Genomic DNA, 54,499 nt, shown 5'->3' on the forward strand with positions numbered 1-54,499 from the left:
GCTCGAACTCGGCCACCACCTCGCGGATGATGTGGATCGCCTCGGCCTCCAGTGCGTCCAGGACGTCGGGCCCGGCGGGGCTCGCGGTCCCCGGGTCGGGGGCATGGGTCAGGGTCATCGTGTCTCCTTGGTCTGTCTCGGGTGCGGCGCTCAGACGTGGATGCCGCACTCGGTCTTCGCGGTCCCGGTCCAGCGCCCGGCTCGGGGGTCCTCCCCGGGGGCGACGGGGCGGGTGCAGGGGCGGCAGCCGATCGAGGGGTAGCCGTTCTGCAGGAGCAGGTTCACGGGCACGTCGTGGTCCGTGGCGTAGCCGACCAGGTCGTCGAAGCTCCACGGGGCGACGGGGTTGACCTTGACCATGCCGTGGGCCTCGTCCCAGCCCACCAGCGGGGTGTTCGTGCGCGTCGGCGCCTCGTCCCGGCGGACGCCGGTGAACCACAGGTCGTATCCGGCCAGCGCGCGGTTGAGGGGCTCGACCTTGCGCATCGCGCAGCACAGCCCAGGGTCACGGGCGAACAGGTCCTTGCCGTGGCGCTCGTCCTGCTCGGCCACGGTCAGCTCCGGGAGCACGTCCACCACGGTGACGTCGAGGCGGCGGGCCACCTCGTCGCGCGTCGCGAGGGTCTCGGTGAAGTGATAGCCGGTCTCCAGGAAGAGGACGTCCACGCCGGGCATCCGCTGCGCCACCAGGTGCGGCAGGACGGCGTCGGCCATGGAGCAGGCCACGGCGGCCCGGCGGAGGTCCACATGGCGGGCGGCCCAGTCGACCACCGCCGCGGCGGGGGCGTCCCAGCCGAGCTCGGCGGCGCCGGACTCGGCGAGCGCCTGCAGGCGCTCGAGCTCCTCAGTCGGACGGGTGGGGGGAACGGTGCTCATCGGAGGGCCTCCTCGTCGACTCGGTGCGCCCACCGGGCGAAGGTCTCGCCCGGCTCACGCTGCTCGTCGTACCGGCGGACGAGGCGCTCGACGTAGTCGACCAGCCCGTCCGCGCGGACCTTCAGGCCGCGGACGCTGCGTCCGAGGCCGGCCTCGGCGCGGTCCACGGAGGCCAGCCCGCCGCCCAGGTGGACCTGGAAGCCGGGCGTCTGGCCGCCGTCGCCGTCCGGCAGCAGCTGGCCCTTCAGACCGATGTCCGCGGTCTGGATGCGGGCGCAGGAGTTGGGGCAGCCGTTCACATGCAGGCTCAGCCGCTCGGGGAGGCGGTCGGCGAGGTCGGCCAGGCGCTCCTCGAGCTGGGCGATCGCGGCGGTGGCGGTGTCCTTCGTGTCCACGATGGCGAGCTTGCAGAACTCCAGGCCCGTGCAGGCGATGGTGGAGCGGCGGAACACGGACGGCTCCGGGTCCAGCCCCAGCTCCTTCAAGCCGGCCACGACGGCGTCCACCCGGTCCCGCTCCACGTCCAGCACCACGATCTTCTGGTGCGGGGTGGTGCGCAGCCGGGTGGAGCCGTGGGCCTCGAGCAGGTCCGCGAGGGCGGTGAGGGTGGTGCCGCTGGAGCGGCCGACGACGGGGGCGGCACCGATGTAGAAGCGGCCGTCCTTCTGCTCGTGGACCCCCACGTGGTCGCCGGGGCGGGTGGGCGGGGCCGGGGCGGGGCCGTCGGGCAGGGCGTAGCCGAGGTACTCCTCCTCCAGCACGGTGCGGAACCTCTCCGGCCCCCAGTCCTCGAGCAGGTACTTCATGCGGGCCTTGTTGCGCAGGCGCCGGTAGCCGTAGTCGCGGAAGATGCTCACGACGGCGTGCCACACCTCAGGGGCGCGCTCGGCCGAGACGAACGCGCCGATCCGGTCGGCCAGGCGGGCCTTCGTGGACAGGCCGCCGCCGACCCACAGGTCGTAGCCGGGACCCAGCTCGGGGTGCACCACGCCGATCAGGGAGATGTCGTTGATCTCGTGGACCACGTCCTGGGAGGGGTGTCCGGTGATGGCGGTCTTGAACTTGCGGGGCAGGTTGGAGACCTCGAGATCGCCGATCCAGCGGTCCGCGATCTCCCGGATCACGGGCGTGGGGTCGATGATCTCGTCTGCGGCGATCCCGGCCACCGGTGAGCCGAGGATCACGCGCGGCACGTCGCCGCAGGCCTCGGTGGTGGACAGGCCCACGGACTCCAGGCGCCGCCAGATCTCAGGGACGTCCTCGACGCGGATCCAGTGCAGCTGGACGTTCTGCCGGTCGGTGATGTCCGCGGTGTCACGGCCGAAGTCGGTGGAGATCCCGCCGATCACGCGCAGCTGCTCGGTGGTGAGGTCGCCGCCGTCGATGCGCACGCGCAGCATGAAGTAGCGGTCCTCGAGCTCGTGGGGCTCGAGGGTGGCGGTCTTGCCGCCGTCGATCCCCTGCTTCCGCTGGGTGTACAGGCCCCACCAGCGGAAGCGGCCGTGCAGGTCGTCCGAGGGGATCGAGTCGAAGCCCTCCCGGGCGTAGACCTGCTCGATGCGCTCGCGGACGTTCAGGCCGTTGTCCTGCTGCTTGAACTCCTCGTTGTGGTTCAGGGGGGCGGTCCCGTCCACCTTCCACTGGCCGTGCGGCTTGGCGGAGGGACGGCGCGGGGTGCGCGCCGGCCTCGACGTCTCGTTCACCTGGGTCATGGCCGCCACGCTAGGAACCCGGCAGGCCGACCCCAAGATCGTCGACGCAGTTCGTCACGTTCCCGGGGCCGGGCCGCGGTCGGTGCCTGGCCCGGCCCGGTCGTGTGACGAGCGGCTCAGCGGCCTCCGGCGGCTCCCCTCGGGGCCTCGGCGAGGGCGGACCGCAGCCGATCCAGGGCGATCCGCGCCACCAGCGGATGCGGCAGCAGGGGGTCGGTGACCGCGTCCGCGCCGCTCTCGCCGAGTCGGTCGTGGAAGTACCCGGGGGCCAACAGGTGGGCGGCCACCACGGCGCGACGGCCGGTGGCGCGCACCCGGGAGACGGCGTCGGGCACAGGGGGGGTGGCCGCCGCCCCGAACGCCGCGGTCACGGGCAGTCCCGTGGCCCGGGCCAGGGCCGCGGCCAGGGCGTGCACCTGGGCCTGACCGTCCGCGGCGCGGGTGCCGGCCGCCGCCAGGATGACCTCCGATGTCGCGGCCTCACCGGCCGGCACCGCCTGGGCCACCCGTTCGGCCAGAACGGTCACCAGGCGCGGCTCGACGTCGTCCCCGGCCCCGGCCAGCGGTGCGGCGGCGATCGTGTCGGGTCGGGCGGCCGCGGCGTGGTGGATGTCGTGGTGGACGTGATGGCCCAAGGACAGCAGCAGCGGCACGATCACGGCTGGCTCCCCCGGGGGCAGGGCCGCCACGACCTCGTCGAGGGAGGGGCTCTGCACGTCCACGTAGGCCTCGTGGACCTGGGCGCCCGGCCCCTCGGCGTCCAGGAGGGCCGCCAGGTCGGCACGGAGGCCGTCGATCACGACGCGGCCGGCCGCGTCGTGCGTGCCGTGGGCGCAGGCGATCACGTGCAGCACGGGCGCGCTCATGCCGAGCCCACCGCGTCGGCCCACACGTTCTGCGGCCCGCCGCTCACCGGCGGATCACCTTGTGCTGGGCGGCCTGGGCGACCGGCCGTATCACGATCTGATCCAGGTTCACGTGGTGGGGCAGCTCGACGGCGTGGACGCACACCTCGGCGACGTCCTCGGCGGTGAGCGGCTTCTCGACGCCCGCGTACACGGCGTCCGCGGCGGACTGGTCGCCGCCGAGGCGCATGAGGGAGAACTCCTCGGTGTGCACCATCCCGGGCAGCACCTCGATCACGCGCACGTTGTGCTCGGCCTCCTCCAGGCGCAGCGCAGCGGTGAGGCCGTGCTGGCCCATCTTCGCCGCGTTGTAGCCGGCGCCGCCCTCGTAGGCGGTGACGGCCGCCGTCGAGGTCAGGTTGAGCACCGTGCCCTCGCCGTGGGCGCGCAGCCCGGGCAGGAACGCCTGGCACATGGCCAGGGTGCCGAGCACGTTGGCGCGGTACATCCACTCCCAGTCCTCGCGGCTGCCGGCGCCCACGAAGTCCGTGCCGCGGGCGCCGCCGGCGATGTTCACGAGGGTGTCGATCCCGCCGTCCGTGTCCACACGGGCGACCAGCCCGGCGACGGCGGCCTCGTCCGTGACGTCGAGGGGCGCGGGGACGACCTCGCCCGGCACGGCCTCCTCGCGGGCCTGCGCGGCGAGGGCGTCGAGGCGCTCGGCACGTCGGCCGACGGCGTACACCCGCCAGCCGCGGCGGGCGAGCTCGAGGGCCGTGGCGCGGCCGATGCCGGTGGTCGCGCCGGTCACGACGGCGGCGCGGGGGCTCTGGTTCTCGGTGGTGTGGCTCACGTCCACGACGGTAGCCCACGGAACGGGTCGGCCCGCATGGGATGATGACGGGCATGGCTGAGAACACGCAGGGCACAGACACGCCCATCGACGCATCGACCGCTTCCACCCCCGCCGCCGGCGCCGTGGCCGTGCCGGACAAGCCGGGCCTCGAGGGCCTGGAGGAGAAGCTCACCGCCCGCTGGGCGCAGGAGGGCACCTACGCCTTCGACCCGCGCACCACGCGCGAGCAGGTGTACTCCATCGACACTCCCCCGCCCACCGCCTCCGGCTCGCTCCACGTGGGCCACGTGTTCTCCTACACGCAGACGGACGTGCTGGCCCGCTACCAGCGCATGACCGGCAAGAACGTGTTCTACCCGATGGGCTGGGACGACAACGGCCTGCCCACCGAGCGCCGAGTGCAGAACTACTACGGCGTCCGCTGCGACCCCACGAAGCCGTACATCGAGGGCTACACCCCGCCGGCGCAGCCCGCGAAGAACCAGCGCGACTGGGACGTGGTCTCCCGCAAGAACTTCATCGAGCTCTGCGAGGAGCTCGCCGTGGAGGACGAGAAGGTCTTCGAGGACCTCTTCACCCGCCTGGGCCTGTCCGTGGACTGGTCGATGACCTACCGGACCATCGACGACGTCTCCCGCGCCGTCTCCCAGCGCGCCTTCCTGCGCAACGTCGCCGCGGGCGACGCCTACCTCTCCGAGGCCCCGACGATGTGGGACGTCACCTTCCGCACAGCCGTCGCCCAGGCCGAGCTCGAGGACCGCGAGGTCCCCGGCGCCTACCACCGCTACCCGTTCACCGCGGCGGACGGCACCCAGGTGTTCATCGAGACCACCCGCCCCGAGCTGCTCGCCTCCTGCTCCGCCCTCGTGGCCCACCCGGAGGACGAGCGCTACCAGCCGCTCTTCGGCACCATGGTGCGCTCGCCGCTGTTCGACGTCGAGGTGGAGGTCAAGGCCCACGAGCTGGCCAAGCCGGACAAGGGCTCGGGCATCGCCATGGTCTGCACCTTCGGCGACCTCACCGACGTCACCTGGTGGCGCGAGCTGCAGCTGCCCACCCGCACCCTCATCGGCCGCGACGGCCGCTTCGCCGCCGAGACCCCCGAGTGGATCTCCTCCGAGGCCGGCCGCGCGTTCTACGCCGAGTCGATCGCCGGCAAGACCGTGTTCTCCGCGAAGGAGGCCGTGGTCACGGCGCTCACCGAGGCGGGCCTGATGGACGGCGAGCCCAAGAAGGTCCAGCACGCCGTGAACTTCTACGAGAAGGGCGACAAGCCCCTCGAGATCGTCACCTCCCGCCAGTGGTACATCCGCAACGGCGGCCGCGACGCCGACCGCCGCGAGCAGCTCATCGCCCGCGGCCGCGAGCTGGACTGGCACCCCGAGCACATGCGCCACCGCTACGAGAACTGGGTGGAGGGCCTCAACGGCGACTGGCTGGTCTCCCGTCAGCGCTTCTTCGGCGTGCCGATCCCCGTCTGGTACCGCCTCGATGCCGAGGGCGAGCCCGTCTACGACGAGCCGATCGTCCCCGAGGACGCCGCCCTGCCCGTAGACCCGGTGGCCGAGACCGCCCCGGGCTTCACCGAGGACCAGCGCGATCAGCCCGGCGGCTTCACCGGCGACCCGGACGTCCTGGACACCTGGGCGACGTCGTCGCTCACCCCGCAGATCGTGGGCCGCTGGTCCCGGGACGAGGAGTTCTTCGCGAACGTCTTCCCGTTCGACCTGCGCCCGCAGGGCCACGACATCATCCGCACCTGGCTGTTCTCCACCGTGGTCCGCGCCGACGCCCTGAACGGCTCCGTGCCGTGGACGGACACGGCGCTCTCCGGCTGGATCCTGGACCCGGACCGCAAGAAGATGTCCAAGTCCAAGGGCAACGTGGTGGTCCCCACGGACATCCTGGAGGAGTTCGGCTCCGACGCCGTCCGCTACTGGGCGTCCTCCGCCCGCCTCGGCGCGGACACCGCCTACGAGGTGGCGCAGATGAAGATCGGCCGCCGCCTGGCCATCAAGCTGCTCAATGCCGCTAAGTTCGTGCTCAACCTCGGCGCCACCCGGGACGCCGTGGTCCGCACCCCCGAGGATGCCGCGCGCGTGACCAACGCCCTGGACGCCTCCCTGCTGGCCCGGCTGGCCACCACGGTGGAGCAGGCCACCGCCGCGTTCGACGCCTACGACTACGCGCGGGCGCTGAACGTGACCGAGTCGTTCTTCTGGCAGTTCACGGACGACTACGTGGAGCTCATCAAGGACCGCGCCTACGGCGGCCACGGCGAGGCCGAGCAGGCCTCCGTGGTGGCCGCCCTGGCCACCACCCTCGACTCGCTGCTGCGGCTGCTGGCCCCGTTCCAGCCCTTCGCCACGGAGGAGGTGTGGAGCTGGTGGCGCACCGGCTCCGTGCACCGCGCGCTGTGGCCGGGCCTGGAGTCCGAGGCCGCCGGCCTGCGCGCCGCCGCCGAGGGCGGGGACCCGCAGGTGCTGGCCGTCGTCGCGCAGGTGCTGGGCCGGGTCCGCAAGGCCAAGTCCGAGGCCAAGGTCAAGCAGCGCACGCAGGTGCGCACCGCCACCGTCCGCGCCGCCGCGGCGCAGCTCGACGCGCTGCGCGGCGGCCTGGCGGACCTCAAGGGCGCCGGCAACGTCGCGGACGTGACGCTGACCGAGGCCGACGGCGAGCTCGAGGTCACGGACATCGAGCTGGCCCCCGCCGAGGAGGCCTGAGCGTGCGGCGCGCGTCGGCTCCCCGGACCGACACGGCCGGGGCCACGGGGACCGGTGCACGCCGCATGGCCGCGGCGCTGGCCGGGATGGGCGTGCTGCACTTCGCCCGTCCGAAGCCCTTCGACGGGCTCATCCCGCCGGCGCTGCCCGGCCCCGCCCGCGCCTGGACAGTGGGGTCCGGGGTGGCCGAGCTGGCCGTCGCCGGCATGCTGGCGGCGCCCCGAACCCGCCGGGCCGGCGGCCGCGCGGCCCAGGCGCTGTTCCTGGGCGTGTGGCCGGGCAACGCGTGGATGGCCTGGCGCTGGCGTGGCCGCTCCTGGCCGTGGCGCGCCCTCGCGCTCGGCCGGCTCCCCCTGCAGGTGCCGATGATCCGCGCCGCTGGTCGCATCGCGCGGGGCTGAGGAGCAGACGTTCCGCTGACTCCGTGGACGGCAGGTGTGGCCACCTTCAACCGACGGTGCTTGTATGACACGCATCACCGAGGGGAAGGAAAGCACCATGACCACCACCCCGACGGCACACCGCCCTCTTCGAGCCCGCATGGGCACCGTCTTCGCCGCTGCGATGCTCGCCGTGGGCGGAACGGCTCTCGCGACACCTCCGCCTGCCGAGGCCGTCACCACGGTCGTCATCACGAATGGCAACTTCCACAACTGCACCAGCAGGATGAATTCCGAGATGAAGCTCTTCCGCATGGAGGGCTACACCGTGCGAATCGCCTACAAGTGCAAGTGGTTCGCCGACGCTCGCCGCTGGGAGGGCACGTTCTACGCCTCTCGGTGAGCCGATGGACCACGACCGGTGCTGACGGGACGCCGAGGACCGGACCCCGGCAGGCCCGGACACGACGACGGCCGCGCACCCCACCGGGGGTGTGCGGCCGTCGTCGTGTGCGGGCCCCGCGGGCGGGGCGGAGGCTCAGTCGAACTGCGGGTCGGTGGTGCGGGCGCGCTTGATCTCGTAGAAGTACGGGTACTCGGCCAGGGCCACGGCGCCGTCGAAGATGCGCCCGGCCTCCTCGCCGCGCGGGATGCGGGTGAGCACCGGGCCGAAGAACGCGGTGCCGTTGAAGGACACCACCGGGGTGCCGACGTCGTTGCCCACGAGCTCCTCGGCGGCCCGCTGCTTCTCGCGCAGGCGCTCGTCCTCGGCGTCCGTCTGGGTGGCCGCGAGGATGGGGGCCGGGTCCAGGCCGAGGTCCTCGGCGGCGCCGGTGAGGGCCGCCTCGTAGTCCTTCTGGCCCTCGTTGTGGATGCGGGTGCCCAGGGCGGTGTACCACTCGGCCAGGCGCTCGGGGTGCTCGGCGCCCACGTGCTGGGTGCCGCGGCCGGGGATCAGGCCGCGGTCGGTGGAGCGGCGGTAGTCCTCGGGCAGGTCACGGCCCTCGTTGAGCATGTACAGGGACATCTGGTGGAACTTCACCTGGATGTCCCGGACCTTCTCCACCTCCAGGATCCACCGGGAGGTGATCCAGGCGAAGGGGCAGGTGGGGTCGAAGTAGAAGTCGACGACGGGCTGGGTGTTCTCGCTCATGCCTGGGCCAACCGGGCCGGCGGCCCGGGCATTCCCGGCGGGCGGCCCGGGCATTCCCGGCGGGCGGCCCGTCAGGCGCTGCGGCCGCGGCGGCGGCGCTCGACCTCGGCGGGGATCAGCACGGGCTCGGCCTCGCCACGCACCGCCTCGCCGGAGATGACGACGGTGCCGACGTCCGTGCGCGAGGGCAGCTCGAACATGACCGGCTTCAGGACGTCCTCCATGATGGAGCGCAGCCCGCGGGCGCCGGTGCCCCGGGCCTCGGCCAGCTCCACGACGGCGTCCAGGGCCTCCGGCTCGAACTCCAGCTCCGCGCCGTCCATGAGGAACAGCTTCTGGTACTGCTTCAGCAGGGCGTTGTTCGGCTCGGTGAGCACCCGCACGAGCTGCTCGTGGGTGAGGTCCTCGACGGTGGTGATCACGGGCAGGCGGCCGATGAACTCGGGGATGAGGCCGAACTTGAGCAGGTCCTCGGGGCGCACGTCCGCGTAGGAGACCTCGCCGGCGCCCAGGTGGTTGAGCGGGGCGCCGAAGCCGATGCCCTTGCGGCCGGCCCGGGAGCCGATGATCTCGTCCAGGCCCGCGAAGGCACCGGCCACGATGAACAGCACGTTGGACGTGTCGATCTGCAGGAACTCCTGGTGCGGGTGCTTGCGCCCGCCCTGCGGCGGCACGGAGGCGACCGTGCCCTCGAGGATCTTCAGCAGCGCCTGCTGCACGCCCTCTCCGGAGACGTCCCGGGTGATGGAGGGGTTCTCGGACTTGCGGGAGATCTTGTCGATCTCGTCGATGTAGATGATCCCCTGCTCGGCCTTCTTGACGTCGTAGTCCGCGGCCTGGATCAGTTTGAGGAGGATGTTCTCCACGTCCTCGCCCACGTAGCCGGCCTCGGTGAGGCTCGTGGCGTCCGCGACGGCGAAGGGCACGTTCAGGCGGCGGGCCAGGGTCTGCGCGAGGTAGGTCTTGCCGGAGCCGGTGGGGCCCACCATGAGGATGTTGGACTTGCCCACCTCGACGTCCGCGAGGTCGTCCCGCTCGGTGAGCCGGTCCGCGAGGTCTCCCCCGCGCCCCTGCGGCCCCCGCACGCGCTTGTAGTGGTTGTAGACGGCCACGGCGAGGGAGCGCTTGGCAACCTCCTGGCCGATCACGTAGCCCTCGAGGTGGTCGAAGATCTCCTGCGGCGTGGGCAGGACCATCTCGTCCGAGTCCGCCGCCTCTCCGAGCTCCTCCTCGATGATCTCGTTGCAGAGCTCGATGCACTCGTCGCAGATGTACACGCCCGGCCCGGCGATGAGCTTGCGCACCTGCTTCTGGCTCTTCCCGCAGAACGAGCACTTGAGCAGGTCAGCGCTCTCTCCGATACGCGCCATGATGGGGGTCTCCTCGAGGGCAGGGGCGGGGACGTGCACCCCGATGCGGGGGACGTCGCTGACAGATCCCGTCCAGCATACGGGCGCGGGCGGACACGTTAAGGGACCGGGTCCCGGAGAGTCCGCGAGGGGCCCGGCCGCGACGCGCGCGACGGGGCCCCTCGGACGGGAGCGGCGGGGATCAGCCCGCGGGGCGGGTGATCTTGCGGGAGGCCAGGACCTCGTCCACGAGGCCGTACTCGAGGGCCTGCTCCGCCGAGAGGAACTTGTCCCGGTCGATGTCCCGGGAGACCTCCTCCGGGGTGCGGTTCGTGAGCGAGGCCAGGGTCTGCTCCATCCACACGCGCATGCGGTTGATCTCCTGGGCCTGGATCTCCAGGTCCGTGGCGGTGCCGCGGTCGCCCTGCATGGCGGGCTGGTGGATGAGCACGCGCGCGTTGGGCAGCGCGAGGCGCTTGCCGGGGGCGCCGGCGGCCAGCAGGACCGCCGCGGCAGAGGCCGCCTGGCCCAGGCACACGGTCTGCACCTCGGGACGGATGAACTGCATCGTGTCGTAGATGGCCGTCATGGCGGTGAAGGAGCCGCCCGGCGAGTTGATGTAGAGCGTGATGTCGCGCTCGGAGTCCATGGCCTCCAGCACGAGCAGCTGCGCCATGACGTCGTCCGCGGACGCGTCGTCCACCTGGGAGCCGAGGAACACGATGCGGTCCTCGAACAGCTTGGCGTAGGGGTCCTGGCGCTTGAAGCCGTAGGGGGTGCGCTCCTCGAACTGCGGGAGGATGTAGCGCGCGTCGGGCGTCGGCATGCTGGGGGTCCCGGTGGGGAGCCCGGCGGGGAACTGGGTCATTCTTGGTCTCCTCGAGAGTCTCTGGGCGGTCCGGGCGGGCTCAGCCCTGGACGCCGCCGCCGCCGGTCACGGACGCGGCGCGGTCGGCGATGTGGTCGATGAAGCCGTACTCGAGGGCCTCCTTCGCGGTGAACCACTTGTCCCGCGCGTTGTCCTCGAGGATGGTCTCCACGGACTGGCCGGTCTGCTCGGCGGTGAGCTCCGCCATGACCTGCTTCATGTGCAGGATGAGCTGGGCCTGGATGCGGATGTCCGACTCGGTGCCGCCGATGCCGCCCGAGGGCTGGTGCATCAGGACGCGGGCGTGGGGGGTGGCGTAGCGCTTGCCCTTGGTGCCGGAGGCCAGCAGGAACTGGCCCATGGAGGCGGCGAGGCCGGTGGCCACGGTGACCACGTCGTTCGGGATGTACTGCATCGTGTCGTAGATCGCCATGCCCGCGGTGACGGAGCCGCCCGGGGAGTTGATGTACAGGTAGATGTCCTTCTCGGGGTCCTCGGCCGAGAGCAGGAGCAGCTGCGAGCAGATCGCGTTGGCGTTGTCGTCGCGGACGTCCTCGCCGAGCCAGACGATGCGGGACTTCAGCAGCTGGGTGTAGAGGAAATCCTCGCGCTGCGCCGGGTCCACCGAACGCATGCTGGGGGTGATGTCGGTCATCACTTCCGCCTTCCTGTCGAGATGTCCACGGGCCTGTCGGCCGGCCGCGGCTCGCGCGGGCGGACGGGTCCCTGATCGAGTCCGAGACTAGTCGGGCGCCCCGGCCCTCGGGCGAGCGCCGGCGTCGTTTCGCTGTTGGCGCAGGTTGGCGCGGCGCCCGCCCCGGGGACGACGACGGCGCCCCCGGCTCTCGGACCGGGGGCGCCGTCGTCGTGGTCGGCGGGGTGCTCCCCCGCCGGGCGGATCAGGCCTGCTCGGACGCCTCGGCGTCGTCGGCCTTCTCCTCGGCCTTCTTCTTGGCCGGGGCCTTCTTGGCGGCCGGCTTCTTGGCGGCGGCCTTCTTGGCCGGCTTCTCCTCGGCCTCGGCCGGGTCGGCGCCCTCGGCCTCGGCGTCGAGGGCCTCCTGGCCGCCCGGGGTCACGAAGGCCTTGAGGTCCACGGCCTTGCCGTCGGTGTCGGTGACCTCGGCGAACTCGAGGACCTTGGCGAGCGCCTTGCGGCGGCGGACCTCGCCCATGATCATCGGGATCTGGCCGCCCTGGTCGAGCATCATGGCGAACTGGTTCGGGTCCATGCCGTACTCGGAGGAGGTGGCGATGATGTACTCGATCAGCTCGCCCTGGTCGACGGTGACCTCCTCGGCCTCGGCGACCTCGTCCAGGATGACCTCGTTGGCGAACGCCTCGCGGGTGTTGGCCTCGAGCTCGGCGCGGTGCTCCGGCGTGTCGTGGTCGTCCCCCGCGGCGTGGCCGCCGGCGGAGAAGTGCTGCTCGACCTGCTCGGTGATCACGCCGTCCGGCACGGGCACCTCGACCAGCTTGGCGAGCTCGGCGAGCACCTTGTCGCGGGCCTCGACGCCCTGGCGGTTGACGGCGTCCTCGGCGGCCTGCTTCTTCAGGTCCTCCTTGAGCTCGTCGATGGTGTCGAACTCGGATGCCAGCTGGGCGAACTCGTCGTCGGCCTCGGGCAGCTCGCGCTCCTTGACGGCGGTCAGCTCGAGCTTGACCACGGCGGTCTTTCCGTCGTGCTCGCCGCCGTTGAGGGTGGACTCGAAGGTGGCGTCCTCGCCCGCGGAGAGGCCGTCGAGGGCCTCGTCGATGCCCTCGAGCATGGTGCCGGCCCCGACCTGGTAGGACAGGCCCTCGGCCTGGTCCACCTGCTCACCGTCCACGGAGGCGGTGAGGTTCATGGTGACGAAGTCGTCCTGGGCGGCCGGGCGGTCCACGTCCTTGAGCGAGCCGAAGCGGGAGCGCAGGGCGTCGAGGGCCTTCTGCTCGTCCTCCTCGGTGGCCTTCGCCGGCTCCACGGTGACCTTGAGGCCCTTGTAGTCGGGCAGCTCGATGGTGGGGCGCACGTCGAACTCGGCGGTGAAGACGACCGGGCCCTCGGCGTTCTCGGAGTCCGGGGTGGCGGTCACGTCCACCTCGGGGCGGGAGATGGGGGTGAGCTCGGCCTCGGAGATGGCGGCGGAGAACCAGGTGTTCAGGCCCTCGTTGACGGCCTGGTCCACCACGGCCTCGCGGCCGAAGCGCTGCTCGATCAGGCGCGCGGGGATCTTGCCCTTGCGGAAGCCGGGGATCTGCACCTGGTTGGCGATGTCCTTGTACGCCTTGTCCAGGGACGGCTTCACCTCCTCGAACGGCACCTCGACGTTCAGCTTGACGCGGGTCGGGCTGAGGTTCTCTGCGGTGGACTTGACCACGGATGGCTCCTGTTGCTGCTGGTGGGTTGATGTCTTGACGTCGAGTCGGGGTGACAGGATTTGAACCTGCGGCCTCACGCTCCCAAAGCGCGCGCTCTACCAAGCTGAGCTACACCCCGCGGTCGTCCCCGACGCCGGCGGGGTGCGCGGTGGATGCTCGCGGGCACCCGAGGCACTGCCCGAGGGCAGACTGTGGAATCCTAGCGCGCCGCGCCGTCGGGCGCGAAAACTCGCGGGTCGGGGGCGGGCACGTCGACGGCGGGTCGGCGGCCCGTGAACCCGTCCATCGTGTCGTTCACGCCCATCAGGTCCATCGCCCGGTCGAAGACGGGGGTCGGCAGGGCGCGCAGCGGCGCGAGGAGTCCGACGGCGCGGGGCAGCGGCAGGCGGGTGCGGCCGGCCTCGACGGCGTCCAGCACCTGCTCGGCGACCTCCTCCTGCCGCAGCACGGGCAGCAGCCACGGGATGCGGGAGCGCACGCCGTCGAACATCCCGGTGTCGATGTAGAAGGGGCACACGGCCAGGGCGGTGACGGCGCTGCCGTCCTTGCGCAGCTCGGCGGACAGGGACTCCGCGAAGCCGACGGCGGCGTGCTTGGTGGCGGAGTAGTCGGTCTGGCGGGCGACCCCGACGAGGCCCGCGGCCGAGGCGATCACGACGACGGCGCCGCGGTCCCGGGCCTTCATACCCGGCAGCACGGCGCGGGTCAGCCAGTAGGGGGCGAGCGCGTTGACATCGAAGGTGCGGCGGATGCCCTCCTCCGTGGCGTCCTCGAGGCGGGCGCCGGTGACGACCCCCGCGTTGTTCACGGCCACGTCCACCGCCCCGGCGCGGGCGGCCGCCGCCTCGACGGCCGCGGCGTCCGTGACGTCCACGCGCTCCGCGACGGCCTCCGCGCCCAGGGCGCGCGCCTCGGCGGCGACGGCCTCGGCGGCGGACAGGTCCAGGTCCCAGACGACCACGCGGGCGGCGCCCCGGCGAGCGGCGCCGAGGGCCATGAGCCGGCCGATGCCGGAGGCCCCGCCGGTGATCAGCACGGTGCTCCCCCGCAGCGGCAGCCGGCGACGGCGCGGGAGGGCCCCGGCGAGGGCGCGGAGGGCGGGGCGCGGAGTCCTGGAGCGGGGCATGGGGCCTCCTGGTCCACGGCCGGCGGGAGGCGCCGTGGTAGTGTGTCAGCCGCTGGTCCGCGCCGTGCGCGGGCCTGCGGGGATGTAGCTCAATGGTAGAGCCCCAGTCTTCCAAACTGGCTACGCGGGTTCGATTCCCGTCATCCCCTCCACCATCCGGAGCCGGGTCGTCGCCGAGAGAGCGACGGCCCGGCTCTCGGCTTTCCCGGGGGTCGTCATGCCGACGTCGGCCCCGGCCCCGCACTGCGCCGGAGCCGTTCGGATCGACGGAAACGGCCCGGATCGACGGCCGTTCCGTCGATCCGGGCCATGTGCGTCGATCCGCCGGGTAGGGGCTCCGACCCGGCACGCCGGCACCTCCGCGCGTCAGCGCTGGCAGACCGTGCAGCGGTACAGCTTGCGGGCGGCCATCTCCTCCACCACGATCGCGTCCTGCCCGCACACCAGGCAGGGGCTCCCCTGCCGCTGGTACACGTAGTTCGCGTGCTCGGGCCACGCCTGCTCCGCGGGCACGCCGGGGCGGTGCTCGGGCCGGGTCGTCACGATCCGTCCCAGGCGCACGCCCTCCCGCATCAGCTCCGCGTTGTCCGACCAGAGCCCCCGGAGCACCTCGCGCGGCACGTCGTTCGACGGACGCCACGGGTCCAGCCCGGCGCGGAACAGCGCCTCGGCGCGGAAGATGTTGCCGATCCCGCCGACGGCGGCCTGGTCCATGAGGACCGTGCCGATCGGCCGGCGTGTGCGGCCGGCGAGGTCGAGGAAGGGCGCGGGGTCGTCGTCGTTGAGCGGGTCCGGGCCCAGCTTCGCGACGACGTCGCTCGCCTCCGCCGGCGTGAGCAGTCGGCACGTGCTCGCGCCGATCAGGTCGGCCCAGCCGTGCTCGGCGCGCACGCGCAGCCGCACGGTGGGGACCGGCGGCGGCGGGAGCACCCAGCCGTCGTCGTCCCGGTCGGGCTCGGCGGCCGCGGCGCCGTCGGCGTGGACCTCGCGCTCCCCGATCCGGCGGGGCGCGCCGATCGAGGAGGCGGCGTCGAACCGCTCGTCGCCGCCGAAGCTCCAGGCCCCGTACATGCCCAGGTGCACGTTGAGCACGTGCCCGTCCGCGAGGTCGGCGAAGAAGTGCTTGCCGTGCGCGCGGGCGGCCTCGAGGACCTGCCCGTCCATGCGCGCGGCGCCCTCGGTGAAGCGCCCCTGCGGACTCGTGGTGCGGATCCGGCGGCCGCCGAAGACGTCGGTGAACTGGCGCGCGAGACGGTGGACGGAGTGGCCCTCAGGCACTCACATCAGCACCTCTCCGGTGGTCTCGTAGTGTGCGATCTTCCCGATGCGGCGCACGTGGCGCTCGTCCCGGGAGAACGGTTCGGCCAGGAACGCCTCGATGAGCTCGGTGGCCTCCTCGAGCGAGTGCTGGCGGCCGCCGACGGCGACGACGTTGGCGTCGTTGTGCTCGCGCGCCAGCTTGGCCGTGTCCAGGTTCCAGGCCAGGGCGGCGCGGACGCCGGCCACCTTGTTCGCGGCGATCTGCTCGCCGTTGCCGGAGCCGCCGAGCACGATGCCCAGCGAGTCCAGGCCCTTCTCCCGGTCCGCCACCACGGCGCGGGCGGCGTTGATGCAGAAGCCCGGGTAGTCGTCCAGCGCGTCGTACTCCTCGGGGCCGTGGTCCACCATCTCGTAGCCCTTCCCGCGCAGGTGCTCGACGAGGTGGGCGGACAGCTCCATGCCGGCGTGGTCGGTGGCGATGTGGACGCGCATGCTTCAGGCTCCTGTTCGGCGGGGTCGGCGGGACGCCCCCATCGTACTGACGGCGCAGGCGCCGGCACCGACGCAGCCCCGCCGGGCTCCGCGTCGCGCCGGGCGCGTCCGCCGCCTGTGACACCATGGGCGGGCGACGTGAGCCGGGGCACACCCGCCCCGCGCCGTCGTCGTGCACCCCGCCGTCCGCGGGGCCCGTCCCCCGCCGATCCCCCTGGAGGTTCCGTGAGCTCGTCCGCCCGCCTGAACATCACCCGCGAGGAGGCCGCCCAGCGCGCCGCCGCCCTCACCGTGGACGCGTACGAGGTGAGCCTGGACCTCACCCACGGGCCGGAGCGCTTCCGGACCGCCTCCACCGTGACCTTCGCGGCGTCCGAGGACGCGGTGGGCACGCACACGTGGATCGACTTCGTGGCCTCGCAGGCCCCCGAGGTCACCCTCAACGGCGAGCGCGTGGCGGTCGAGGACTACGACGGCGCCCGCCTGCCCATCGGCCCCCTGGCCGCCCAGAACACCCTCGTGGTGGAGGGCCTCGGCGACTACAGCAACACCGGCGAGGGCCTGCACCGCTTCGTGGACCCGGTGGACCAGGAGGTCTACCTCTACACCCAGTTCGAGGTGCCGGACTCCCGCCGCATGTTCGCCGTGTTCGAGCAGCCCGACCTCAAGGCCGCGTTCCGCTTCACCGTCACCGCCCCCGCCCATTGGGCCGTGGTCTCCAACCAGCCGGAGGCCTCGCGCCGCGGCCTCGGCGTGGTGGAGAACGAGGACCAGCTCTCCGGCGTGGACGCCGCCGTCTGGGAGTTCGTGCCCACCCCGCGCATCTCCTCCTACATCACGGCCCTCGTGGCCGGCCCGTACGCCGCCGTGCACTCGGAGCTGACCAGCGCGGACGGCCGCACCATCCCGCTGGGCGTCTACTGCCGCGCCTCCCTCGTGGAGCACCTGGACGCGGACAACGTGTTCGAGCTGACCCGCCAGGGCTTCGAGTTCTTCGAGGCCCAGTACGGCCACCCCTACCCGTTCGAGAAGTACGACCAGCTGTTCGTGCCGGAGTTCAACGCCGGCGCCATGGAGAACGCCGGATGCGTGACCTTCCTCGAGTCCTACGTCTTCCGCGGCACCGTGCCCGAGGCGATGGTGGAGCGCCGCGCCATCACGATCCTCCACGAGCTGGCCCACATGTGGTTCGGCGACCTCGTGACCATGCGCTGGTGGAACGACCTGTGGCTCAACGAGTCCTTCGCCGAGTTCATGTCCACGCTCGCCGCCGCCGAGAACACCCGGTACACCGGCTCCTGGACCACGTTCTCCTCCATGGAGAAGAACTGGGCCTACCGCCAGGACCAGCTCTCCTCCACGCACCCCATCAAGGCGCAGATCCGCGACCTCGACGACGTGCTCGTGAACTTCGACGGCATCACCTACGCGAAGGGCGCCTCCGTGCTGCGCCAGCTCGTGGCGTGGGTGGGCCAGGAGAACTTCATGGCCGGCGTGCGCGCGTACATCGCCAAGCACGCCTGGTCGAACACCGAGCTGCCGGACCTGATGTCGGAGCTCGAGGCCGCGTCGGGCCGGGACCTGTCCGAGTGGACCCGCGTGTGGCTCGAGACCTCCGGCGTGAACACCCTCCGCACCGAGGTGGAGACGGACGAGGCCGGCGTCATCACCGCCCTGCGCCTGCGCCAGAGCGCCCCGGACGGCTCCCCGTCCGCCCCCGGCGACGACGTGCTGCGCCCGCACCGCCTCGCGGTCGGCTTCTACGACGTCGACGAGGCCACGGGCCGCCTGACCCGCACCGAGCGCTTCGAGCTGGACGTGGCCGGCGAGGTGACCGAGGTCGCCGAGGCCGCCGGCCGCCGTCGTCCCGCCCTGATCCTTCCCAACGACGACGACCTGGCCTACGCCAAGCTCCGCCTCGACGAGGCCTCGTGGGAGGCCGCCTCCACGCGCCTCCAGGACGTGGACTCCTCGCTGGCCCGCACTCTCCTGTGGGGTGCCGCGTGGGACGCCGTGCGCGACGGCGAGGCCTCGGCCGCGTGGTTCGCGGACCTGATCCTGGCCAACATCGGCCACGAGCAGGACTCGTCCGTGGTGCAGACCCTGCTGCGCCAGCTCGCCACGTCCCTCGGCCAGTACCTGCCCGAGGAGCAGTCGACGGCGGCCCGCGCGGCCGTGGCCGACCGCCTGTGGGGCCTCGTGGCGGGCGCCGAGGACGGCTCGGACAGCCAGCTGCAGTTCGTGAAGGCGTTCGCCCTCCACGCCCGCACCGCCGCCCAGCTGGACCGCCTGGCCGGCGTCGTGGACGGCACGCACACCGTGCCCGGCCTCGACCTGACCACGGACCTGCGCTGGGAGCTGCTCACCGCGCTCGTGGCGGCCGGCCGCGCCGGGGAGGCGGAGATCGCCGCCGCCGAGCGCGAGGACGCCACCGCCACCGGCGCCCTGGCCGCCATCCAGGCCCGCGCCGCCGTGCCCACGGCCGAGGCCAAGCAGGCGGCCTGGGACCGCGTCATGGCCGGGGAGCTGTCCAACACGGAGCAGCGCCAGGCCCTGATCGGCTTCGCCCGCGCGCACGAGCCCGCCCTGCTGGCCCCGTTCGCGGACGCCTACTTCGAGTGCGTCGAGGCCATGTGGGACTCGCGCTCGCACGAGATGGCCGAGACCGCGGCCGTGCTCGGCTACCCGGCCGCGCAGGTGAGCGAGGAGACGGCGCAGCGCGCCACCGCGCTCTCCGAGAAGACGGCGGGAACCCGCGCCGGCCTGTCCCGCGTACTGGCCGAGGGCCGCGACGAGACCGTCCGCGCCCTGGCCGCCCGCGGCCACGCCGCCGCACACGTGCACGAGGTGTCCGCGAGCGCCTGAGCCCGCCGCCCGCGGTGCTGAACGCAGTGCACGGGGCCGGATCCCTCTCGGGGCCCGGCCCCGTGCCGTGTCCGCCGGCGGCACTAGTGTGGGGCCCATGAAGCACACCTTCACCCTGCGCACCGAGTGGACCGGCAACCGCGGCACCGGCACCTCCGGAGTCCGAGAGTACGACCGCTCCGTGGTGATCCAGGACGCCGCCGTCGGCGAGATCCACGCCTCGGCCGCCCGTCCCTTCCGCGGCGACGACTCGAAGTGGAACCCCGAGACCCTTCTGCTGGGCGCGCTCGCCGAGTGCCATGTGCTCTCCTATCTGCACGTCGCCGCGACCAGCGGTCTCGTGGTCACCGGGATGGCGTGCGCGGCGGAGGGCGTGCTGGAGGTGGACGGGGACGGCGCGGGCCGGTTCGCGGCCGTGACGCTGCGCCCCGAGGTCGCTCTGCAGGACGAGGCGGACCGCGAGCGCGCGGACGCCCTGCACGCCGAGGCGCACCGGCTGTGCTTCATCGCGAACTCGCTCTCGGCCCCCGTGTCGGTGGAGCCGGCGGTCGCCGGCTCCGGCGCGGCGGCGTCGGGCGGGCCGGCGCTGCCGGACCACTCCTCGCGGCTCGGCGCGCCCCTGGCGGTGCTGCGCCCGCGCGTCGCCAAGCGTCCCTCGCAGGTGACGGGGCTGGCGGAGCGGCCCACGGAGGTGGAGCCCGTGATGAAGGCGGGCGCCCCCGCGCCCGTGGACCAGGTGCGCGCCCGCGACGACGCGGCCGGCCGGGCCGCCTCCCCCGCCACGCCCGCGCCCGCCGCCGAGACCGCGGCGCCGGGCCAGGCGGCGAGCTTCTACGAGGCCGTGGGCGGCAGGGAGACCTTCGACCGGCTCACCGCGGAGTTCTACGCCCGCGTGCGCGAGGACGAGCTGCTCTCCCCCATGTACCCGCAGGACGACTTCGAGGGCGCCCAGCGCCGCCTGCTCATGTTCCTCGAGCAGTACTGGGGCGGGCCGCGCACCTACTCGGAGGAGCGCGGGCACCCGCGGCTGCGCATGCGCCACGCCGCCTACCGGATCGACCCGGCGGCGCGCGACGCGTGGCTCACCCACATGCGGGCGGCCGTGGACACCCTCGGCCTGTCCCCGCTGCACGAGGCTGAGCTCTGGGACTACCTGGAGCGGGCCGCCCACTCCCTGCAGAACTCCGCCTGAGCGTCGGCGCGGGCCCGGGCCGGGTCCGGCTTCCGTCGGCTCAGACCGCCATGGCGGGCCGGCCCAGGACGAACCCGCCGGGGGTGTCCAGGCGGGTCCAGGGCCCTGCCGTGTTGAGGCGGGCCCGCCCGCCGGGCTGGAGGAAGCCCAGCGCGTGGGCGCCGAACGCCATGCCCGCGGGGAAGCCCAGGGCGTCCCCGCCCAGCAGCGGACCCCACATCTGGGCGCGGACCTTGCGGACCATCGCCTCGCCGGGGTTCTCCGGCAGCGCCTCGCGCACGGCGGCCACGCCGCGCTCGGCCACGTCCGCCAGCTCCTCGTCGGCGACCTCGGCGGCGGGCGTCCACCCGGAGCGCGGCGGCGTGAGCGCGGTCCACGTGACCTGCTCCCGCCCCGGGGGGACGGAGAAGTCCAGGTCCACGGGCTGGCGGCTCCGCATCCGGGCGGTGCGCTCGGTCACCGCGCCCAGGGCGACGACGGCGTCCAGGTCCGCGGCCATCTCGGCGGTGGCCAGGGGGACGGTGCGCAGGCCGAGGACGACCGGCACCTCGTCGCCGAGGCCGGCCGGCTGCAGCACCGAGACCCACTGGGCGAGCATCGGCGTCCGCGAGGGCCCGGCCTCGGGCACCACGTGCAGGCGCATGCCCGTGTCCGAGACCCGGCGGGCCCGCGTGGCGAACTGCTCCAGGTCGCGCACGGCGCGCTCATCGGCCAAGCGGAGGACGGGGGCGGGGGCGGGGGCGGCGGAAGGCTCGGTCATGCGAGCATTGTCCCAGGTCCGTCGCGTCACGGGCCCGCCCCGCCCCGGCGGGGCCCCGCACCGCCTCGCATCCCCCAGCTCAGCCCCGCACAGAGGAGCCTCCCGTGCCCCAGCGTCATCCCGCCCCCCGCCCCGGTCGCGCCCCGGCCCGCCCGGCGTCGGCGCCCAAGGACCCCACGGACATGCTGCGCGGGATCCTGGAGCTGAACCGGGCCGACGCCGACCCGCTGACCGGCCAGCCCCGGTTCACCGGCACCACCCCGCGGCAGGCGCACGGCCGCGTGTTCGGCGGACAGGTGCTCGCCCAGGCGCTGGCCGCAGCCTCCCGCACGATCTCCGCGGACCGGGCCGTCCACTCGATCCACGGCTACTTCATCCGCCCCGGCGACGCCCTGCAGCCCATCACGTTCACGGTGGAGACCCTGCGGGACGGCCGCTCCTTCTCCGTGCGCCGCGTGCTGGCCACGCAGAACGAGAAGGCCATCCTCGCCCTGACCTGCTCCTTCCAGGAGCCGGCCGAGGCCGCCCTGGACCACCAGGTGGCCATGCCCGAGGGCGTCCCGGCGCCCGAGGAGCTCCCCAGCACGGCCGACGTGCTCGGGCGCATCAACCACCCCATCGCCCAGGAGTGGGCCTGGGCCCGCCCCTTCGACATCCGGCACGTCACCCCGGCGATCTACGTGGACCCCGCCCCCGAGGCGGAGAACCGGAACATGGTGTGGATGAAGACGTTCACGCCGCTGGCGGACGACCCCGCCCTGCACGTGGCCGCCCTCACCTACGCCTCGGACTACACGCTGCTCGAGCCCGTCCTGCGCCAGCACGGCGTCGCCTGGATCCAGCCCGGGATGTCCGTGGCCTCCCTGGACCACGCCATGTGGTTCCACCGGCCCGCCCGCGCGGACGAGTGGCTGCTCTACGTGCAGCACTCCCCCAGCGCCCAGGGCGCCCGCGGGCTCGGCACCGGCTCGGTGTTCACCCGCGACGGCACCCTCGTGGCCACCGTGGCCCAGGAGGGCATGATCCGCATGCCCGAGGGCGCCGCCGCCCGGCGGGCCCGGCTGCAGGGCGCGGCCCAGCGGTTCGCCCTGCGCACGGTCCTGCGGCGCAGCTGGCGGCGCTGATCCGGCACGCACCGTGCCGGGGGACCTTGCCACGGCGGCGCCGCGTCGGCCACCATCGGCTCCCATGACCGATCTCGCCGCCGAGCATCCCCGCGCCGACGCCGTGGACTCCGTGTCCACGCGCACGCACGGCGAGCCGTTCGCCGTCGTCGGCCCCTGGAAGAACGATCCGGCCGCCGCCGGCCAGGTCGTGTTCACCACCGTGCACTCCGGCCACGACCTGCGGCCCGAGGTGGCCGTGCGCCCCAAGCTGCTCGCCGACGGCATGTTCCTCGTGGGCCTGGACATCGTGGGCGACAAGCTCATGGAGGTGAACGTGTTCTCCCCCGGCGGCCTGGGCTCGTGCCAGTCGCTCTACGGCGTGGACTTCGCCCCGGCGATCATCGAGGACCTCGAGCGCAAGGTATCCGTGCGAAAGCACTACAAGGGCCAGATAGGCAACGCGAACCTCGCCACCATCTGACCGGGCCCCAGGCCCACGCCCGCACACCCTCTCCCGCGCCCCCGGTTGTACGGGAGTTTCGGGTGACTTGTCGGGGGTGCAGGGGCCCTGCACCCCCGACAAGTCACCCGAATCTCCCAGCGGGGGATGACGACGGCGGCACCCCGGCCCGGTACGACGACGGCGGCCCGCAGCGATCGCGTGATCGCTGCGGGCCGCCGTCGTCGTGCGGGCGTCCGCCGGACGCGAACCGCTCAGTCGCGCGTGAGCTTGCGGTGCGTCACGCGGTGCGGGCGGGCGGCCTCCGGGCCGAGGCGCTCGACCTTGTTGGCCTCGTAGGACTCGAAGTTGCCCTCGTACCAGTACCAGTTCGCGGGGTCCTCGGCGGTGCCCTCGTAGGCGAGCATGTGGGTGGCCACGCGGTCCAGGAACCAGCGGTCGTGCGAGACCACCACGGCGCAGCCCGGGAACTCGAGCAGCGCGTTCTCGAGGGAGGTCAGGGTCTCCACGTCGAGGTCGTTGGTGGGCTCGTCGAGGAGGAGCAGGTTGCCGCCCTCCTTGAGGGTCAGCGCCAGGTTCAGGCGGTTGCGCTCACCGCCGGAGAGCACGCCGGCCTTCTTCTGCTGGTCCGGGCCCTTGAAGCCGAACGCGGACACGTAGGCGCGCGAGGGCATCTCGACCTGGCCGACCTTGATGTAGTCCAGGCCGTCCGAGACGACCTCCCACAGCGACTTCTCGGGGTCAATGTTCGCGCGGGACTGGTCCACGTACGAGATCTTCACGGTCTCGCCGATCTTCAGCTCGCCGCCGTCCAGGGGCTCGAGGCCGACGATGGTCTTGAACAGGGTGGTCTTGCCGACGCCGTTCGGGCCGATCACGCCGACGATGCCGTTGCGGGGCAGGGAGAAGGACAGGCCGTCGATGAGGACGCGGTCCCCGAAGCCCTTCTTCAGGTCCTTGGCCTCGATCACGACGGTGCCCAGGCGCGGGCCCGGCGGGATCTGGATCTCCTCGAAGTCCAGCTTGCGGGTCTTCTCGGCCTCGGCCGCCATCTCCTCGTAGCGGGCCAAGCGGGCCTTGGACTTCGCCTGACGGCCCTTCGTGTTGGAGCGGACCCAGTCGAGCTCCTCGGCCAGGCGCTTGGCGAGCTTGGCGTCCTTCTTGCCCTGCACCTCGAGGCGGGCGCGCTTGGTCTCCAGGTAGGTGGAGTAGTTGCCCTCGTAGGGGTAGAGGCGACCGCGGTCGACCTCGGCGATCCACTCCGCGACGTGGTCGAGGAAGTACCGGTCGTGGGTGACGGCGATGACGGCGCCCGGGTAGGAGGCCAGGTGCTGCTCGAGCCACAGCACGGACTCGGCGTCCAGGTGGTTGGTGGGCTCGTCGAGCAGGAGGAGGTCGGGCTTCTCCAGCAGCAGCTTGCACAGCGCGACGCGGCGCTTCTCGCCGCCGGAGAGGTTGGTGACCGGCTCGTCGGCCGGGGGCGTGCGCAGGGCGTCCATCGCCTGCTCGAGCTGGGAGTCGATGTCCCACGCGTCCGCGGCGTCGATGGCGGTCTGCAGCTCGCCCATCTCCTCCATCAGCGCGTCGAAGTCGGCGTCCGGGCTGGCCATCTCCTCGGAGATCTGGTTGTAGCGCTGGATCTTGCCGTAGATCTCGCCGACGCCCTCCTGGACGTTCTCGAGCACGGTCTTGGACTCGTCCAGCTTGGGCTCCTGCATGAGGATGCCCACCGTGTACTCGGGCGAGAGACGCGCCTCGCCGTTCGAGGGCTCGTCGAGCCCGGCCATGATCTTGAGGATCGTCGACTTGCCGGCGCCGTTGGGGCCGACCATGCCGATCTTTGCCCCGGGGTAGAACGACATGGTGACGTCGTCCAGGATCAGTTTGTCGCCCACCTTCTTGCGGGCCTTGACCATCGTGTAGATGAATTCCGCCATGCGCCCCAGGCTAGTCGGTGGCCGCGGGATTCCTCTCATCGGGCCGATCCCGCGGCCCCCGACGCGCCCGCCCCCTCCGGCCGGGCCCGTCCCGGTCTGACCCCGGCGGGCCGTTCGGGCCGCTCAGGCGGCGCCGGCCGCCGCCGGCTCGCGGACGCCGCGGGCGTCGTCGTCCGCCTCGTCTCCCTCCTCCGACGACGGCGGCGGCGTGGCCGGCGCGTCGCCCCCGCGCAGCGCCGGGGGCAGCTCGGTGACGTACCCGTCCCCGGTGCCGGCGGCGGTCCCGTCGGCCTCCGCGGCGCCTGCCGAGGCGACGGCCCCGGCCTGACCCTGCCCGTCCTGCTCGTCGGCGCCGTCCGGGCGCGCGGCCGCGGCGCGCTGGCTGCGCTGGAAGGCCGCCGAGCCGAAGGCCAGGTCGAGCCCCACGGCGTCAGCCACCACGTCCACGGACGTGCCGGAGCGGTCCTCTGTGGACCAGTCCCGCACGCGCAGCCGCCCGGTGACGATCACGGGGTTGCCCTTGCGCACCGACTGGGCGGTGTTGGAGCCGAGCTGGCCGAAGGCGGACACGCTGTACCAGTTGGTGTGGGCGTCCACCCAGGCGCCGGCCTCCCGGTCGAAGCGGCGCTCGGTGGTGGCCAGGCGGAAGCCGGCCACGGTGGCACCGGATGCGGTGGTCCGGGTGACGGGATCCGTGGCCACGAAGCCGCGCACGGTGATGATGTCCTGCATGGTGTGCCTCCTGGGCTGCGCCCCGGGCCGTGCCGGGGTGATGGTCGGCGCATCGGCTGATCCGCCACCGCCAGGGAACCCCGGGACGGGGCGGGGCCAGCGGGCCGGGACGGGATCTGGGGACGGCGGGGCATGCCCGGCGCCCTGTGCAGGAGCGGCCGCCGGTCGCGACCACCGCGACGGCTAGACTGGCACGGCCCAGCCCCAGTAGCTCAGCTGGACAGAGCAGCGGCCTTCTAATCCGCCGGTCGGGGGTTCGAATCCCTCCTGGGGCACCGAGAAGGGGCGGAGCCCTCCGAGCACGCCCGACGTCCGCCGCGCCCGAAGGAGACCGCTTTGGACCGCCTGCGTTCCTGGCTCCACGCCCCGCGACCCGCCGTCCCCGAGGTCCGCGTGACCCGCCGCGAGGGCCTCCACCTGGGGATCCTCCTCGCGCTCGCCTCCACCCTGGCCATCGTCCACTCGTTCCTCCGGTACGGGATCTACGAGGCCAAGGGCTACGACCTGGGCATCTTCGACCAGGTGGTGCGCCAGTACGCGCTGTTCAACGCGCCGCTGAGTTCCGTCAAGGGCGTGGACTTCCACATTCTCGGGGACCACTTCCACCCGATCCTGGCCCTGCTGGCGCCCTTCTACTGGATCTGGCCGGACCCGCGCATGCTCGGCATCGTGATGGCCCTCGCCCTCGCGGCGGCCGCCGTGCCCGTCTACCGCTTCGCCCGACGCCGCACCGGCCACGCCGTCTCCCTCGTCGCCGTGGCGGCGCTGATGATCTCCTGGCCGTTCCAGGCGATGGTGAACTGGGACTTCCACGAGGTCACGCTGGGCGTGCCGCTCATGGCGTGGCTCGTCTGGGCCCTGGACGGACAGCGGCCCTGGCTCGCCACGGTCCTGGCCGCCGCGCTGCTCACCGTCCGCGAGGACATGGGCGTCACCCTGATCGCCGTCGCGCTGGTCATGGCCCTGCGGCGCTTCTGGCCGCAGGCCGCCCTCGTCGCCGTCCTCGGCGTGCTCGGCTACTGGTTCGCCACCTCCGTGGTGATCCCCCACTACTCCCCCACGGGCGACTTCGGCTACTGGCAGTTCCAGGCCCTCGGCCCGGACATGGGCTCCTCCATCCTGACCATCCTCACGCGGCCGTGGGAGGCCGCCGCGGCACTGGTCGACCACCCGCTCAAGGCGGCGCTGTGGCTGCTGCACCTCGTGCCGCTGCTGTTCCTGCCCCTGCTCAGCCCGCTCACCCTGATGGCGCTGCCCATCCTGCTCTCCCGGCTCTGGAATGACCGCCTCAACGTGTGGGCGCCCGTGTACCAGTACGACGCGATCCTCGCCCCCCTCCTCCTCATGGCCGCGCTCGAGGGCGCCGTGCGCCTCTCGGACCTCCTCGCCCGACGACGGCGGCCCCGTCCCGCCGGGACCGGTGCCGGCTCCCACGCCTCGCCGCCGATGCGCCGGCTGCCGGCCGTCGTCGCCTCGACGGCGCTGGCGACGGGGCTGGTCGGGACCGCGTTCTTCCCGCAGGTGTTCCCGTACCACCGCACCCTCACCGGGGACATGACCATGACCCAGCACGCCCGGGACCTGGACCACGCGGTCTCCCTCATCCCGGACGGGGTGTGCGTGGAGGCCGCGGACAACGCGGTGCCGCACCTGACCGCCCGCACCCACGTGGGCCTGCACGGGGACATCGGGGACGAGCTGGCCACCTGGATGATCGTGGACACCTCGGTCGCCGAGCTCGGCGGCTGGGATCCGCTCACCCCAGACCAGGCCCTGGACCGCGCCGAGCGGCTCGGCTTCGAGACGGTGTGGGAGCGCGGCGACGTCGTCGTGCTGCGCCACCCGGACCGCGCCGTCTCCCCCACCTGCACGCAGTACCTCCAGCACCGCTGACGCGGGCGGCTCACGAGCCCGACGTCGACCCCTCCGCCGGCTGCAGGCCGCGGCCGGCCGGGGGCAGCAGCAGCCGGTCCGGGGCGCCCGCGTAGACGCCGGCGTGCGGGTCCTCGGCCACGCCCGGGGCGATCGTCGGGGCGCCCTGGGCGAGCGCCGTGCGGCGCACCGGGTCGCGCGCGGGGTCGAGGATGTCCTTGACCACGGTGACCATGAGCCACACGAGCGCCACGATGTGCGCGACGATCCCCGAGGCGTACCAGGCGGTGATCCACCAGGCCCCGTCCGCGAACGCGCCGCCCGAGGTGATGCGCGCGGACTCCATCCACACGCCGCCCCAGTGGTACACCTCCACGGCCTGCCAGATCCAGAACGCGCGCCACCGCGGGGTCGCCAGGACCACCAGCGGGATCAGCCACATCACGAACTGCGGGGAGTACACCTTCCCCCAGAGCAGGAACGAGGCCACGATCAGGAAGCACAGCTGGGCCATGCGCGGCCGGTGCCGGGCGGAGAGCCCCAGCCAGGCGATGCCCGCGCAGCACAGGGCGAACATGCCGTTCTGCAGGGTGGAGAACGTCTCCCCGGACCAGCCGGTCCAGGCCAGGGAGAGCCAGGTCGAGGAGAACGAGACGGCCCGGTCCCCGGAGAACGTGTAGAAGCGGAACCACTGGTCGAAGGCCGTCAGCATGAACGGCACATTCACCGCGAGCCACGCGGCCACGCCGGCCGCCAGGGACGTGATCAGCCCGCGCCAGCGGCCCGTGCGCAGCGCCAGCACCAGGATCGCGCCGAAGAAGAACAGCGGGTAGAGCTTCAGGGCGGTGCCCAGCCCGATCAGCAGGCCCGCGAGCGTGGGACGGTGCGCCGTCCACGCCCACAGGGCCAGCGCCGCCAGCATGACCGCCCACAGGTCCCAGTTGAGCATCGAGGTGAGGATGATCCCCGGCGCCAGGGCCACCAGCAGCGCGTCCCGGGAGCGGCCGCGGGCGGTGTAGGCGGTGGCGATCACGAGGACCACCCAGCACAGCACCACGCCGACGGCGTTGACGTCGAAGTACGTCACGGTGCGCTCGTGCAGGTCCCCGGAGTCCGGCACCAGCCACATGGTCACGCCGGCGACGACGGCCAGCAGCGCCGGGTACTCCATCCATTGCTCGGGCGGCAGGGGCGTGTAGAAGGGGAAGTGGCCGTCCGAGAGCCCGCGCGTGGGGAACAGCTGCGCGAAGTCCGAGTAGCACATGTGCACGTGCACGCCCGGGGCGGCCCACCCGTTCACGCGGCACCACTGCTTGGTCAGCAGGCCGACGACGGCGGCCACGGCGGTGAGCCCCACGAGGATCCCGATCCAGCGGGGCCCGGGGCGCAGGGCGGCGGGGCTCGGCGGCGCGGCGGCGGAGCCGGTCCGGGTGTCGGCGGGGCGGCGGGGCTGCGAGGTCACGGTCTCTCCTGGGCGAGCGGGGCGGCGGCGGTCGGGGGCTGGGCGGCGGCGTCGGTCGGGGTCGGCGCCGGCGCGTCGGGCGGGGTCTCGGCGTCCGGGGCGGCGGCCGGCGGCCCCGGCGGCGCGCCGGGCTCCCGCGGCCCGACCGCCTCCCGGGGCTCGACGACCTCGCGCGGCGGGCGGCGCCGGCCGGGGAACAGCGGCGCGGTGGCCGGGTCGCGGACCACGATCCACGCGATCCCGGCGAGCACGACGACGGCGGTGAGGGCCCGGACGGCGGCCACCGGCAGCCACTGGGCCACCGAGATCTGGTCCACCACGCCCACGCCGGTCAGCAGGAGCACGGCCAGGGCGGTGACCCAGCCGAGCCAGCGCGGATGGTCCGCGCCCCACGGCAGCGGGCGCAGGGCGCACGCCAGCAGCGGCAGCACCCAGAGCAGGTACCAGGGCTGCACGATCGGGGCGGTCACCACCGCCACGAAGAGCACCGCGGCGGCGGCGGACACGGGCTCCGGGGCGCGCCGGCGCAGCGCCAGCCACGCGCCAAAGCCCAGGGCCGCGAGCGTCATGAGCGTGTAGAAGCCGCCGGCCACCGCCCGCGCGGGCAGGCCGGCGAGGCCGTCGGCGGCCGCGCCGAGCAGCAGCCCGAGGACCCCGACGGGGGCGTACGGGAAGGCGGCGTCGCCGCTGGTGAGCATGGCCGGCACCCAGCCGAACCAGAGCCTCGAGCCCGCGCCGAGGATCGTGAGCACGGCCAGGGCGATCGCCGCCGTCGTGATCCACGGGCCGAGCCGGTCCCGGCGGCGCAGGCCGGGATCGGCGCGGCGGAACCGGTCCCAGCCGGTGGGCAGCAGCAGCGCCACGAAGGGCAGCACGAGCGCGGTGAGCGGCTTGATGGCCACCGAGAGCGCGATCAGCACGATCCCCCACAGGGCGTGCAGGCGGCGGCGCGGCACGCGCACCATGAGCACGATGCCCGCCAGCATCAGCCCGGTCATCAGGGCGTCGTTGTGCACGCCGGCGATCATGTAGAGCAGGAAGAGGGGGTTGGCCACGCACACCCAGGCCGCCCACGCCCCGCACCGTCCGGATGCCTCGGCCAGCCGGGGCACCGCCCACAGGCACAGGGCCAGGCCCGCGAGCGCCAGCAGCCGGAACGCGGTGACGGAGAGCTCGATCTGTCCGCCGGTGACCCGCCAGATCGCCTCGGCGCAGAGCAGGAACAGCGGCCCGTACGGGGACGGGGACTCGGCCCAGATGGAGTCGGCGCCCTGCATGAACCAGCCCGGCAGCGCGGAGACGCCCTGCGTGTAGGGGTCCAGGCCGAGGGCGAGCAGGCGCCCCTGCTGCAGGTAGGAGAACACGTCCCGGGAGAAGATCGGCAGGGCGAGCATCAGCGGGGCGGACCACTGCCACGCGGCCCGGGAGACGAGCCGGCCGTGGCCCTCCCACCGTCCGCGCAGGGAGCGGCCGAGCACGAGCCACGCGCGCACCAGCAGCAGCGACCCGGAGGCCAGCAGCAGGGTGCTGGCGAGCACGCCGGGCAGGTTCACGCGCAGCGGGTTCAGGAGGGTGCTGCCGGAGAAGACCGATTCCGGGGTCATGGGCAGCCAGCCCACGCCCCAGGAGCCCACCATGATCAGCACGGCCGCCCACGTGCCCTGCCGCACGGCGACGGCGGGCTCGGGGGGCGCCGTCTCGCGCTCCGGCCGTCCGGGCGGGGCCGGCGTCGGCGCGAGGCCGGCGCGCCTCACTCCCCCGGCTCCGGGGTCCGCGGGGCGCGGCGCAGGCGGGCCAGCCCGGCGCGGACGGCGGGGCGGACGTGCCAGTGGTCCTTCACGAACCGGCTGGTGCGCCGGTCCACCACGAGGATCCAGGCCAGGCAGACGGCCGAGACGATCAGCGAGATCGCCTTGACCTGGTCCGCGATGGCCAGGAACTGCCACGTGAAGAGCTGGTCCGAGGCGCCGAAGGCGAGGAAGTAGCCCACGGTGAAGACGACCCACTTGATCTGCCAGTCGTCCCGGATGCCGATCACGGCGAAGAAGGGCAGCAGCCACAGCAGGTACCAGGGCTGGATGATGGGCGAGAGGATCACCAGCGCGGTGAACGCCCAGGTCATGCGCGTCATCACGCGGTCCTGGCGACCGAGGAACATCAGGGCCAGCACGATGAGCACGGAGAGCACGCGACCGGCCGTCTTGTAGACGCCCTCCACGGCCTGCTGGTCCGCGCCCTGGCCGACGAGCTCGCTGATCCCCACGGTGAGCAGGGAGAGCATGCCGATGGGGCCCCACGGGACCGTGCCGGTGCCGGTGCCCACCATGACGGCCACCCAGCCGAAGCCGAACCCGTTGAGGGCGCCGACCACGGACATGATCCCGAACGAGATGCCCGCGGTGAGGAACCAGAAGACGAAGCGCCGGATCCAGCCGGCGGTCGGGCCGGCCCAGAGCAGGCCGATGAACGGCAGCAGCACCAGGGTGATGGGCTTGATGCCCAGGGACAGGGTCACCAGCACGACGCCGGCCACGCCCCACGCGGCGGAGCGCGCGGGCGACTGGGGACGCAGCGGATGCCCGGCGCGCAGGGCGCACCACGTGCCGGCCAGGGCCAGGCCCACCATGAGGGCGTCGTTGTGGCCGGAGGCCACGAAGCTGATGGTGAAGAGCGGGTTGGCGGCGCTGACCCACTGCGCCCACGCCCCGTTGACGCGCAGGCGGCGGGCCAGCAGGGGGACGAAGACCATGATGAGCACCACGCCGGCCACGGCGACGAGGCGGAACAGGAAGATGGCCAGGTCCGGGTTCATGTCCCCGGACACGGCGACGACGGCCTGCTCGATCCACAGGAAGATCGGCCCGTAGGGGGTCTCCGAGTCCGCCCACGTGGCGTCCGCGCCGAGCTGGAACCAGTTGGACAGGGAGGAGATCGTGTCCTCGTACGGGTCCTGCCCGGCCACCATGAGCCGGCCCTGGCCCACGTACGCGAAGATGTCCCGGCTGAAGATCGGCAGGGCGAACACCTGCGGCAGGCACCACAGGGCGGTCGCCAGGTTCACGGTGCGCAGGGAGCCGCGGCCGAAGGGGCGCACGGTCTGGCCGAGCCGCAGCCACGCCCAGAACATCACCCAGCAGCCGAGCGTGAGCAGGATGGTCCCGACGATCACGCCGGTCTCCTGGGTGCGCCACGGGATCAGCCACTGCCACCGGTTGATGGGCGAGGCCGAGGCCAGCCAGCCGACGGAGAACGAGCCCGCCACCAGCAGGAGCGAGCCCAGGGTGCCGACGAGGATGGGCCACGTGTTCCCGCCCGCCACCTTGGGGTCGGCGCGCAGGCCGCCGACGCCGATGTGGGCCGGCCGGCCGGCCGTGGACCCGGACGGCCGCGGGGTCGTCACGCTCATGCGGCGGGGTCCTTCCGTGCTCTCAGGCGGGGCGCGCGCGGGCGCGGTGCGCACGAATCTACCACCGCCGCCCCGAGTAGCCTGGGGCCATGAGCGAGACGAGCACCCCCGCGCAGGAGAGCGCCCCCCTGGTCTGGATCGACTGCGAGATGACCGGCCTGCACCCCCACGTGGACGAGCTCGTGGAGGTGGCGGTGCTCATCACGGACGCCGAGCTGAACATCCTGGACGAGGGCATCGACCTGGTGATCCGCCCCTCCGAGGCCGCCCTCGCGCAGATGGACCCGTTCGTGCGGGACATGCACACCACCTCCGGCCTGCTGCCCGAGCTGGAGCACGGCCTCACCCTCGAGGACGCGACCGCACGGGTCATGGAGTACCTCACGGCGCGCGTGCCCGCAGGCAGGGCCCTGCTGGCCGGCAACACGGTGGGCCAGGACAAGCTCTTCTTGTCCGCGTACATGCCCGCCGTCGTCGAGCACCTCCACTACCGGATCGTGGACGTGTCCACCGTGAAGGAGCTGGCCCGCCGCTGGTACCCGCGGGCCTACTACCAGGCGCCCGCCAAGACCGGCGGCCACCGCGCCCTGGGCGACATCAAGGACTCCATCACCGAGCTGCGCTACTACCGCGCCGCCGTCATGGCCCCCTCCCCCGGCCCCACCTCCGAGGAGGCCCAGGCTATCGCCCGCGTGGTGGCCGAGGCGCAGGCCTGACCTCCCTCCCGAGGGGTCGGGGGCCGGATTCGGCGCCCCGGCCGAACTCGTGTACAGTGGAGCCCGCTGCGTCGCGCGGGGAGCCCCCGCAGGACGCGCATGGTGGGTGTAGCTCAGTCGGCAGAGCGTCTGGTTGTGGTCCAGAAGGTCGCGGGTTCAATCCCCGTCACTCACCCCGAAGGAAGGCCCGGAACCATGCGAATGGTTCCGGGCCTTCGCGCATCCCGGACACGCTCGCGGCGAGGGACGCCGGCGGCCGGGGTCGTCGCGGCCCTTCCCCGGGCGTAGCCTGGCGGGACGGTGTCGTCCAGGCGCCGCCCCCTCAGCGAAGGAGAGCCCCGCCGTGTCCGTCGTGAAGATCAACGCCATCACGGTCCCCGAGGGCGCCGGCCCCGAGCTGGAGAAGCGCTTCGCCGCCCGCAAGCACGCCGTGGACGCCGAGCCCGGCTTCGAGGGCTTCCAGCTGCTGCGCCCCACCGCGGGCGAGGACCGCTACTTCGTGGTGACCACGTGGGCCACCGAGGAGGACTTCCAGAACTGGAAGGGCGGGCGCATGCCCGCCGCTCACGCCGCCGAGTCCGAGGGGCGCCCGGCGCCCGTGGCCACGGGCGCGGAGCTGCTCGAGTTCGAGGTCGTCGACCTGGACTGAGCCGTCCGGGAGCCGCCTCGGCCGGACCCGGCGGCCGGCCGCAGCAGCCGCATCGCGTTGGCGATGACGAGCAGCACGGACGCCTCGTGGACGAGCATGCCGATCGACATCGTCACGCCGCCCGCGAAGACGCCGGCCAGCAGCGCCGCCACGGTCACGAGCGAGACGGCGATGTTCTGCCGCATCACGCCCACCGTCCGCCGGGCCAGGCCCAGGGCCTGCGGCAGCCGCTCGAGGCGGTCGCCCATCAGCGCGATGTCGGCCGTCTCGATCGCCACCCCGGAGCCGGCGGCGCCCATGGCCACGCCGATGTCCGCCGTCGCGAGCGCGGGGGCGTCGTTGATGCCGTCGCCGACCATGGCCACCACCCGGCCGCGGGCCTGCATGGCGGCGATCGCCTCGAGCTTGTCCTCGGGCAGCAGGGCCGCGCGCACCTCGTCCACGCCCACCTGACGGGCCACGGCGTGGGCCACGCCCGGCTGGTCGCCGGTGAGCATCACGACCTCCTCCACGCCGATCCGGTGCAGCCCGCGGATCATGTCCGCGGCCTCGGGCCGGACCGTGTCCGCCACGGCGAGCACACCGATCGGCATCCCGTCCACGGCGACGGCCATGGGCGTGCGGCCGGCCTCGGCCAGCCCGGCGGCGACCTGCTCGGCGCGGTCCGTGAGGGCCGCGTCCGCCTCGAGCCCGCGCAGCAGGGCGATCGTGCCCACGGCGATGCCGCGGCCGGCCACGCGGCCGGTCAGCCCGCGGCCGAGCACCACCTCCACCTCCGTGGCGAGGCCGGATTCGCCCAAGCCCCGCTCGCGGGCGGCCGCCACGACGGGCTCGGCGAGCGGGTGGTCCGAGGCCGCCTCGAGCCGCGCGGCCCAGCGCAGCACCTCGTCCTCGTCCTCGTCGGCCAGCACGACGACGTCGGTCAGCTCGGGGGTGCCCCAGGTGAGGGTGCCGGTCTTGTCCACGGCCACGGCGTCCACCTTCGCCGAGCGCTCGAGGAACTCCCCTCCCTTGATGAGCACGCCGTCCTTGGCGCCGCGGCCGATCCCCGCCACGATCGCCACGGGGATGGAGATCACGAGGGCGCCCGGGCAGCCGATGACCAGCAGGGTCAGGGCCAGGGGCACGTCCCGGGTGACCAGCCCCGTCACGAGCGCGAGCACCATGATCCCGGGGGTGTACCAGCGCGAGAACCGGTCCATGAACTGCTGGGTCCGCGCCCGTGCCTCCTGCGCCTCCTCGACGCGGTGGATGATGCGGGCGAGCGTGGTGTCCGCTCCCACGCCGCGGGCCTCGACGTGCAGCAGGCCGGCGGTGGCCACCGTGCCGGCGTAGACGGCGTCGCCGTCGGCCTTCTCCGCGGGCAGCGACTCTCCCGTGATGGCGGCCTCGTTCACGGCGCCCGTGCCCGCGAGCACCAGGCCGTCCACGGGGACGCGGGCGCCGGCCTTGACCAGCACCGTGGCCCCGGCGGGCACCTCGTGGGCGGCCACGGTGCGCTGGGAGCCGTCCGCCTCGAGCAGCACCGCGGTCTCGGGGGCCGTGGCGACGAGGTCGGAGAGGGCCGCGCGGGTCTTGGACAGGGTGGCGTCCTCGAGGGCGTGGCCGAGGGAGAAGAGGAGGGTGACCGCCGCGGACTCCCAGAAGTTGCCCAGCAGCGCGGCGCCGATCGCCGCGACGGCCACGAGCAGGTCGATGCCCACCGTCCGCACGCGCAGCGCCTGGACGGCGCCGACCACGATCGGCAGGCCCGCCACGACGGCGGCGGCGAGCATGAGCAGCGCCGCTGGCAGATGCCCCGTCCCGTGGGCGATCTGCTCCGGGGCGAGGACCAGCGACACCGCGATCAGCGCGGCGGCGGCCAGCGGCCGGCGCCACCGGGGGTGCAGCGGACGGTGCAGCCGGAGCCGCGCCGGGCGGGGGCCGGGGCGGGTCTGGCGTGAGGGGGACATGGGGTGCTCCGTTCTCGGGTCCGGGCGGGCGTGCGGGGGCGGGGTCAGAAGGCCGCGGGGCGGGCGGTGTAGCCGACCTTCGCGACGGCGTCCACGAGGTCCTGCACGCTGGTGCGCTCGGCGTCGTGGTCCACCTCGATGCGCTGGGTCTCGAAGGCGACCTTCGAGGCGCTCACGCCGGGCAGGCGGTCCAGGGACTTCTCGATCTTCTTCACGCAGGAGGGGCAGCTGAAGCCCTCGGCGCGGAGCAGGGTGTGGGTGGTGGCGGTGGTCATCGTCGTCTCCTCGTGCCTGGCGGGCGGCGGGGCCGCCCGCTCCGTGGGGCGGACCGCGGCTGCGGTCCGCCCGTCTCCCCGTCGAGGGGGACACCCTGAACGTACGAGGGACGGGGTCCACCCGCCTTGACCTGCGTCAAGCCGGATGTGGGACGCTGGCCGCGTGCGACGTCGAGAGCTGACCCTGACCCCCGTGGGGGGCGCGGCGGAGCCGTGCGCGGCGCGCGTGAGGCTGTTCGCCGGGCTGGACCGCGCCCAGCTGGAGCGCATCTCGGCGCTGGCCCGTCCCCGCGAGCTCGAGCCCGGCGAGCTGCTGCACGTGGCCGGGGCCCGCACGGGTCGGCTGAGCGTGGTCCACTCGGGCGGGCTCGCCCTGAGCACCGCCTCGCCCACCGGCCAGGAACGGGTGGTGCGGATGGCCGAGGCCGGCAACTCCCTCGGGGAGCAGGAGCTGCTCACCGGAGCGCCCAGCCCGTACGCGGCCCGCGCGGTGGCCCCGACCCGCCTGTGCACGTTCTCCCACGACGAGGTCCAGGAGCTGTTCGCCCGGCACCCGGGGATCGCGCGGCGGGTGATGCGCACCCTTGCCGTCCGGCTGGCCGAGGCGGAGCGCCGGCTGGCTCAGGAGCGACTGTCGGTGCCCGCCCGGCTCGCCGGCCACCTGCTCGAGCTGCCCGCCGTCCACGGCGAGGCGGGGCCGGCGGTGGCCCTCACCGCCCCGAAGAAGGACGTCGCCTCCCTGCTCGGCACCACGCCCGAGGCGTTCAGCCGCGCGCTGCGGCGCCTGGCGGACGACGGCGTGATCGCCGTGGACGGCCCGCGCGTCGAGCTGAGGGACCCCGAGGCCCTGGAGCGGCTGGCCGGCGGGTGACGCGCCGGGCCCGGCTCGGACGCGACCGGGCGGCCGGTCGACGGGTGTCGGTCGGCCGCCCGGACGGGTGCCGTGGGCGCGTCGCGGGTCGTGGCGGTCATGATCGCGGAGAGCCCCACGGGGCCGGCGCCGACCACGAGGAGCGTGTCCCCCTCGGCCACCTGGCCGAAGATCCAGCCGATGCCGCCCACGGTCTGGCAGTGCGAGGTCAGGCCGCGGCGGCAGTAGTCGCAGTCCATGCACGTGGTGACGCAGGAGACGATCACGCGGTCGCCGACCTTCACCTCCGTGCGCTCCGGGCCGACCTCCGTGACCACGCCGACGCCCTCGTGCCCGAGGATCCGGCCCTCGGTCACGGCCCGCACGTCGCCCTTGAGGATGTGCAGGTCCGTGCCGCAGATCGTGGTGGTCTCGATCGTCACGATCGCGTCCGTGGGGTCCTGGATCTGCGGGTCCGGGACCTCCTCCCAGCGCGCGTCGCCGGGACCGGGCCCTTCTGCCCGCCGCGCCCGAGGCGTACCGTGGCCGGCAGGGCGGCCCCGGACCGACCAGGGCGGCCCGATCGATCCGATCGAGGAGAGACGAGGACGCCATGACCAACCACGTGAGCGCGATGCTCGAGACCCACCCGAAGGACCTCGGCGGCGTCGACCGCCGGACGCTGGCCGAGTGCATCGAGGCCTGCCTCGCTTGTGCCCAGACGTGCACGGCGTGCGCGGACGCGTGCCTGTCCGAGGACATGGTGGCCGAGATGCGCCGGTGCATCCGGCTGAACCTGGACTGCGCCGACGTCTGCGGGGCCACCGCTGCGGTGCTGACCCGCCAGACGGGCGAGGACGCGTCCACCGTCCGGACCCTGCTCGAGGCCTGTCGGACCGCGTGCCGGGCCTGCGGCGACGAGTGCGCCTCTCACGCCGAGATGCACGAGCACTGCGCGGTGTGCGCGGAGTCCTGCCGGCGCTGCGAGCAGGCCTGCGCCGACCTGCTGGCCTCGCTCGGCTGACCGGCGGCGGCGCGGCGCGCGGCGGTAGGCTGGAGGCTCCCCCTCATCCCTCCACGCAGGCCCTCCCCCGGGCCGGGAAGCGCAGCGCCATGGCCTCCATCCGTCCCATCACCGTCTACGGCGAGCCCGTCCTGCACACGCGGGCGGCCGAGGTGGAGGTGATCGACGACGAGATCCGCGAGCTGATCGAGGACATGTACGTCACTCAGGAGGCCGCACACGGCGTGGGCCTGGCCGCCCCGCAGGTCGGGGTCGGGCTGCGGATCTTCACGTGGACGTTCCCGGACTCCGGCGACGCGCCGAACGTCGGCCACGTGATCAACCCCGTGCTGACCCACCTGGATAAGGCGCCGCGGGAGGACCCGCACGAGGGCGAGCACACCGAGGGCTGCCTCTCGGTGCCCGGGCTCGGCTTCCCCCTGCAGCGCCCGACCCGCGTGCGCCTGTCCGGCCAGCGCGTGGACGGGGAGATGTTCGAGTTCGAGGCCGAGGGCTGGTTCGCGCGCATCATGCAGCACGAGTACGACCACCTCAACGGCACCCTCTACGTGAACCGGCTCGAGGGCAAGTGGCAGCGGCGCTGGAAGCGCGCGCAGCGGGCCGAGCGACTGAACGTGCCCGGTGTGACGTGGCTGCCCGGTACCGACGAGGACCCCTTCGGCCACGACGCCGACGACCACGCGGACCACGAGCACGGCCGGGACTGCGACCACGGGCCTGAGGAGGCCTGACCGCCAGCCGGCTCAGTCCAGGCCCAGCTCCGTCACGATCGCGGCGCACCGGCCACGCTCACCCGCCGCCAGCGGCCGCAGCGGACGCGGCAGGCAGTCCACGTCCGCGAGGCCGAGGTGGGCGGCGACGGCGGCCATCACCCGCAGGGACCCGTGCGCGCGCATCATCGCCCACAGCGGCTCGAGGCGGGCCGTCGCGTCGCGGGCCCGGTCGCGCAGCGCCTCGTCCGCGGCCGCCGCGTCACGGGTCAGGGAGGCGGCGGTGCGGGGCAGGGTCCCGCCGAGGACGGAGTGCCAGGCGTCGCACCCGGCGAGCAGGCCAGCCGTCGCGACCGCGTCCCCGGAGATGCCCACGCCCGTCCCCGGCGGCAGCGCGGCCCGGATCCGGCCGACGCGCGCCCGGGTCGCGGCCTCGTCGTCCTCGGACCGGCCGGGGATCTTCACGTCGCGCACGGGCGCGGCGGCGGCCACGCGGGTGTACATGCGCTCGGTCATGGCCACGTGCGTCGTGGTCGGGTTGTCGTAGAGGACGACGGGCAGGCCGGTGGCCGCCCCGACGTCGGCGAACAGACCGACGACCTCGTCCTCCGTGAGCGGCTGGTAGGTCATCGCGGACAGCAGCAGCCCTGCGGCGCCCGCCGCGGCGGCGTCCTCGGCGTGCCGGACGGCGTCCTCGGTCCGCAGAGCAGAGACGCCCGCCAGCACCGGTACGGGGCCGGCCGCGGCGACGGCCCGCCGGACGGTCTCCGCCCGGTCCGCCCGGCCCAGGTACGCCCCGACTCCGGTTGAGCCCAGCACGGCGACGGCGTCGACGCCTGCGTGGACGGCCCGGCCGGCCAGCCGTTCGAGGGCGCCCGGATCGGGCCGCCCGTCCCGCAGCGGGGTCAGCAGGTACGCGTTCAGTCCGGGGAACTCCATGGGACAGGACTACCACGCCGGACCGGGTCGGCACACGACGACGGCCCGTCCCCTCTGCGGGGACGGGCCGTCGGTCATCGGCGGGTCAGGCCTTCGGGAAGGTGGGGACCTGCTGGCCCGCCATCTTCTCCACCACGCGCACCACCTGGTGCGAGTAGCCGTACTCGTTGTCGTACCAGACGTAGAGGATGGCGTTCTTGCCGTCGTTGTTCACGAGGGTGGCGAGGCCGTCCACCACGCCGGCGCGGTCCGAGCCGACGAAGTCGGTGGACACGACCTCCGGGGAGTCCACGTAGCCGACCTGGCCGCGCAGCACACCGGTAAGGGACTCCTGCTTGAGGCGGGCGTTGAGCTCCTCCACCGAGGTGGCCTTGTTCAGCTCGAGGTTCAGGATCGCCATGGACACGTCCGGGGTGGGGACGCGGATGGCGTTGCCGGAGAGCTTGCCCTTGAGCTCGGGCAGGGCCTTGGCCACGGCCTTGGCGGCGCCGGTCTCGGTGAGCACCATGTTCAGGCCGGCGGAGCGGCCGCGACGGGAGCCCTTGTGGAAGTTGTCCGTCAGGTTCTGGTCGTTGGTGTAGGCGTGCACGGTCTCCACGTGGCCGTGGTCGATCCCGTAGTCGTCCTGGATGACCTTGAGCACCGGGGTGATGCCGTTGGTGGTGCAGGAGGCGGCGGAGACGATGGTGTCCTCGGGGGTGATGTCGTCCGAGTTCACACCGAACACGATGTTCTTCATCTCGCCCTTGCCCGGGGCGGTGAGCAGGACCTTCTTGACACCCTTCGCCTGCAGGTGCTGGGAGAGGCCCTCGTCGTCGCGCCAGCGGCCCGTGTTGTCGATGACCAGGGCGTCCTTGATGCCGTGGGCGGTGTAGTCCACGGTGGTGGGGTCGTTCGAGTAGATGACCTGGATCTCGGTGCCGTTGGCGGTGATGACGTTGCGGTCCTCGTCCACCACGATGGTGCCGTCGAACGGGCCGTGGATGGAGTCGCGGCGCAGCAGGGAGGCGCGCTTGACGAGGTCGTCCTCGGAGTTCTTGCGCACGACGACGGCGCGCAGGCGCAGCTTGGAGCCGCCGCCGGCGTGGTCGAGCAGGATGCGGGCCAGCAGGCGGCCGATGCGGCCGAAGCCGTAGAGGACGACGTCCTGGGGCTCGCCCAGGCCCTCGCCGCCCTTGCCCTTGACCTCGGCCAGCTCGGCGTCGAGGAAGGCCTGCACGTCCTGGCCGGACTCCTTATGGCGCGCGGCCAGCTCGGCGAGGTCCACGTTCGCGGCGCCCAGGTCCATGGCGGCCATGGCCTCGACCAGCGGGTAGGTGGCCGCCACGCTCAGCGGCGCGTCCTGGACGCGGCGGGCGTAGCGGTGGGCCTTGATGATGTCGATCACGCCGCGGTTCACGAGGGAGCGCCCGTAGATCGAGGTGACCACGTTGTTCTCCCGGTACAGGCTGCCCAGCAGGGGCACCATCCTCTCCGCGAGCTCCTGCTGCGTGTTCCACTCGGGGGTCTGGGTCGAGGCGGTGTCTGCCACGCGAGTCCTTCCTTGAGACCTGGGGCCCGTCCGGGCAGGCCCGTCCCCCGACCTCGTCGTCGGCGGACGGTGTCCATCCTATGCGAGCGGGGCGCTCCGCGGCCGTCGTGGGAGCCGGTGCGTAGAATGGTCGGCCGGGACGGATCAGCGGACGGCCGCGTGCCCCCTTCACGGAGGGTGCGAGGAAAGTCCGGGCACCGCAGAGCAGGATGGTGGGCAACGCCCACCCGGGGCGACCCGCGGGCCAGTGCCACAGAGAGAAGACCGCCCCCGCGTCCGCGCGGGGGTGAGGGTGAAAGGGTGGTGTAAGAGACCACCAGCGGCCTCGGTGACGGGGCCGGCTAGGTAAACCCCATCCGGTGCAAGGCCGAACAGGACGCGTCACGAGGGCTGCTCGCCCCAGCGTCCGGGTTGGCCGCTCGAGCCCGTCAGCAATGGCGGGCCCAGATGGATGGCCGTCACCCCGCGCGGGGCAACGCGCGCGGGGCACAGAACCCGGCTTACAGCTGATCCGTCCCACCCCACGTCCCGCCCCCACCAGGAGTCCCCCATGGCCGTCCCGATGCTCACCGGCCTCGAGCGGGCCCTGGCGGCCACCGGCCTGCCCGTGCGCACGGTCCCCGGCTGGCGCACCCGCTCGGGCTTCTCCGCCGGCTACCGGGAGATCGTGGGCACGGTCCTGCACACCACCGAGTCCGACGACGAGGAGTTCGCCTCGCGCGCGGGACGGCCGGCGGACCTGGGCTCACTGGCGGCCCTCGACGGCGGCGAGGACGCCCCCACCCTGCGCCACGCCGCGGACGCGGACGGCACGCGGGGCGCCCACACCTACGCCGTGCTGATCGGACGCCGCGAGGCGCTCTACCTGATCGCGGCGGGGCCGGGCTGGCAGGCCGGCCACGGCGCCTGGCCGCGGCGGACGCTCGGGCGCAACCCCGGCGTCCCGGACGACATGGCCAACCTCCACACGATCGGCGTGGCCCTCGACGCCAACGAGCACGGCCACCCGCCCACGCAGTTCCAGCTCGACGCCCTCGTGCGGGTGCTCGTGGCCCTCGACGAGGAGTGGGGCGAGCGGCTGGCCGTCATCATGCACGGCGAGTGGCAGCCGCCCGGGGCCCGCCACGGCGAGGGGCGCACGGACCCCACCGGCATCCCCGGCGGCTGGGAGGCCCTGCGCGCGGCCCGCGACCGCGGCGCCTGGACGCCGGCCTCGCCCGACGGCGGCCCGCAGACGGGCGCCGGTCAGAACCCCTCGTCGTCGCGGATGCGCTCGAAGTCCAGCTCGATGACGTGGTCGCGCTCCCTCTTCTCCAGGAGGCGGTAGCCGTAGGACTCGGCGATGGCCACGACCTTCGCCGGGGTGGGCCGGCGCCGGTCCCGCGGCCACTCGAGGGTCACCCGGTCCTGCCCCGTGAAGGTGCGCTCGCGCAGGCGCAGCTCCACCTCCGAGGCCTGGGTGCGCTCCCGTCCGCTGGAGCGGATCCCCACGATCATGGCGACCACGATCACCGCCAGCACGAAGGGGAACACGACGCCGAACACGTTCATGGTGGTGATCACGGGGCGGCTCCTGGTGTCGGGGACGGCGGATGGTCGGGAGGGCCGGTCCCGGGGGAATGCCCCGGGCGGCGCTGCGGCGCGGGCGCGGGGAGGGCCCGGGCCGACCCCACCACTGTGCCAGGTTCCGGGGGCCGAGGCGCGGCCCGTCCCCGTCCGTGCCCTGACTAGGCTGGTCCGGTGCTGATCCTGCTGCCACCCTCCGAGGGCAAGACCGCCCCCCGCTCCGGCGCCCCGCTGCGCCTGGAGGACCTCGCCCTCGCCGAGCACGACGCCGTCACCGCGGCCCGCCGCGACCTGCTCGCCCGCCTCGCCGAGGCATCCGCCGCACCGGACGCCCTCGAGACGCTGGGGGTCGGGGCCTCCCTGGCCGGGGAGGTCGCCGCGAACACGTCCCTGGCCACGGCCCCGGCGGCCCCCGGGCACCGGGTCTTCACGGGCGTGCTCTTCGACGCCCTCGACCACGCCTCCCTCTCCCCCGGCGCCAAGCGCCGCGCCCGCGACGCGGTCCTGGTGTTCTCGGCCCTGTTCGGGGCCACCGCGCTGGCGGACCGGATCCCGGCGCACCGGCTCTCGGTGGGCGCCCGGCTGCCGGGGCTGCCCGGCCTGGCCGCGCACTGGCGGCCCGTGCTCGCCCCGGCGCTGGACGCGGTGGCGCAGGCCGACGGCGACCCGATCGTCGACTGCCGCTCCGGCGGCTACGCGGCCATGTGGAAGGCGCCGGCGGAGCGGACCGCCACGGTGGACGTGTTCCAGCTGCGCGGCGGGGAGCCCACCGTGGTCTCCCACTTCGCCAAGCACACGCGCGGCCTCGTGGCCCGGGCGCTGCTCGAGGCCGGGGCCCGGGCGACCGGCGCCCTGGACCGGGCCGCGGAGGTGGTGGCGGCGGCCGGCGCCGGCGACGTCGAGGGCCGCCGCTGGGACGTCGAGCTCGTCGCGCCGAGCGGCGCGAAGCCGGGCTCGCTGCGGGTCGTCCTGCCGGAGGCCTGAGCCACTCAGTCCTCGACCGCGACGAGCTCCACCTCGAAGCCGTCCGGAGCCTCGAGGTACGCGGCGTAGTGGTCCGCGCCCCCGGCGTGCGGGTGGCGGTCGGCGAAGAGCAGCCGGAAGCCGCGCTCCCGGGCGGCGGCGGTGAGCTCGTCGACGCGGGCCCGGGTGCCGGCGCGGAACGCCAGGTGGTTCAGGCCGGGGCGGGTGCGCTCGTGCGCGCCGCCGACGACGTCGGGGCCCGACTCCAGCACGATGTACTCTCCCGCGCCCTGGTAGGTGCGGCCCTCGGCCCAGCCCTCGCCGGGCACGTAGCCGAGCTCGCCGAGCAGCCAGCCCAGGCCCGCCTCGGCGGCGGTCAGGTCGGCCACCCACACCTCCACGTGGTGCAGCCGGCCCGTAGGCGTCGGCGCCTGCGGCGCGGCGGCGTCCTGCCCGTCGGCGTCGGGGGCCTCCGCCTCGACCGCGCGGGCGTCCGCGTCGGCCTCCAGCACCGGCTCGTCCGAGGACTCCTCGGCCCGGCCGGCCGCCGCCGAGCGGGCCGGTGCGGCGGGCGCGCTCACGGGAACCTCGGAGGCCCCGGCGTCCCACTGCCCGCCGCGGGCACCGGCGTCCATGGCCTCGTTGGAGAGCCGGTCGGCGTCCTTGTTGCGGTTGCGCGGGATCCACTCGTAGGTGACGCGGTCGGCGGGCAGCACGGCCCGGGCCTCGGCGGCGAGCCGGCGCATGTCCTCGTGCTTGATCTTCCAGCGCCCGGACATCTGCTCCACCACGAGCTTGGAGTCCATGAGCACGTGCACGCGGGCCTCGGGGTCCAGGTCGCGGGCCATCCGCAGCCCGGCCACGAGGCCGGAGTACTCGGCCACGTTGTTGGACGCCCTGCCCAGCGGGGCGGCGTCGGTCATCAGGATCTCGCCGGTGTCCGGGTCGCGCACGAGCGCCCCGTACCCGGCCACCCCGGGGTTGCCGCGCGAGCCGCCGTCGGCCTCCACCTGTAGGACTCGTCCGCTCACCGTGGGCCTCCTCGTGGGTCGTGGGCCGGGGGTGCGCTCCGGCGTCCGTGGTCCGCGCCCGGGCGGCGCGGCCCACCACTCTACCGACCGCTCAGGGGGCCTTCCGGCAGCTCCGCGGGGCCGGCCGGCCGCGGCCCCCGCGGTGCCCGGCGGCGGTCTCAGCCGCGGACGAGGATGGCCCCGGACTCCGGGCAGCGCGCGACGGCGGCCGGCGGCAGGGCCTCGATGCGGGCGACGTCCGCCGGGGACAGCTCGGTGCCGGAGGCCTGCGAGCGTCGGCCCACGAGGCGGGCGGCGCCGATGCCGCCGTTGCGCTCCCGCGCCTTCTCGTAGAGGGCCAGGAGCGGGGCGGGGAAGACGGCCGCGAGCGCGGTGCGGCGCTGGGTGAGGTCGCGGCCCCGCTGGGTCACCACCTGGCCCTCGCGCCGCACCTCGGCGGCCCGGGCGTCGACCTCGGCCCGCGCCTGCTCGAGGGTCTGGCGGGCGGCGGCGAGGCGGGACTCGGCCTCGTCCGCGGCCTCCATGGCCTCGAGGGCGGCCCCCTCGTGCTCGTCGAGCAGGGCGGTGAGCGTGTCGTCCTCGTGCTGCATGGCCTGCAGCTCCTTGGACCCGCCCTGCCCCGCCTCGAGGCGCTCCCGGGTGCGGTCGCGTCGGGCCCGCGTGGCGGCGGCCTTCTCGGAGGCCTCGGCCCCGGCCCGGTCCGCGGTGCGCGCCGCGTCCTCGAGCTCCGGCAGCGCGTCCTCGAGCTCCTGTGCCCGGGCACGCAGGCGGGCGTGCTCCGGGTCGGCCTTGAGGCGGCGGATCTGCGTCCGGGCCTGGTCCAGGGCGGTGTCCAGCTCCTGTAGCTCCAGCAGTCGGGCCTGGACGGCCGGCTGTGCGGTGACCTCGCTCACGGGCGGCTCCTCTCGTCGTCGGGCGCGCCCCCCACGAGGAAGTCCCAGGGGTCGCTGCGGTGGTCGGAGAACAGGGAGTCGGCGTGCAGCCCGCGCGCCCGCAGGGCGTCGCCGAGCGCCCGGGCGCCGTGCTCGAGCCACAGCGACTCGCTCGCCCAGTGGGACACGTCCACGAGGGCGGGCCGCCCGTCCGTCAGGGCCGCGGTCTCGCGGGCCTCCGAGGCCGGGTGGTGGCGCAGGTCGGCGGTGACGTACACGTCGGCGTCGGCCGCGCGGACGGCGTCGAACAGGCTGTCGCCGGCGCCCCCGCAGACGGCCACCCGGCGCACCCGCTGGGCCGGGTCCCCGGCCACGCGGACGCCGCCGGCCGTGGCGGGCAGGGCGGCGTGCACGGTGCGGGCGAAGGCGGCCAGGGTGGTCTCCTCGGTGAGCTCGCCGACGCGCCCGATGCCCTCCGCGCCGTCCGCGCCGGCGGCCGGGACCAGCGGCGCGAGCTCGACGCTCACGCCGACCGCGCGGGCGAGCACGTCGGAGACGCCGCCGACGGCCGAGTCGGCGTTCGTGTGTGCGGCCACGAGGCCCACGCGGTGCTCGATCAGCGTGTGGAGCAGGCGCCCCTTGGCGGCGGCCCCGTGGCCGAGCGCGGCCACCGAGCTGGCCCCGCGCAGGAGCAGCGGATGATGGGTGACGACCAGGTCCACGCCGCGTGCGACCGCCTCGTCCGCCACCGTCTGCACCGGGTCCACCGCCCACAGGATGCTGCGCACGCTCGCCTCGCCCCGCCCGGCCACCGGGCCGACGGCGTCCCAGGACTCCGCCAGCTCCCGCGGCCACAGCTCCTGGACGACCTCGAGCACCTGCGCCAGCGTGGGCGGGGCGAGGTCGGCGTCCGGAGGGGAGGAGGCGGCGGGCGGCGTGGTCATACCGGCCATGATGGACCACCCCTCCCCTGCGCGCACGACCCGGCCGACCTCGCCCGCGGGGCCGCCCGCCGTCGTCGGGAATGAAATCCGCCGGGCCGGTTGCTGTGCCTGCCATGACCGACTCCCCCCGCACCGAGCCCACCGGCGCGCCCGCCGACGTCCGCGAGCTGACGCTCGCCGGCGGCTGCTTCTGGTGCCTCGACGCCGTCTACCGTCGCGTGCGGGGCGTGCTCGCCGTCGAGTCCGGCTACACCGGAGGCGACGACCCCGCCCCGAGCTACGAGTCCGTGTGCACCGGGACCACCGGCCATGCCGAAGCGGTCCGAGTGCGCTTCGACGCCGCCGTCGTGCCGCCCGAGGTGATCATGGACCTGTTCTTCACCGGCCACGACCCCACGTCGTTGAACCGCCAGGGGGCCGACGTCGGCACCCAGTACCGCTCGGCCGTCTTCGCCCACGACGAGGCCGAGGCCCGGTTCTTCGCGGACGAGATCGCCCGGGCACAGGCGAACTATGACAGCCCCATCGTCACACGCGTCGAGCCGGCGTCCGCGTGGCACCCGGCTGAGGATATTCACCAGGACTTCTACGCGCGGCGTCGTTCCAACGGATACTGCCGTGTGGTCATCGATCCGAAGCTCGCGAAGGTGCGCCGGAACTACTCCGCGTGGCTCGTGGACGCCTGAGCGGCGCCGCGGCTCGATAGCCTGAAACAGGAACACCCACCCGATCGCCCGCGCCCCGAGGCGCCCCACCCCCGGAGGTAACACCATGGCCCGCATCCTCGACGACATCACCCAGGCCATCGGCGGCACGCCGCTGGTCCGCCTGAACCGCCTCGCCAAGGACCTGCCCGGCGACGTCGCCGTCAAGGTGGAGTTCTACAACCCCGCCAACTCCGTGAAGGACCGCATCGGCACCGCGATCGTGGACGCCGCCGAGGCCTCCGGCGAGCTGACCCCCGGCGGCACCATTGTGGAGGGCACCTCCGGCAACACCGGCATCGCCCTGGCCATGGTCGGCGCCGCCCGCGGCTACCGGGTCATCCTGACCATGCCGGAGACCATGTCCACCGAGCGCCGCGTGATGCTCAAGGCCTTCGGCGCCGAGATCGTCCTCACCCCCGGCGCGGACGGCATGCGCGGCGCCCTCGAGCGCGCGCAGCAGATCGTGGCCGGCACCCCCAACTCGATCTGGGCGCGGCAGTTCGCCAACCAGGCCAACGTGCAGGCGCACTACACCGGCACCGGCCCCGAGATCTGGGACGCCACCGAGGGCGCCGTGGACGTGTTCGTGGCGGGCGTGGGCACCGGCGGCACCATCACCGGCGTCGGCCGCTACCTGCGCGAGCAGAAGCCGGACGTCCGCCTCGTCGCCGTCGAGCCCGCCGACTCCCCCATCCTCTCCGGCGGCCAGGCCGGCCCCCACAAGATCCAGGGCATCGGCGCGAACTTCGTCCCCGAGATCCTCGACACCGAGCTCTACGACGACGTCTACGCCGCCTCCCTCGAGGAGTCCATCGAGACGTCGCGCACCCTGGCCACCCAGGAGGGCATCCTCGGCGGCATCTCCACCGGCGCCATCGTCTCCGCCGCCCTGAAGGAGGCCGCCAAGCCGGAGTCCGAGGGCAAGCTGATCGTCGCCGTCGTCTGCGACTTCGGCGAGCGCTACATCTCCACCGCCCTCTTCGAGGACATCCGCGGCTGAGCGCCGCGCCCGACCGCACCGAACGCTTCGACCCGAAGGGGCCGCCCGTGGGACTGCTCGCCCGCATCAAGGAAGACCTGGACAACGTCCGCAGCCACGACCCGGCCGCGCGCGGGGACCTCGAGGTCGCCCTCGTCTACTCGGGCCTGCACGCCGTGTGGACGCACCGGATCGCCCACCGGATGTGGCGGCACGAGCGCCTGCGGATGCCCGCGCGCATCCTCTCCCAGGCCACCCGCGCCGCCACGGGCATCGAGATCCACCCAGGCGCCACGATCGGCCGCCGGTTCTTCATCGACCACGGCATGGGCGTGGTGATCGGCGAGACCGCCGAGATCGGCGACGACGTCATGCTCTACCACGGCGTGACGCTCGGCGGCCGCTCCCTGGCCAAGGTCAAGCGGCACCCCACCCTGCGCGACGGCGTCGTGGTGGGGGCCGGCGCCAAGATCCTCGGCCCCGTGGAGATCGGCGCGGGCTCGGCGGTGGGCGCGAACGCGGTGGTGGTCAAGGACACCCCCGCGAACGCCATCGCCACCGGCATCCCGGCGACCTACCGGCTGCGCAGCTCCCCCGCGGAGGACAAGCCCCTGGTGGACCCCGCCGAATACGTGGACCCGGCCATGTGGATCTGAGCCGGCGGGGCGCGTGAGACGCGCCCCGCCGACGGACGGCGGCCCTCCGCGGAGTCGAAGGACTCTGCGGAGGGCCGCCTTCTGCGTGGCCGGAGAGCCGGGCGCGGTCCGGCTCAGGCCGGGATGAGACCGGCGTAGTCGGTGGAGTAGTACTTCACCGGGGTGTGCGGGATCCGGTCCCACACCGCCGGGTCCACCTGCTGCACGGCGCCGGTGGCCATGCCGTCCAAGGCCGCCGTCACCGCCAGCACGTTCTGCTGGACGAGCTTGCCGCGGGCCTTGTGGCCGAGGCTGTTCGTGTTTCCCGACGTCTCGAAGAAGATCGCGACGTTCGAGTGCCCCGTGGGGTTCAGCCCGTTCCAGTCCAGGCCCATCATCATCGCGGAGACGACGCCGCCGTGGATGTCGATCACCGTGTTCTCGCCGACGTCGTAGCGGTCCGTGCTGATGTGCCCGCGGTGCAGGGTCTCCAGCCAGACGTGGCCGGCGAGCTGACGTGCCAGGCGGTCGTACTCGCCGCCGCGGATGCTCGGCAGGGTCGGTCCGCCGGGGGCGAGGGAGACGCCGAGGGACAGCGTGACGTCCTCGCCCGTGACCCAGTCCTGCTTGAGCCACTGGTGGTGGATGTCCAGGGCGAACTCGGGCTTGACCATGGTCCAGTACTCGTACCAGGCGCGGGACTCCCGCGCCTGGAAGCGGCCGACGCCCCAGTCGCGGTTGAGGTCCACGGTGCGCGGGCGCCCGCGGCCGTCGAGCAGCGGCGCGTCCGCCTCGCGGTCCCAGAGGGTGGTGCCTCGGGTGTTCGCCTCGGAGCCGTCCGGGTTGTACATGGGGATCACGTGGACGGTGAACTCCTCGCGCATCCGGCGGTAGGCCGGGGAGCCGTTGCCGCCCAGCGAGGCGAGGACGTCGAGGGTCGCGTCCAGGCCGTAGGGCTCGTTGCCGTGGATCCGGCCCTGCAGCCAGACGTGGCGCGGGCCGTGGCCGACGAGCGCCACGTAGAGGTCCCGACCCTGCTCGGAGTGCGCCTCGGCCGTGCCGACCTCCGCCAGGGTGGCCACGCGGATCGCGCCGCGGGAGGTCCGCTCGAGCTTGCGCAGCTCGCGGAGCATGTCCGCCAGGTCGCGGATGGCGGCCAGCGGCGGGGTGTCGGACGGGGTGGGCATCGAGCCGGCCGCCTGCGCGGCGGGCGCGGCCACGAGCGGCAGGGCGACGGCGGAGGCGAGGACGCCCAGGGCGCCGCGGCGGGACAGGGACGGGGAGGTGAGAGGGCTCATGCGCCAGAGGGTAACAGGGGGCGTGACGCAGATCACGCGGGGCCCGTGAGGGCCCCGCGCGGTCCGGCTCAGTCCTGCGTGGGGTCGCCCTCGGCCGGCTGCGGCATGACCACGGGCACGCCCTCGCCGTCCACCTCGGTGCGGTCGCCGGACCACAGCGTGTGGAACGAGCCCTCGCGGTCCACGCGCAGGTAGGTGTGCGCGCCGAAGTAGTCGCGCTGGCCCTGCACGAGAGCGGCGGGCAGGCGGTCGGCGCGCAGGCCGTCGTAGTAGGCCAGGGCGGAGGAGAACACGGGCACGGGGACGCCGGCGGCGACGGCGGCGCCCACCACGCGGCGCCAGGCCGGCAGGGCCTCGGCGATCGCCTGGGCGAACTCGGGGGCGAACAGCAGGTTCAGCGGCTGGCCCTCGGCGCGCGTGCCCGGCTCCGGGTGGCGGGCGGTGTCCCGGCCGCCGAAGGCCTGCATGATCACGTCGAGCAGGTCGGCGCGGATGATGCAGCCGTCCCGCCACAGCGAGGCGATGGTGCCCAGGTCCAGCGACCAGCCGTACTCCTCGGCGGCGGCGGCGAGCATGTCCATGCCCTGCGCGTAGGCCACGAGCTTGGAGGCGAACAGCGCCTGGCGCACATCCTCCACGAATGCGTCCGTGTCCGTCACCGCGGGGACCGCGGCCTCGTCCACGCCGGCCTGCAGAACCTCGCGCGCCGCGGCGCGCACCTCGCGCTGGGAGGACAGGGAGCGGGCGAAGACGGACTCGGCGATCGCTGCCACCGGGGAGCCGACGTCGAGCCCCGAGATGGCGGTCCACCGGCCGGTGCCCTTCTGCCCGGCCTCGTCCACGATCACGTCCACGAGCGGGCGGCCCGTGGCCGCGTCCACCTGGGCGAGCACCTCGGCCGTGATCTCGATGAGGTAGGAGGCAAGGTCGGTCTGGTTCCACGCCGTGAACACCTCGGCCTGCTCGGCGGGCTCGAGGCCGCCCACGCGGCGCAGCAGGTCGTAGGCCTCGCCGATGACCTGCATGTCCGCGTACTCGATGCCGTTGTGGACCATCTTCACGTAGTGGCCGGCGCCGTCCGTGCCGACCCAGGCGCAGCACGGCTCCCCCTCGAACTGAGCGGAGATCTTCTCGAGCATCGGGCCGAGAGCCTCGTAGGACTTCTCCGGACCGCCGGGCATGATCGCCGGACCGTGCAGGGCACCCTCCTCGCCGCCGGAGACGCCGACGCCCACGAAGTGCAGGCCCTTCTCGGCGAGGGCCGCCTCGCGGCGGCGGGTGTCCTCGTAGTGGGAGTTGCCGGCATCGATGACGATGTCGCCCTCGTCCAGCAGGGGGACGAGCTGGTCGATGACGGCGTCCACGGGGGCGCCCGCCTTGACCATGATGAGCACCCGGCGCGGCACGGCGAGGGACTGCACGAGCTCGGCGAGCGTCTCCGTCGCCACGAACGCGCCCTCGTCGCCGTGCTCGGCCACAAGCTGGTCCGTGCGGGCCCGACTGCGGTTGTGCAGGGCCACCGTGTAGCCGTGGCGGGCGAAGTTGCGGGCGAGGTTGGCGCCCATCACCGCCAGGCCCGTGACGCCGATGTCGGCCGTGCCGACGGGGACGGTGGTGGTCTGCTCGGTCATCGCGGGTGGCCTCCTGTGGCTCGGACGGTGGGACGGGCCGTGCCGGACACGGACCCGCCCCCAGCCTACGTCGACCGCGGTCAGTCTCCCACGGCGTCGCGGCCGCGGCGCACGATCAGCGGGTCTGGGGTGCCGACGACCTCGTGGTCCTTGCCCTCGTACTCGAACTGGGACAGGAAGTAGCGCATCGCGTTGAGGCGGGCCCGCTTCTTGTCGTTGGAGCGGATGGAGATCCACGGGGCGTGGTCCGTGTCCGTGTGGAGGAACATGGCCTCCTTGGCCTCCGTGTACGCCTCCCAGCGGTCCAGGGACTCGAGGTCCATGGGCGAGAGCTTCCACTGGCGGACCGGGTCGATCTGACGGATCGCGAAGCGCGTGCGCTGCTCGGTCTGGGTGACGGAGAACCAGAACTTGGTGAGGTGGATGCCGTCGTCCGCGAGCATCTTCTCGAACAGCGGCACCTGGTTCATGAAGCGGCGGTACTGCTCGTCCGTGGAGAAGCCCATCACCCGTTCGACGCCGGAGCGGTTGTACCACGAGCGGTCGAACAGCACGATCTCGCCCGCCGTGGGGAAGTGCTGGATGTAGCGCTGGAAGTACCACTGGCCGAGCTCGCGGTCCGAAGGCTTGTTGAGGGCCACGACGCGGGCGGTGCGGGGGTTCAGGTGCTCGGTGAAGCGCTTGATGGTGCCGCCCTTGCCGGCGGCGTCGCGGCCCTCGAACACGATGATGTGGCGCTGGCCGGTGTCCTCGCCCCAGTACTGCAGCTTGAGCAGTTCGATCTGCAGGCGGTACTTCTCCAGCTCGTACTCCTCGCGCGTCATGCGCGTCTCGTACGGGTAGTCCTCCTTCCACGTCTCCACGGCGCGGCCCTGCGGATCGATCAGGTCGGGATCGTTGGTGTGACCGTCCGAGACGGTGTAGCCGCCGTCGCGCAGCTTGTCGATGAACTCGCGGAGGTTCTCGCGGGGGGCGTCGGGCTGCAGCAGCTCCATGGTCCGTCTCCTTCACTGGGTGCGTCACCGTGCCCGTCCGTCCCCCTCCTCGGTACGACGGCGGCGGGCCGCGGCCTGTGCTCTTCCCACCATTATGGGCGCGCGGCGGATGAGGAAGCCTGGCCCGGCAGCGCAGCCGGGTGAACAGCAGGTGAACCCTGGGAGGCGAACGGTCACGACCCCGGGCCGGCGAGGGCCGGCCGGCTCAGCCGCGCGGGCCGACGCCCAGGAGCTCGTCGATCGCCGCGACGGCGGCATGCGCCGCGTCGACGTCGGCGAACTGGGCGACGGCGTCGTCGTACCGGCGGTGGCCGGGCAGCTTCAGGCCCACCGTGGCGCCGTCGGTGACGGGCAGAATCCAGATCCGGCCGCGCGGCTCCACGTCGCGGGACTCGGCGACGTCGGCCTCCTCGAACTCGCGGTCGTAGCCGGCCCACTCGACGCCGGGGCGCGGGGTGTCGGCGCCGTCGAGGACGTCGCGTCCGCCCATGCGCAGGCAGGTGACGGACTGGAGCAGGGCGTCGAGCGTGCGGGCCGCCGCCTTGCCCGCCAGCTCGTCCTGGAAGAGGCCGAGGATGGACCACTGCCCGTCCTGCAGGAACAGCATGGTCTGCCTGGCCTCGCCGCCGGTGATGACGGCGAGGTGACGGGCGGCGCCGTCGGGGCGGGCGGGGAGCTTCCAGAAGCCGAGGGGGGTGGCGGACATGCGCTCCACCCTACTGCTCGGTCCGCGACCCGTTCAGTGGGCGGGGGCGTCCTGCGGGGTGGACGCACCGTGCCGGGCGCCGAACGTGGGGTCGTGCGTGCCGACCTTGCGGGCGGCGGCGAGGTGGCCGCCCAGGTAGGCCGCCGCGCCCGCAACGCCCATGCCGCCCAGCCCGAGGGCAACGCCCAGACGGTGCCGGCCGGCCACCCGCGCGGCGAGTGAGGCGGCCTGCAGCGTCATGCCCGCCGCGTTGCCGGCCGCGTGCACCACGCCGACGCGCCGTTCGGGGCGGCCCGCCGAGGCGTACTCCGCCCACCCGGTGACGGCGGCCGGGACGGCGGAGGCGAGCCCGATGCCGGTCAGCAGGGTGGCGCCGCCGCGGGCGTCCTCGCCGCCGAGCAGGTCCAGGGCGGTGGCGCTCATCCAGGTGCCCATCGGCACCTCGATCAGCAACGGATGCAGGGCGTGCCCCAGCCAGGCGCCCTGCAGGGCTGCGCGCCGGACCGGGCCCGCCACGAGGGTCGAGGAGAGGGCGTCGCCCGCGGCGACGGCCGGATCCAGGGCACGGGCCTGCTCGAGGTGGTGCAGCGCGGGGCTGAGCGGGCCGGTGGGGCGGGGTGCGGGGCGGCGGGTGCGGCGCGACTCGGTCATCATTTGTCCTGGTCAGGGCCCGAGGAAGCCGGGCGGGGGCGGTGCGCTCACGCTAGCGCCGGGCGGTCGCCCACGCCCAGGACCGAGACCCGGCAGGACGAGGACCGCAGCGCCGCCGGGTCCTCACCCGCGCGGGCCCGATCTGCCAGGGTGGATTGATGGGACTGCTGCGCGACCTGTTCTCCCGTTCCTCCTCCGGCGCCGTCGAGGTGCTCGCGGCCCGGCTGGAGAACGCTCCGGCCATCGTGGCGGCGGCCGGACGGGCCGACATGCCGGTGTCCGTGGCCGCGGCGCTGGCGGAGCTCGAGTCCGGCGGGCGCAACGTGTTCGGCCGCGACCGCGGCGGCGTGTTCGCGACCCCCGGCGCACCCCCGGTGGCGGTCACGCGCGAGCGGGTGGCCGAGCTGCGGCGCCGGGTCGCGGCCGGGGAGACCTCCAACGGGGTGGGTCCGGCGCAGATCACGTGGCCGCCGTTCTTCGACCGCGCGGACGCCGAGGGCCTCGACCTGGCCGAACCGGAGGACAACCTGACCCTCGGCCTGCGCATCCTGCACGAGCACGCGGCCGGGGACCTCTCCTCGGACGGGCTCGAGCGGGCGGGGACGCTGTACAACGCGGGCACGCTCGCCGGCGGGGTCACCGGCTATGGCCGCCGCCTGGCCCGGGCCACGCGGCAGTTGGCCGGGCGGCTGGGCGAGCCTGCCTATCCGTCGTCGTCTGTCCACAAGGCAGGAGCCACTTAGATCACATCGACGGCCGCTACTCTGGGGGGGTCGTAAGTTTCCCACATTGGATGCGGAATGACCGATCCCGGCCCGTATGCCGCACCCTTCTCCACGATATGGCGGTTCTCCCAGTATGCAATTTTTTCAGCAACCGGACCATAGCCCGTGATCGAATATCCAACTACCACCATGTGACGCTGGAGACGAAAGAATATCTCCTCCTCGGACAACTCTCTTAAGGTCAGATGCGTATCAGCCACAAGTAGACCCAGTCGTGGAACCAGTTTCATGGGAAAGGTGCGCCGTCCATGAAAATCAGCCAGTACCGGATACATATGTATAACGGGTGAGACATAACCC

The 54,499-nt window shown here is 73.6% G+C and carries 51 protein-coding genes, 4 tRNA genes, 1 other RNA gene and 2 pseudogenes (1 of these 58 cut by a window edge); 24 read left to right on the top strand and 34 right to left on the bottom strand.

Going from position 1 to position 54,499, the window contains the following annotated elements; translation table 11 throughout:
- From cysD to HDA33_RS04390, 5 genes are all read right to left on the bottom strand, one after another.
- Window positions 1-118 carry the beginning of a sulfate adenylyltransferase subunit CysD gene (gene cysD / locus HDA33_RS04370; RefSeq protein ID WP_184171331.1) on the bottom strand. It extends 818 nt beyond the left edge of the window, so 118 of the gene's 936 nt are visible here — the first part of the coding sequence; the start codon lies at window positions 116-118; the stop codon falls past the left edge of the window.
- A 32-nt stretch (window positions 119-150) separates the two neighbouring features.
- Window positions 151-876 carry a phosphoadenylyl-sulfate reductase gene (locus tag HDA33_RS04375; protein ID WP_158494699.1) on the bottom strand — a complete coding sequence of 242 codons (726 nt, stop codon included), beginning with the start codon at window positions 874-876 and terminating at the stop codon, window positions 151-153.
- Window positions 873-2,588: a nitrite/sulfite reductase gene (locus tag HDA33_RS04380; RefSeq protein ID WP_184171334.1), complete on the bottom strand. Its 1,716-nt coding sequence runs from the start codon at window positions 2,586-2,588 to the stop codon at window positions 873-875. Before HDA33_RS04380 ends, HDA33_RS04375 begins: the two co-directional genes overlap by 4 nt.
- Before the next feature lie 116 nt (window positions 2,589-2,704).
- Window positions 2,705-3,454, bottom strand: a complete 750-nt coding sequence (locus HDA33_RS04385; protein WP_184171337.1) for a sirohydrochlorin chelatase — start codon at window positions 3,452-3,454, stop codon at window positions 2,705-2,707.
- Window positions 3,455-3,497: 43 nt separating this feature from the next.
- The gene (locus tag HDA33_RS04390; RefSeq protein ID WP_420826909.1) at window positions 3,498-4,286 is read right to left on the bottom strand and encodes an SDR family oxidoreductase; all 789 of its coding nucleotides are present in this window, start codon (window positions 4,284-4,286) and stop codon (window positions 3,498-3,500) included.
- A gap of 53 nt (window positions 4,287-4,339) precedes the next feature.
- On the opposite strand from HDA33_RS04390, the gene valS reads away from it, so the two are divergent.
- The 3 genes from valS to HDA33_RS04405 all read left to right on the top strand — a co-directional run bounded on the left by valS (window position 4,340) and on the right by HDA33_RS04405 (window position 7,795).
- Window positions 4,340-7,012 carry a valine--tRNA ligase gene (gene valS, locus HDA33_RS04395; protein WP_184171343.1) on the top strand — a complete coding sequence of 891 codons (2,673 nt, stop codon included), beginning with the start codon at window positions 4,340-4,342 and terminating at the stop codon, window positions 7,010-7,012.
- A gap of 65 nt (window positions 7,013-7,077) precedes the next feature.
- Window positions 7,078-7,413: a DoxX family protein gene (locus HDA33_RS04400; protein ID WP_017488708.1), complete on the top strand. Its 336-nt coding sequence runs from the start codon at window positions 7,078-7,080 to the stop codon at window positions 7,411-7,413.
- A gap of 97 nt (window positions 7,414-7,510) precedes the next feature.
- Window positions 7,511-7,795, top strand: coding sequence for a hypothetical protein (locus HDA33_RS04405; protein ID WP_184171345.1), 285 nt, complete (start codon window positions 7,511-7,513; stop codon window positions 7,793-7,795).
- Window positions 7,796-7,930: 135 nt separating this feature from the next.
- Here HDA33_RS04405 and HDA33_RS04410 read toward each other — a convergent pair whose 3' ends face one another.
- The 7 genes from HDA33_RS04410 to HDA33_RS04440 all read right to left on the bottom strand — a co-directional run bounded on the left by HDA33_RS04410 (window position 7,931) and on the right by HDA33_RS04440 (window position 14,246).
- Complete coding sequence (locus HDA33_RS04410; RefSeq protein WP_184171347.1) at window positions 7,931-8,545, bottom strand: mycothiol-dependent nitroreductase Rv2466c family protein; 615 nt, start codon at window positions 8,543-8,545, stop codon at window positions 7,931-7,933.
- Between the two features lie 71 nt (window positions 8,546-8,616).
- Complete coding sequence (clpX, locus tag HDA33_RS04415; protein ID WP_158492727.1) at window positions 8,617-9,915, bottom strand: ATP-dependent Clp protease ATP-binding subunit ClpX; 1,299 nt, start codon at window positions 9,913-9,915, stop codon at window positions 8,617-8,619.
- A gap of 181 nt (window positions 9,916-10,096) precedes the next feature.
- Window positions 10,097-10,762, bottom strand: a complete 666-nt coding sequence (locus HDA33_RS04420) for an ATP-dependent Clp protease proteolytic subunit (RefSeq protein ID WP_158494704.1) — start codon at window positions 10,760-10,762, stop codon at window positions 10,097-10,099.
- Window positions 10,763-10,802: 40 nt separating this feature from the next.
- The gene (locus tag HDA33_RS04425; protein ID WP_184171349.1) at window positions 10,803-11,417 is read right to left on the bottom strand and encodes a ClpP family protease; all 615 of its coding nucleotides are present in this window, start codon (window positions 11,415-11,417) and stop codon (window positions 10,803-10,805) included.
- Between the two features lie 244 nt (window positions 11,418-11,661).
- Window positions 11,662-13,119 (bottom strand): trigger factor, encoded by a 1,458-nt coding sequence (gene tig / locus HDA33_RS04430; protein ID WP_158494705.1) that lies wholly within the window; start codon window positions 13,117-13,119, stop codon window positions 11,662-11,664.
- A gap of 45 nt (window positions 13,120-13,164) precedes the next feature.
- Window positions 13,165-13,238 (bottom strand) — tRNA-Pro (locus HDA33_RS04435).
- An 81-nt stretch (window positions 13,239-13,319) separates the two neighbouring features.
- Complete coding sequence (locus HDA33_RS04440) at window positions 13,320-14,246, bottom strand: SDR family NAD(P)-dependent oxidoreductase (protein ID WP_184171352.1); 927 nt, start codon at window positions 14,244-14,246, stop codon at window positions 13,320-13,322.
- Between the two features lie 78 nt (window positions 14,247-14,324).
- On the opposite strand from HDA33_RS04440, the gene HDA33_RS04445 reads away from it, so the two are divergent.
- Window positions 14,325-14,398 (top strand) — tRNA-Gly (locus HDA33_RS04445).
- A gap of 214 nt (window positions 14,399-14,612) precedes the next feature.
- On the opposite strand, the gene HDA33_RS04450 is transcribed toward HDA33_RS04445, so the two are convergent.
- Together HDA33_RS04450 and HDA33_RS04455 are read right to left on the bottom strand one after the other, a co-directional pair.
- Window positions 14,613-15,524, bottom strand: coding sequence for a DNA-formamidopyrimidine glycosylase family protein (locus tag HDA33_RS04450; RefSeq protein WP_184171354.1), 912 nt, complete (start codon window positions 15,522-15,524; stop codon window positions 14,613-14,615).
- Window positions 15,525-15,998 carry a ribose-5-phosphate isomerase gene (locus HDA33_RS04455; RefSeq protein ID WP_184171356.1) on the bottom strand — a complete coding sequence of 158 codons (474 nt, stop codon included), beginning with the start codon at window positions 15,996-15,998 and terminating at the stop codon, window positions 15,525-15,527.
- Between the two features lie 225 nt (window positions 15,999-16,223).
- On the opposite strand from HDA33_RS04455, the gene pepN reads away from it, so the two are divergent.
- From pepN to HDA33_RS12560, 3 genes and pseudogenes are all read left to right on the top strand, one after another.
- Complete coding sequence (pepN, locus tag HDA33_RS04460; protein ID WP_184171358.1) at window positions 16,224-18,863, top strand: aminopeptidase N; 2,640 nt, start codon at window positions 16,224-16,226, stop codon at window positions 18,861-18,863.
- Between the two features lie 97 nt (window positions 18,864-18,960).
- Window positions 18,961-19,392: pseudogene (locus HDA33_RS12555) on the top strand (OsmC family protein); the annotation flags it as partial.
- Between the two features lie 174 nt (window positions 19,393-19,566).
- A complete protein-coding gene (locus HDA33_RS12560; protein WP_221433180.1) occupies window positions 19,567-20,055 on the top strand; it encodes a globin in 489 nt (162 codons plus the stop codon).
- 40 nt (window positions 20,056-20,095) lie between these two features.
- On the opposite strand, the gene HDA33_RS04470 is transcribed toward HDA33_RS12560, so the two are convergent.
- On the bottom strand, window positions 20,096-20,815 hold the full coding sequence (locus HDA33_RS04470) for a DUF8185 domain-containing protein (RefSeq protein WP_184171362.1): 720 nt from the start codon (window positions 20,813-20,815) through the stop codon (window positions 20,096-20,098).
- Window positions 20,816-20,919: 104 nt separating this feature from the next.
- Between HDA33_RS04470 and HDA33_RS04475 the strand changes: the two genes are divergently transcribed.
- Window positions 20,920-21,939, top strand: coding sequence for an acyl-CoA thioesterase domain-containing protein (locus HDA33_RS04475; protein WP_184171364.1), 1,020 nt, complete (start codon window positions 20,920-20,922; stop codon window positions 21,937-21,939).
- Window positions 21,940-22,003: 64 nt separating this feature from the next.
- On the top strand, window positions 22,004-22,402 hold the full coding sequence (locus HDA33_RS12655; RefSeq protein WP_246416868.1) for an ATP-grasp domain-containing protein: 399 nt from the start codon (window positions 22,004-22,006) through the stop codon (window positions 22,400-22,402).
- 233 nt (window positions 22,403-22,635) lie between these two features.
- Here the strand turns inward: HDA33_RS12655 and ettA are convergent, their stop codons facing one another.
- Together ettA and HDA33_RS04490 are read right to left on the bottom strand one after the other, a co-directional pair.
- Entirely contained in the window at window positions 22,636-24,318 is a 1,683-nt protein-coding gene (gene ettA / locus HDA33_RS04485) for an energy-dependent translational throttle protein EttA (protein WP_184171366.1), read from the bottom strand.
- A gap of 123 nt (window positions 24,319-24,441) precedes the next feature.
- Window positions 24,442-25,050, bottom strand: coding sequence for a single-stranded DNA-binding protein (locus tag HDA33_RS04490; RefSeq protein WP_184171368.1), 609 nt, complete (start codon window positions 25,048-25,050; stop codon window positions 24,442-24,444).
- A 201-nt stretch (window positions 25,051-25,251) separates the two neighbouring features.
- Between HDA33_RS04490 and HDA33_RS04495 the strand changes: the two genes are divergently transcribed.
- Both HDA33_RS04495 and HDA33_RS04500 read left to right on the top strand, forming a co-directional pair.
- A tRNA-Arg gene (locus HDA33_RS04495) sits at window positions 25,252-25,325 on the top strand.
- Between the two features lie 61 nt (window positions 25,326-25,386).
- On the top strand, window positions 25,387-26,943 hold the full coding sequence (locus HDA33_RS04500; protein ID WP_246416869.1) for a DUF2079 domain-containing protein: 1,557 nt from the start codon (window positions 25,387-25,389) through the stop codon (window positions 26,941-26,943).
- Between the two features lie 10 nt (window positions 26,944-26,953).
- Here HDA33_RS04500 and HDA33_RS04505 read toward each other — a convergent pair whose 3' ends face one another.
- Genes HDA33_RS04505 through mptB (HDA33_RS04515) form a run of 3 tightly spaced genes read right to left on the bottom strand, consistent with a single transcriptional unit; the run spans window position 26,954 to window position 31,790 of the window.
- Complete coding sequence (locus HDA33_RS04505) at window positions 26,954-28,384, bottom strand: glycosyltransferase family 87 protein (RefSeq protein ID WP_338104247.1); 1,431 nt, start codon at window positions 28,382-28,384, stop codon at window positions 26,954-26,956.
- Window positions 28,381-30,138: a polyprenol phosphomannose-dependent alpha 1,6 mannosyltransferase MptB gene (gene mptB / locus HDA33_RS04510; RefSeq protein ID WP_338104248.1), complete on the bottom strand. Its 1,758-nt coding sequence runs from the start codon at window positions 30,136-30,138 to the stop codon at window positions 28,381-28,383. Before mptB (HDA33_RS04510) ends, HDA33_RS04505 begins: the two co-directional genes overlap by 4 nt.
- On the bottom strand, window positions 30,135-31,790 hold the full coding sequence (mptB, locus tag HDA33_RS04515; RefSeq protein WP_184171370.1) for a polyprenol phosphomannose-dependent alpha 1,6 mannosyltransferase MptB: 1,656 nt from the start codon (window positions 31,788-31,790) through the stop codon (window positions 30,135-30,137). Before mptB (HDA33_RS04515) ends, mptB (HDA33_RS04510) begins: the two co-directional genes overlap by 4 nt.
- An 89-nt stretch (window positions 31,791-31,879) precedes the next feature.
- On the opposite strand from mptB (HDA33_RS04515), the gene orn reads away from it, so the two are divergent.
- From orn to HDA33_RS04530, 3 genes are all read left to right on the top strand, one after another.
- Window positions 31,880-32,506, top strand: coding sequence for an oligoribonuclease (orn, locus tag HDA33_RS04520; protein ID WP_184171372.1), 627 nt, complete (start codon window positions 31,880-31,882; stop codon window positions 32,504-32,506).
- A 102-nt stretch (window positions 32,507-32,608) separates the two neighbouring features.
- Window positions 32,609-32,681: transfer RNA gene (locus HDA33_RS04525), tRNA-His, on the top strand.
- A 168-nt stretch (window positions 32,682-32,849) separates the two neighbouring features.
- The gene (locus HDA33_RS04530; protein WP_158492602.1) at window positions 32,850-33,155 is read left to right on the top strand and encodes an antibiotic biosynthesis monooxygenase; all 306 of its coding nucleotides are present in this window, start codon (window positions 32,850-32,852) and stop codon (window positions 33,153-33,155) included.
- On the opposite strand, the gene HDA33_RS04535 is transcribed toward HDA33_RS04530, so the two are convergent.
- Complete coding sequence (locus HDA33_RS04535) at window positions 33,071-35,107, bottom strand: heavy metal translocating P-type ATPase (protein ID WP_184171375.1); 2,037 nt, start codon at window positions 35,105-35,107, stop codon at window positions 33,071-33,073. The genes HDA33_RS04530 and HDA33_RS04535 overlap by 85 nt on opposite strands.
- Before the next feature lie 44 nt (window positions 35,108-35,151).
- Complete coding sequence (locus HDA33_RS04540; RefSeq protein ID WP_017489200.1) at window positions 35,152-35,382, bottom strand: heavy-metal-associated domain-containing protein; 231 nt, start codon at window positions 35,380-35,382, stop codon at window positions 35,152-35,154.
- A gap of 163 nt (window positions 35,383-35,545) precedes the next feature.
- On the opposite strand from HDA33_RS04540, the gene HDA33_RS04545 reads away from it, so the two are divergent.
- Window positions 35,546-36,253 carry a Crp/Fnr family transcriptional regulator gene (locus HDA33_RS04545; RefSeq protein ID WP_338104249.1) on the top strand — a complete coding sequence of 236 codons (708 nt, stop codon included), beginning with the start codon at window positions 35,546-35,548 and terminating at the stop codon, window positions 36,251-36,253.
- A gap of 92 nt (window positions 36,254-36,345) precedes the next feature.
- On the opposite strand, the pseudogene HDA33_RS04550 reads toward HDA33_RS04545, so the two are convergent.
- Window positions 36,346-36,741, bottom strand: a pseudogene (locus tag HDA33_RS04550) (alcohol dehydrogenase catalytic domain-containing protein); the annotation flags it as partial.
- A 104-nt stretch (window positions 36,742-36,845) separates the two neighbouring features.
- Here HDA33_RS04550 and HDA33_RS04555 point away from each other — a divergent pair.
- Together HDA33_RS04555 and def are read left to right on the top strand one after the other, a co-directional pair.
- On the top strand, window positions 36,846-37,256 hold the full coding sequence (locus HDA33_RS04555; protein ID WP_184171378.1) for a four-helix bundle copper-binding protein: 411 nt from the start codon (window positions 36,846-36,848) through the stop codon (window positions 37,254-37,256).
- Between the two features lie 89 nt (window positions 37,257-37,345).
- On the top strand, window positions 37,346-37,987 hold the full coding sequence (def, locus tag HDA33_RS04560; RefSeq protein WP_184171383.1) for a peptide deformylase: 642 nt from the start codon (window positions 37,346-37,348) through the stop codon (window positions 37,985-37,987).
- A gap of 12 nt (window positions 37,988-37,999) precedes the next feature.
- Here def and HDA33_RS04565 read toward each other — a convergent pair whose 3' ends face one another.
- Window positions 38,000-38,905, bottom strand: a complete 906-nt coding sequence (locus HDA33_RS04565) for a dihydrodipicolinate synthase family protein (protein WP_184171386.1) — start codon at window positions 38,903-38,905, stop codon at window positions 38,000-38,002.
- Between the two features lie 85 nt (window positions 38,906-38,990).
- The gene (locus tag HDA33_RS04570) at window positions 38,991-40,436 is read right to left on the bottom strand and encodes a glyceraldehyde-3-phosphate dehydrogenase (RefSeq protein ID WP_184171389.1); all 1,446 of its coding nucleotides are present in this window, start codon (window positions 40,434-40,436) and stop codon (window positions 38,991-38,993) included.
- A gap of 139 nt (window positions 40,437-40,575) precedes the next feature.
- Here HDA33_RS04570 and rnpB point away from each other — a divergent pair.
- Window positions 40,576-40,955: RNase P RNA component class A (rnpB, locus tag HDA33_RS04575), an RNA gene on the top strand.
- Between the two features lie 31 nt (window positions 40,956-40,986).
- The gene (locus HDA33_RS04580) at window positions 40,987-41,763 is read left to right on the top strand and encodes an N-acetylmuramoyl-L-alanine amidase (protein WP_184171392.1); all 777 of its coding nucleotides are present in this window, start codon (window positions 40,987-40,989) and stop codon (window positions 41,761-41,763) included.
- On the opposite strand, the gene HDA33_RS04585 is transcribed toward HDA33_RS04580, so the two are convergent.
- On the bottom strand, window positions 41,682-41,999 hold the full coding sequence (locus tag HDA33_RS04585) for a hypothetical protein (protein WP_338104250.1): 318 nt from the start codon (window positions 41,997-41,999) through the stop codon (window positions 41,682-41,684). The genes HDA33_RS04580 and HDA33_RS04585 overlap by 82 nt on opposite strands.
- Before the next feature lie 177 nt (window positions 42,000-42,176).
- On the opposite strand from HDA33_RS04585, the gene HDA33_RS04590 reads away from it, so the two are divergent.
- Window positions 42,177-42,986 carry a peroxide stress protein YaaA gene (locus HDA33_RS04590; RefSeq protein ID WP_184171395.1) on the top strand — a complete coding sequence of 270 codons (810 nt, stop codon included), beginning with the start codon at window positions 42,177-42,179 and terminating at the stop codon, window positions 42,984-42,986.
- A gap of 5 nt (window positions 42,987-42,991) precedes the next feature.
- Here HDA33_RS04590 and HDA33_RS04595 read toward each other — a convergent pair whose 3' ends face one another.
- From HDA33_RS04595 to HDA33_RS04605, 3 genes are all read right to left on the bottom strand, one after another.
- A complete protein-coding gene (locus HDA33_RS04595) occupies window positions 42,992-43,996 on the bottom strand; it encodes a reverse transcriptase-like protein (protein WP_184171398.1) in 1,005 nt (334 codons plus the stop codon).
- Window positions 43,997-44,154: 158 nt separating this feature from the next.
- Window positions 44,155-44,889 carry a CT398-like coiled coil hairpin domain-containing protein gene (locus HDA33_RS04600; RefSeq protein ID WP_184171401.1) on the bottom strand — a complete coding sequence of 245 codons (735 nt, stop codon included), beginning with the start codon at window positions 44,887-44,889 and terminating at the stop codon, window positions 44,155-44,157.
- On the bottom strand, window positions 44,886-45,812 hold the full coding sequence (locus HDA33_RS04605; RefSeq protein ID WP_184171404.1) for a Nif3-like dinuclear metal center hexameric protein: 927 nt from the start codon (window positions 45,810-45,812) through the stop codon (window positions 44,886-44,888). The genes HDA33_RS04600 and HDA33_RS04605 overlap by 4 nt, the downstream gene beginning before the upstream one ends.
- A 113-nt stretch (window positions 45,813-45,925) precedes the next feature.
- On the opposite strand from HDA33_RS04605, the gene msrA reads away from it, so the two are divergent.
- The 3 genes from msrA to epsC all read left to right on the top strand — a co-directional run bounded on the left by msrA (window position 45,926) and on the right by epsC (window position 48,154).
- Window positions 45,926-46,498: a peptide-methionine (S)-S-oxide reductase MsrA gene (msrA, locus tag HDA33_RS04610; protein ID WP_184171407.1), complete on the top strand. Its 573-nt coding sequence runs from the start codon at window positions 45,926-45,928 to the stop codon at window positions 46,496-46,498.
- An 85-nt stretch (window positions 46,499-46,583) separates the two neighbouring features.
- A complete protein-coding gene (cysK, locus tag HDA33_RS04615) occupies window positions 46,584-47,519 on the top strand; it encodes a cysteine synthase A (protein ID WP_184171411.1) in 936 nt (311 codons plus the stop codon).
- A 47-nt stretch (window positions 47,520-47,566) separates the two neighbouring features.
- Window positions 47,567-48,154, top strand: a complete 588-nt coding sequence (gene epsC / locus HDA33_RS04620) for a serine O-acetyltransferase EpsC (protein ID WP_184171414.1) — start codon at window positions 47,567-47,569, stop codon at window positions 48,152-48,154.
- A 113-nt stretch (window positions 48,155-48,267) separates the two neighbouring features.
- Here epsC and HDA33_RS04625 read toward each other — a convergent pair whose 3' ends face one another.
- The 5 genes from HDA33_RS04625 to HDA33_RS04645 all read right to left on the bottom strand — a co-directional run bounded on the left by HDA33_RS04625 (window position 48,268) and on the right by HDA33_RS04645 (window position 53,414).
- Window positions 48,268-49,431 (bottom strand): M14 family zinc carboxypeptidase, encoded by a 1,164-nt coding sequence (locus HDA33_RS04625; RefSeq protein ID WP_184171416.1) that lies wholly within the window; start codon window positions 49,429-49,431, stop codon window positions 48,268-48,270.
- Between the two features lie 68 nt (window positions 49,432-49,499).
- Window positions 49,500-51,062, bottom strand: a complete 1,563-nt coding sequence (gene gndA, locus HDA33_RS04630) for an NADP-dependent phosphogluconate dehydrogenase (RefSeq protein ID WP_184171419.1) — start codon at window positions 51,060-51,062, stop codon at window positions 49,500-49,502.
- Between the two features lie 80 nt (window positions 51,063-51,142).
- The gene (gene ppk2, locus HDA33_RS04635; protein ID WP_158492588.1) at window positions 51,143-52,057 is read right to left on the bottom strand and encodes a polyphosphate kinase 2; all 915 of its coding nucleotides are present in this window, start codon (window positions 52,055-52,057) and stop codon (window positions 51,143-51,145) included.
- Window positions 52,058-52,262: 205 nt separating this feature from the next.
- Window positions 52,263-52,763, bottom strand: a complete 501-nt coding sequence (locus HDA33_RS04640; RefSeq protein WP_184171420.1) for a hypothetical protein — start codon at window positions 52,761-52,763, stop codon at window positions 52,263-52,265.
- Between the two features lie 33 nt (window positions 52,764-52,796).
- Window positions 52,797-53,414: a DUF2231 domain-containing protein gene (locus tag HDA33_RS04645; RefSeq protein WP_184171421.1), complete on the bottom strand. Its 618-nt coding sequence runs from the start codon at window positions 53,412-53,414 to the stop codon at window positions 52,797-52,799.
- A gap of 158 nt (window positions 53,415-53,572) precedes the next feature.
- On the opposite strand from HDA33_RS04645, the gene HDA33_RS04650 reads away from it, so the two are divergent.
- A complete protein-coding gene (locus tag HDA33_RS04650; protein WP_184171422.1) occupies window positions 53,573-54,157 on the top strand; it encodes a hypothetical protein in 585 nt (194 codons plus the stop codon).
- Window positions 54,158-54,499: the final 342 nt, after the last annotated feature.

It is taken from the genome of Micrococcus endophyticus (genome assembly GCF_014205115.1).
Taxonomy (GTDB): domain Bacteria; phylum Actinomycetota; class Actinomycetes; order Actinomycetales; family Micrococcaceae; genus Micrococcus; species Micrococcus endophyticus.

What these genes read in the sequence shown, in the direction of transcription:
- HDA33_RS04375 (WP_158494699.1), bottom strand. Translation starts at nt 876, where the DNA reads ATGAGCACCGTTCCCCCCACCCGTCCGACTGAGGAGCTCGAGCGCCTG.
- HDA33_RS04380 (WP_184171334.1), bottom strand. Translation starts at nt 2,588, where the DNA reads ATGACCCAGGTGAACGAGACGTCGAGGCCGGCGCGCACCCCGCGCCGT.
- HDA33_RS04385 (WP_184171337.1), bottom strand. Translation starts at nt 3,454, where the DNA reads ATGAGCGCGCCCGTGCTGCACGTGATCGCCTGCGCCCACGGCACGCAC.
- valS (WP_184171343.1), top strand. Translation starts at nt 4,340, where the DNA reads ATGGCTGAGAACACGCAGGGCACAGACACGCCCATCGACGCATCGACC.
- HDA33_RS04400 (WP_017488708.1), top strand. Translation starts at nt 7,078, where the DNA reads ATGGCCGCGGCGCTGGCCGGGATGGGCGTGCTGCACTTCGCCCGTCCG.
- HDA33_RS04405 (WP_184171345.1), top strand. Translation starts at nt 7,511, where the DNA reads ATGACCACCACCCCGACGGCACACCGCCCTCTTCGAGCCCGCATGGGC.
- HDA33_RS04410 (WP_184171347.1), bottom strand. Translation starts at nt 8,545, where the DNA reads ATGAGCGAGAACACCCAGCCCGTCGTCGACTTCTACTTCGACCCCACC.
- clpX (WP_158492727.1), bottom strand. Translation starts at nt 9,915, where the DNA reads ATGGCGCGTATCGGAGAGAGCGCTGACCTGCTCAAGTGCTCGTTCTGC.
- HDA33_RS04420 (WP_158494704.1), bottom strand. Translation starts at nt 10,762, where the DNA reads ATGACCCAGTTCCCCGCCGGGCTCCCCACCGGGACCCCCAGCATGCCG.
- HDA33_RS04425 (WP_184171349.1), bottom strand. Translation starts at nt 11,417, where the DNA reads ATGACCGACATCACCCCCAGCATGCGTTCGGTGGACCCGGCGCAGCGC.
- HDA33_RS04440 (WP_184171352.1), bottom strand. Translation starts at nt 14,246, where the DNA reads ATGCCCCGCTCCAGGACTCCGCGCCCCGCCCTCCGCGCCCTCGCCGGG.
- HDA33_RS04455 (WP_184171356.1), bottom strand. Translation starts at nt 15,998, where the DNA reads ATGCGCGTCCACATCGCCACCGACCACGCCGGCATGGAGCTGTCCGCC.
- HDA33_RS12560 (WP_221433180.1), top strand. Translation starts at nt 19,567, where the DNA reads ATGAAGGCGGGCGCCCCCGCGCCCGTGGACCAGGTGCGCGCCCGCGAC.
- HDA33_RS04470 (WP_184171362.1), bottom strand. Translation starts at nt 20,815, where the DNA reads ATGACCGAGCCTTCCGCCGCCCCCGCCCCCGCCCCCGTCCTCCGCTTG.
- HDA33_RS12655 (WP_246416868.1), top strand. Translation starts at nt 22,004, where the DNA reads ATGACCGATCTCGCCGCCGAGCATCCCCGCGCCGACGCCGTGGACTCC.
- ettA (WP_184171366.1), bottom strand. Translation starts at nt 24,318, where the DNA reads ATGGCGGAATTCATCTACACGATGGTCAAGGCCCGCAAGAAGGTGGGC.
- HDA33_RS04490 (WP_184171368.1), bottom strand. Translation starts at nt 25,050, where the DNA reads ATGCAGGACATCATCACCGTGCGCGGCTTCGTGGCCACGGATCCCGTC.
- mptB (WP_184171370.1), bottom strand. Translation starts at nt 31,790, where the DNA reads ATGAGCGTGACGACCCCGCGGCCGTCCGGGTCCACGGCCGGCCGGCCG.
- orn (WP_184171372.1), top strand. Translation starts at nt 31,880, where the DNA reads ATGAGCGAGACGAGCACCCCCGCGCAGGAGAGCGCCCCCCTGGTCTGG.
- HDA33_RS04535 (WP_184171375.1), bottom strand. Translation starts at nt 35,107, where the DNA reads ATGTCCCCCTCACGCCAGACCCGCCCCGGCCCCCGCCCGGCGCGGCTC.
- HDA33_RS04540 (WP_017489200.1), bottom strand. Translation starts at nt 35,382, where the DNA reads ATGACCACCGCCACCACCCACACCCTGCTCCGCGCCGAGGGCTTCAGC.
- HDA33_RS04555 (WP_184171378.1), top strand. Translation starts at nt 36,846, where the DNA reads ATGACCAACCACGTGAGCGCGATGCTCGAGACCCACCCGAAGGACCTC.
- def (WP_184171383.1), top strand. Translation starts at nt 37,346, where the DNA reads ATGGCCTCCATCCGTCCCATCACCGTCTACGGCGAGCCCGTCCTGCAC.
- HDA33_RS04565 (WP_184171386.1), bottom strand. Translation starts at nt 38,905, where the DNA reads ATGGAGTTCCCCGGACTGAACGCGTACCTGCTGACCCCGCTGCGGGAC.
- HDA33_RS04580 (WP_184171392.1), top strand. Translation starts at nt 40,987, where the DNA reads ATGGCCGTCCCGATGCTCACCGGCCTCGAGCGGGCCCTGGCGGCCACC.
- HDA33_RS04605 (WP_184171404.1), bottom strand. Translation starts at nt 45,812, where the DNA reads ATGACCACGCCGCCCGCCGCCTCCTCCCCTCCGGACGCCGACCTCGCC.
- msrA (WP_184171407.1), top strand. Translation starts at nt 45,926, where the DNA reads ATGACCGACTCCCCCCGCACCGAGCCCACCGGCGCGCCCGCCGACGTC.
- cysK (WP_184171411.1), top strand. Translation starts at nt 46,584, where the DNA reads ATGGCCCGCATCCTCGACGACATCACCCAGGCCATCGGCGGCACGCCG.
- HDA33_RS04625 (WP_184171416.1), bottom strand. Translation starts at nt 49,431, where the DNA reads ATGAGCCCTCTCACCTCCCCGTCCCTGTCCCGCCGCGGCGCCCTGGGC.
- gndA (WP_184171419.1), bottom strand. Translation starts at nt 51,062, where the DNA reads ATGACCGAGCAGACCACCACCGTCCCCGTCGGCACGGCCGACATCGGC.
- ppk2 (WP_158492588.1), bottom strand. Translation starts at nt 52,057, where the DNA reads ATGGAGCTGCTGCAGCCCGACGCCCCCCGCGAGAACCTCCGCGAGTTC.
- HDA33_RS04640 (WP_184171420.1), bottom strand. Translation starts at nt 52,763, where the DNA reads ATGTCCGCCACCCCCCTCGGCTTCTGGAAGCTCCCCGCCCGCCCCGAC.
- HDA33_RS04645 (WP_184171421.1), bottom strand. Translation starts at nt 53,414, where the DNA reads ATGACCGAGTCGCGCCGCACCCGCCGCCCCGCACCCCGCCCCACCGGC.
- HDA33_RS04650 (WP_184171422.1), top strand. Translation starts at nt 53,573, where the DNA reads ATGGGACTGCTGCGCGACCTGTTCTCCCGTTCCTCCTCCGGCGCCGTC.